The organism is Empedobacter sp. UBA5987, from assembly GCF_002429865.1.
GTDB classification, from domain to species: domain Bacteria; phylum Bacteroidota; class Bacteroidia; order Flavobacteriales; family Weeksellaceae; genus Empedobacter; species Empedobacter falsenii_B.
On sequence record NZ_DJBB01000083.1, the window covers coordinates 1 to 42,813 of the forward strand.

Genomic DNA, 42,813 nt, shown 5'->3' on the forward strand with positions numbered 1-42,813 from the left:
AGAAGCTTCTTCTTGATAAAAAGGAAGCTTCCTTTTTACAACTAACTCAGAACTTACAACTCATAACTCGAAAACAGCCCTATAATCTCCTCAAGGGGATAGTTTAACTTCTATTCCTATTCCTTTAAGTCTTATGTCTTATAACTTATCACTCAAAACTCAGAACTTATAACCCGCGTTAGGGATAGTAGTAAAAATCCTTTTGTAGGAATTGGAACTTTCTTACTTGAAATTGAATCTTCTTCTACAAAAGATTGGAACGGATAGTCCGACCGAAGGGAACGCCCAAATTAATTTTTGTTAGGCACTATAAATTATTTGAAATTTATTAATTTATATAGATCATTTATTTTTTTAATAGAATCATTATCTAAATAATATAGGAAAAATAGGTTCTTGTCTATCTCAACAAAACCAGTAATCATATAAGATTTTTCGTTTTTTGATTCAATTAATAAATCAGGTTTATAATCATTGTTAATATCTAGCTCAACCATACCTTTTAAAGCATAAAGCTTTATTCTATCATTTATAATTGAATCGATGGGATTTCCTTTTATATTATAATTTACAATGGGTTTATGTATAAAGAAATCATCTGGAAAGTACATTTCTTCATATTTAGTATTTTCAAAATTATATACATCAGGACTCCGAAAAAATGATATTTTTTTCATCATTCTTTTATTAATTTCGATAATTTCTCCTAAGTTATATATCCTTATGATTGATTTTATTTTATCATCAATTGTTTCAGGATTGTATGTGTAATTTAAATTTACTTGCCTTACTTTATTTGATTTGGAATCGAAATTTACTGTAATATTCTTTAAGTTTTTATCGTCAACAATTGAAAACAAGTGAGAATTAAAAGATTTTAACGATTTAAATTGTGCATTATTTACAGGTGGAACTTTATAATAAAGTTCATTATAAGATTCAAATTGATAATTATTAAAAGTCTTACGAACTAAATATAAAGTATAAGTTGCAGAAAGTACCAATAATATAAAGAATAGAAATATAAATATCTTTTTCATAATTAATTATTATCGAAATATCAATTGTAGTAGCTTTCATAGATGCTTTTACAAGTGTTATCCATTCATATTCATTATCCATAAATATATGAATAAAAAAGAATTACACATACAAAAAAAAGCCCAACCAAAGTTGAGCTTGTATTTATCCAAAATAAAATGAATCGCGATCATTTAGAAAATTGAAATGCTTTCGAGTTTTATCTTGTTCTTCTTTATCAATTTCGAACTGTAAAATTTCGGGATGATTGTTTATTGTTTCCAAATCTTGTCCCAATGTATCAAATAAATGCGAATCGCCCTGATAATCGAGATTATAGCCATCTACGCCAATTCTATTTACACCAGCAACAAAAGCCATATTTTCGATTGCTCGAGCTTTTAGAAGTGAAATCCAAGCTTCACGACGCGCTTTTGGCCAACTAGCGTTGCAAAGTATCAAATCGTACGGATCTTCTTCTGTATTGCGAATCCAAACAGGAAATCGTAGATCGTAGCAAACAATAGGGCGAATTTGCCATCCTTTATAATCTATCGTTACAATTTTATCTCCTGCCGAATATACGCCAGCTTCTTTTCCGTAACTGAACAAATGTTTCTTATCGTAAATGTAAATAGAGCCGCTTGGGCAGATGAAATAAAATCGGTTATAGTATTTATCGTTTTCATGCGTAGAAATGCTTCCAGCAATCGCAGAATTCAATTCTTTGGCTTTGTGTTGCATCCATTCGAAGGTTTCTCCAAAAGGCTTTTGACCAATTTTTTCTACATTCATAGAAAATCCCGAAGCAAACATTTCTGGTAACAATATAATATCAGTTTGATGATTGGCTAATAATTCATCTAAATAAGCGTGATTAGCTTTTGCATCTTCCCAGATTACATCGTATTGTATTAATGATATTTTAAGTTTATTTTGAATTTCCATTGTTAATAAATTTTTGATCTAATTTTGGATTATTGGATTGGTTGATGATGTAATACATAAAGATAAATATAAAAAAACCAATAAACGAACCACCAACTGTATCAATCGCAAAATGGCGTGACAAGTAGATTCTACTAATTGCGATACTCGGAAAATGGAGAGCAAAAAATAATTGCAACCATCTGTTTTTGGTTAATAAACATAAAGTCATCGAAATTATTGCGGCTGTTAATGAATGTCCCGAAGGAAAAGTTGAAGCCATTTGTATCGCATAATCTTTGACTAATACAATGTCGATTTTTTTCTGTGTAAAATAATATCCAGGACGTAAAACTTGTTCGAAATAGACATTCTTAAAAAAGACACTAATTGTTGTTGCAACTGCTCCTGAAGCTAATAAATAATAAAAATATCTTCGAGTTGTTTTCCAAAATAGATAACCAAGAAGTATAAAAAATAAATAATAGGTTCCGAAATCGGTATAAAAAACAAAGAATTTATCAAAAAAATGATCGTGGTATTGATTGAAATGTAGATGTAATTCATCGCGACCATAATATTGCGTCATAGCAATTGCAGCAAAATTGTAGATAAAAAAAACGACAAAAAATGGCCAAATTCTTAGAAATAAATCTTTTTGTTGATTCATTTGAGTTGGGTTTTTAAATAACATTTATGATGAAATTCCAAATAAAGTCTAGAATGACATTCATTCAAATTTAAGCAAAAAAAAAAACTTGACTAAATAGCCAAGTTTTAAAACGTTTTAATATTGTTTAAAAAAATTATTTTACTTTTTCTACGATTGCTTTGAAAGCTTCTGGATTGTTCATCGCTAAGTCAGCTAAAACTTTACGATTTAATTCAATTCCAGCTTTGTGGATAGCTCCCATAAATTTAGAGTAAGACAATCCGTGTAATCTTGCTCCAGCGTTAATTCTTTGAATCCATAACGCACGGAAATTTCTTTTCTTTTGACGTCTATCGCGGTAAGCATATACTAAACCTTTTTCTACTGCATTTTTAGCAACAGTCCAAACGTTTTTTCTTCTTCCGTAATATCCTTTTGCAAGTTTTAAAACTCTTTTTCTTCTAGCTCTTGACGCAACTGCGTTTACTGATCTTGGCATAATTTTTAATTTTTTTGTAGTGGGCGAGATTGCTCTGCTTTAAGGCCCATCGACAGGGTTAATAATGAATTAATAAACCAAATAAGAACACGTTCTTATTTTAATCTTAATTGTTGTTTTACTGAATGAACATCAGCTTGATCAACTAAACCAGTTTGAGTTAAATTTCTCTTTTGTTTAGTCTCTTTTTTTGTTAGGATGTGGCTTTTAAAAGCGTGTTTTCTTTTAATTTTACCTGTTCCTGTTAATTTGAAACGTTTTTTCGCTCCAGATTTTGTTTTTAATTTTGGCATGATTACAAATATTTAAAATTAAAACGTTTTTTATTTTTTGTAAGATGATAAGAACCTAATTATTTCTTAGGTCCCATCATCATAATCATTCTTTTACCTTCAAGTTTTGGCATTTGTTCTACTTTTCCAACATCTTCCAATTCTTGAGCTAAACGTAACAATAAGATTTCTCCTTGATCTTTAAAGATAATAGAACGTCCTTTGAAGAAAACATACGCTTTCAATTTAGAACCTTCTTCTAAGAAAGATCTTGCGTGACGTCTTTTGAATTCGTAATCATGATCATCTGTTTGAGGACCGAAACGAATTTCTTTCACGACAACTTTCTGCTGTTTAGCTTTAAGTTCTTTTTCTTTTTTCTTTTGTTCGTATAAGAATTTTTTGTACTCTACGACACGACAAACAGGTGGAATGGCTTTTTCACTGATCATTACCAAATCTAAACCTTGTTCTTCTGCAAGTTCTAAAGCTTTAGCTATTGGATATACACCAGGTTCTATACCTTCTCCAACAACGCGTACTTCTTTCGCGTCAATCTTATCATTGATCTTGTGTTGATCTTCCTTAATTACTCTGGCTGGACCTCTGCCGCCTTTTCTTCTAATTGCGATAGTTATTCTGTTTTAAATTATTTTAATTTGATTTGTTCTTTCATGAAGTCGATAAACGCTTGAATCGTCATCTCTCCTAAATCACCTTCTCCGTGTCTTCTTACAGAAACTGTACCGTTTTCTGCTTCTTTTTCACCGATGATTAACATGAAAGGAATTTTACCGATTTCGGCATCACGGATTTTTTTACCAGTTTTCTCGTTTCTACTGTCAATCAGTCCGTTAATTTCTTCTTCGGCCAGCAAATTTAATACTTTTTCTCCATATTCCACATATTTTTCGCTAATTGGTAAAATTGTGAATAAATCTGGTGTTAACCAAAGTGGTAAATTCCCTGCTGTATTTTCTAACAAAATGGCAATGAAACGTTCCATAGAGCCGAATGGCGCACGGTGAATCATTACTGGTCTGTGTTTTTCGTTGTCTGCTCCAGTGTAAGTTAAATCAAAACGATCTGGTAAATTATAATCCACTTGGATTGTTCCTAATTGCCATTGACGTCCTAATGCATCTTTCACCATAAAGTCTAACTTAGGTCCATAGAATGCAGCTTCGCCATATTCTAAAACTGTTGGTAAACCTTTTTCTGCTGATGCTGTGATAATTGCTTGTTCAGCTTTTTCCCAGTTTTCGTCAGATCCGATGTATTTTTCTTTATTCTCTGGATCTCTTAATGAGATTTGAGCCGAATAATTATCAAATCCAAGATTTGTAAATACATATAATACTAAATCAATTACTTTTTTGAATTCTTCTAATAATTGATCTGGTGTACAGAATAAGTGAGCATCATCTTGAGTAAATCCACGAACACGCGTTAAACCGTGTAATTCTCCTGATTGTTCGTAACGATAAACTGTACCAAACTCTGCATAACGTTTTGGTAAATCGCGGTACGACCATTGAGATGTTTTGTAAATCTCACAGTGATGTGGACAGTTCATTGGTTTTAACAAGAATTCTTCTCCTTCGTTTGGCGTTTTAATTGGCTGAAAACTATCTGCACCATATTTTGCATAGTGACCAGAAGTTACATACAATTCTTTTTGACCAATGTGTGGAGAAATTACCATTTCGTAACCCATTTTTTGTTGCTCTTTCAATAAGAAGTTTTCTAATTTTCTTCTCAAAGCAGCTCCTTTTGGTAACCAAAGAGGTAAACCTGCACCAACTTTTTCAGAGAAAGCAAATAAACCTAATTCTTTCCCTAATTTACGGTGATCACGTTTTTTTGCTTCTTCTAATAACTCAAGATATTCTGTTAAATCTTTTTGTTTTGTGAATGTAATACCATAAACACGAGTCAACATCTTGTTTTTCTCATCTCCACGCCAATAAGCTCCCGCAACATTCAAGATTTTTGCAGCTTTCACAATTCCAGTGTTTGGAATGTGTCCACCACGACATAAATCTGTAAAATTATCGTGTGTACAGAATGTAATATCTCCATCTTGTAGATTAGAGATTAATTCTGTTTTGTATTCATTGTCTTTGTATGTCTCTAATGCTTCTGCTTTTGAAACTGAATATAATTTGAATTCAGCTTTTTTCTTTGCATTCTCTAACATTGCTTTTTCTACTTTCGCAAAATCAGCTTCTGTAAATTTATCCTCACCAAAATCAACATCGTAATAGAAACCTTTGTCAATCGCAGGTCCAATAGTTAATTTAGCATTTGGATAAAACTCTAAAATAGCTTGCGCTAATAAGTGAGCAGATGAATGCCAAAAAGCTTTTTTACCCATTTCATCATTCCAGGTTAACAATTTGATCGTTGCATCTGTGGTGATTGGGGTTGTTGTTTCAACTTGTTGATCGTTTACTATAGCCGAAATTACATTACGTGCTAAACCTTCACTAATGCTTAGCGCCACGTCCATAGGAGTTACGCCACTCTCATACTGTTTTACACTTCCATCTGGAAGAGAAATGTTTATCATCTTACTTTTAGAATTTGTACTAAGATGCAAAATTACGAATTTTCTGCAAGTTGACGAAATTTTTAAAGAGTTGATTTTAGCTAAAATATTAAGTAAATAGTTGAGCTATTGTTTTGAATGAAATTATCTTGTTTTCGATAAAACTTATATTGAATTATTTTTTTATAAACTTTAAAATTTCGTTCGATTCTTTTGTTTTTATATAATAAATTCCAGAAGCTAAGCTTTGACAATCAATCGTTATATTTGATTGATTATTAATACGAACCGATTGTACACTTTGTCCAACTGAATTGTAAATGAAAAGTATATTATTTTGAGTATTTAATTGTGTTTTATCAATACCAATTATAATTTTATCATTCGTAATATTTGCTGATTTTAACCAGATAAAAGGTTTTGATTCAATTGATTTTGTACTTAAACTCTCATGAATTTTAAATTGCATCACAACAGGTAAATGATCGCTCATATTGTACAAATTAGTTCGTAGAGTTTGAGAGTAAATGCCTGTACAATCAGGATCTTTAACATCTTTATTCAAACAATCTCCATTATTTCCATACGCTTTATAACTATCGTTTATAAAAGAAAAACGTGAGCTGTTTTTGAAATTTTCACTCATCATAATAAAATCAAAACGATCATCTAAACCGCCACTTGCCCCTGCATTAGTTCCGCTTCCAAAACCTATGTTAGAAACGCGTGTACTTTGTGTATGTAAATAACTAAAAGCTGGATTGTCTTGCCAATTTCCAAGTGCATTTAATGGATCAATCATCAAAATAGCATTTGCCGGATTGATAATTTCTTGATAAGCTGGTTCTGATGAATTATAAAAATTAAAATCTCCAGCAAAAAGAACATATGTATTAGGTTGCGTTAATTTTTTCAAGGATTTTGTGACTTCTTGCACCATTTCCAAACGCATTTGACGATTTGCAGGTCCTGTACTCGATTTTAGATGCGCAACAAAAACTTCTAAATGAATAGGATCGTTTGAAGTAATATTTAATTGAAAAGAATATTGATTGATGTCGCGATAAACTGTGGGAATTTTTTGTTGATTAACTAACGTCAATTTGCGTGTGTTATAAAAAACCATTGTTTGTAACGGATCATCTGGTTTCGTTGTGTCAGCTACAAAAAGTGCGCGAGCAAATTTATCAGGTTGATTTTGCAAAGATGTATTTAAGATTAAATCACCGCCATTTTCTGTTACTAATTCACAAATCATAAATAAATCTGGTTTGTATTCGTCTAAAATATCTCTTAAGATCAATTGACGATTTTGAGGAAGTGAATTCGGAAATTTGAACACATTATAAAACATTGTATTTAATGTTTCTTGCGAAAAAATAGAAACCGAAAGTATCAAAAATAAAAGGAGTAAATTTTTTTTCATATCAATTGATTTTAGTTTTACACTTGAACTTTTTTGAAATCTAAAAAATTAATTTAGAATATCTTAAAGTTATTAATTATCAATTGAATAAAAAAAAATATTTCTTGAAATTGATTAATTTAAAAGAATTATTTTAGTAAAATCATGGTGAGTTTTTAGATGGATTTAATAAATTATTTACTTGTATCGTTGATATAAAAAATCCAGTTCCGAAAAGAACTGGATTTTTGAAATATTTTATGAACGAGCTCGTCTGAAATATAAAAACAAAGTTAGTAATCCGAAGACGATGTTTGGTATCCATGAGGCGACAAGTGGCGAAACATATCCTTTTTCGGAAAACGTAGACGTTGTTTGCGAGAAGAAAATGTAGACAAACGCTAACGAAATACCAACTGCAAGATTGATTCCGATTCCTCCACGACGTTTTTTAGATGAAAGCGATAGAGCCAAAAGTGTCAGAATAATAGTTGAAAATGGACCGCTTAAACGGTTATTTAATTCATTTTCGTATGTATTTACATTGGCAGAACCTTTTGCTTTTTGTTTTTGAATAAATTCATTCAATTCGAAGGTATTCATTGTTTCAGCAACATATTCTTCTGGTAAAATTTCGTCTGGAGAAGCTGGTAACTTCAAATTTGTATTGGCTTCGTAATTTAACTTTTCCGTTTTATCTTTGTTAATATCGCGCGTGTAAACACTCATTAATGCATAAGTAGAATCTTTATCATTCCAATTAAAACTTGAAGCGATGATTTGTTTTTTCAACTCAGTCGAATCAAATTTTTGATACATAAAAGAACTTCCTAATTTTTCTGTTCTGTCATAACTATCCACAAAAACAAATTCGTCAGGAGAAATTTGCGAACCGATACGTTGTCGTTTATAATATTCTTCCTTGTCGTTATTACTCAATAAATGGGTGTATTGGTATTTATTTTTTTTGATATTTGCCCAAGGTAAAACCACATTTCCTACTACCAAAGCAGAAATAGCTAAAAATGTAGCAACCCAAATATATGGAAGTGTAAATCGATAAAAACTAATACCACCCGAAAGTACACCTACAATTTCGGTTTGCATCGTCAGTCGTGATGTAAAATAGATCACAGTGATAAAAACGGCAATTGGTAAAAAGGTGTTAATAATCCAAATAGACCAATAAGGGTAAAATTGGGTTAAAGCCGAAAAAGCTGTAGAACCACTATCATTAATACGTCCTAACTTTTGACTAAGATCGACAATAACAGCGATAGTAGACAAAATTAAAACCATGAAGATAAAGGTTCCGATAAAGTTTCGGATGATGTATTTATCAATTATTTTCAAACTACAGACGTTGTTTTAATTGTGGAACAATTTGTTCTTTCCATTGAGCGAAATCTCCTGCTAAGATATGTTCTCTTGCCACTCTTACCAAATCTAAATAAAAGGCAAGGTTATGAACTGATGCAATTTGTTTTCCTAAAGCTTCGTTAGCATTAAATAAATGGCGAACATAGGCTTTTGTGTAATAAATATCCACATAGCTTGTTCCGTTTTCGTCTAATGGTTCGAAACAATCTTTCCATTTTGCATTTTTCATGTTCATTACACCATTCCATGTAAATAACATGGCATTACGCGCATTACGCGTTGGCATTACACAATCGAACATGTCAACTCCAAGTGCAATACATTCGATGATATTCCAAGGTGTTCCAACTCCCATTAAATAACGGGGTTTATCTTGAGGAAGAATTTCTGTTACGATATCTGTCATTTCGTACATCACAGGTTCAGGTTCTCCAACAGATAATCCACCAATTGCATTTCCTTCTGCACCGAAATCCGCAATATATTTTGCTGATTCTTGACGTAAATCTTTGAAATCATTTCCTTGTACAATTGGGAAAAGCGTTTGTTTGTGATCGTAATATTCAGGATTATTGTTTAACCAAGTTCTACAACGTTCCAACCAACGATGTGTAACATGCATCGCACGTTTTGCATCGTGATATTTTGCTGGAATTCCTGTTAATTCATCAAAAGCCATAAAAATATCAGCTCCGATATAACGCTGAATCTCCATTGATTTTTCTGGCGTAAACATGTGGTAAGAACCATCGATATGCGATTTGAAACGCACACCTTCTTCAGATTTTTTACGACTTGTTGCCAAAGAATACACTTGGAATCCCCCAGAATCTGTAAGAATTGGTTTTTGCCAATTCATAAATTTATGTAATCCACCCGCTCTGTGCAAAATATCAGTTCCTGGACGCAAATACAAATGATAAGTATTTCCAAGAATGATTTGGGCTTTAATATCTTCTTCTAATTCACGTTGGTGAACAGATTTTACTGTACCAACCGTACCAACTGGCATAAAAATAGGTGTTTCGATTTTACCATGATCGGTTTCTACAACACCGGCTCTTGCCTTAGAAAATTCGTCTTTTTTATCGATTGAAAATTTCATAGTGTGCAAAGATATTAATTGTTTAGCTTGTTGCGAGTTGGTTTCGAAAAAAATAACAAAAAAATAAGGATAAAATTGCTTTTACCCTTATTTGTAAATTTTATGAAATGACTATTTTGTAAAACGTAATGACATTTTGCGATCAGAAGCTCTTTCTGCGTCAGAAGCTGTTTCAGCTACTTTTGCAAATTCTTCTCCGTAACCTTCGGCAGCAATAATTTGCGCACCAACACCACGTTTTGTTAATTCAGCTTTTAAGTAATCTGCTCTTTTTTGAGAGATTTCTTTGTTTTTCTCATCATCACCAACTTTATCTGTGTACGCTCCAAGCTTAATTTTTGCAGTTGGATATTTTTTCAAAATTGCAGCAACATTGTCTAATTGAATTTCAGAACCTGGTTCTAATTGATCAGTTTTACCAAAAACGAAATTTACATTATCAAAGTTGAACCATTTTTCTTTTAATTGATCTTCTGACATTGTTGCAAAATCTGGAGCTTTGATAAATTTGATAATTTGATCTTCTAATCCATTTGCGTATCCTTTCAAAGCAACACCATCTAAATCGATATCAGATAATTCTTTTGGCGCAGTGTTTAGAGAATCCTCATTCAATGAATCAACCACAATTTCAGTTTCTTCTGTAACAACTGTTTTTTCTTCATTCTTATTGCATTTTTTTAATAAGAAAAAGGCTGCTAAAGCAACTAAAATTAATGGAATTAACCATTTCCAAAAATCTCCACCGCCATTGTTTTTATTATGGGTTTCTGCGTAAGCATCAACTGGTGCTACATAAGGTTTTTCTTCTGGTTCTACATCAACTACTTTTCTTGTTTCTGTAATAGTTTCAGTGACATGATCTTTTGCAACATCTTTTGTTTCAGTGATTTTAGGCGCATCATTAAACATTGTTCCTAAACCTAAAGCTCCAAGACCTAAACCAGTTGGAATTAATCCTAAAATTTTATCTTTAATTCCACCTAAAGATGAAAAGAAATCAGATTCTGTAACATTGTTATATTCTGCTTCTTTTCCAATAGAGCCAAAAGTTGTTAAAGCTGTTAAGTCTAATAATTTTGAAGATGAACCTGTCGAAATTTCAGCATATTCAGCAATTTTAGAAACGATTGGTTGCGCATTCGAACCAAAAATAACATTGATTAATTCTTTAATCGTGTCTGGTGTTTCTTGTTCTGTCGAAATATTTGCTAATCCACGAGAAGCACCAAAAGATTTGATGGTATGAAATAAGCCTGTAGTAGAATTCTTTTTTTCTAAAACACCTCCTAAAAGAATAGGAATAAATGCATTGATTGCTTTAGAAATTCCCGATTCATTTTCACCTAATTCTGATGAAGTTTTCGAGATCAAATCTGGGGTAATATACCCTTTTACTAATTCAATAATGTTCATAGATTTTAATTTTTAATTATAGCCTTTTTTAAGTTGTAATTTGTTCTTAACGAATATTGTACCAATATTCATATTTATTAAAATTAGTTAAAAAAAATGATAATTTTTCTATTTTTTTGAAAAGATGTTAGATTGGAACTAATTTTATCAACTGAATTACTAATAAAAAAGAATAATTATGCAAGAGCAAGACAAGGTAGATAGTTTGCAAGATGTAATAACAACACCATTTAAGGATTTAGAAAACTTTACACAATGGTTATTAACGAAAGGCTCTGAAGTTGGATGGAGCTTAGTTTCTGCTTTATTAACCTTAATAATTGGTTTTTGGGTAACAGGTAAACTTGTCAAGTTAATCGAAAAAAGAATGGTTGCACGAAATGTCGATTTATCAATTCGTACGTTTTTAATTCCAATTCTTAATATATTATTCAAAGCTATTGTATTAACTTTTGTTGTAGGTCGATTAGGTTTTAATGCTTCTGGTTTTGTTGCAGCTTTAGGAGGTGTTGGTTTAGCAGTTGGTTTAGCTTTACAAGGATCTTTGTCAAATTTTGCAGCAGGAATTTTAATTATTCTTTTCAAACCTTTCAAAGTTGGGGATTATATCGTATCGCAAGGAAATGAAGGAAGTGTAGAGTCGATAAATTTACTAAATACAGTAATTGCAACTGCAAAAGGACAGATCATAACTTTGCCAAACGGGAATTTATTTAACAATCCAATTACCAATTATTCTGTAAAAGAATATCGTCGATTAGATGTAAATGTTGGTATTTCTTATGATGATGATTTTGACAAAGCGCGCGAAGTTTTGTTGAATGTTTTAGAGAAAAATGAATTGGTTGATGATACACAATCTAAAACGGTTGAGATTCTAGAATTTGCTGCAAGTTCTGTGAATTTGGCTGTGCGTTGTTATGTGAAAAATAGCGATTATTGGACAGCTTATTGGCAATTGTATCGCGCGGTGAAATATGCGTTGGACGACAATAATATTTCGATGCCTTATCCACATACAGAAATGATTATTAAAAACGAATCGAATTCGTCAACAATTCCTTTCGAGAACAAAGATTAATGAAGTATTTACTTACCATATTATCAATTTTTTCGTCTGTGCATCTTTTTGCGCAAACCGAATTAATTGAGAAACATCTCAATTCTGATTTCTATTCTACTCAATTCACGGGATTTTATTTATATGATCCAATCACGAAAGAAGAAATTTATAATTATAACGGGAACAAATTTTTTATTCCAGCATCTAACACCAAAATTTTTACGTTGTATACAGCGATGAAAATGTTGAATGATTCGATTCCTGCATTCAAATATCAGTTGATTGGTGACGAATTGCATATCGAAGGAACTGGAGATCCAACTTTTTTGCATCCAAAATATAAAAATACACGAGCGTTAGATTTCCTGAAAAATAATGGTTCTAAAATTGTTTTTCATTGGAATAATTTCGACGAAGAATCTTTTTTACCAGGTTGGACTTGGGACGATTTTAGAAAAGATTATGCACCAGAAAGAAGTCAGTTTCCGATTCATGAAAATTTAGTTTCAATTTCGAAAAATGGAAGTTCAATCAAAACATTTCCAACATATTTTGAAGAATTAACAGAAATTAGAGAAATGCCAGAGCCGAGGAATTTCTATGACAATAAATTTTATATCAGCAATAAAAAACGAACAGAAAAAGTTCCTTTCATTGTGAATGAAACGGTGATAGAAAAATCGTTGTCGCAAATTTTGGGGAAACCTGTTGATATGGTCAAAACGCCAATGGTCAATAATCCGAAAGTGTTTTATAGTCAGAAATCAGATGATGTTTACCGCGAAATGATGGAAAATAGCGATAATTTTTTGGCGGAACATTTATTGATTTTAGCTTCGAGTGCTTTACCAGGAAAATTGAGCGCTTCTGAAACGATTACCTTTTCGAAAAGATATTTATTGAATGATTTGAAACAGCAACCAGAATGGTTTGACGGTTCGGGATTATCGCGTTATAATTTGTTTACACCTCAAAGTTTTGCGCAAGTTTTAGGGAAAATGTACAACGAATTTCCTGAGCAACGTTTGTTTTCTATTTTCCCAATCGGCGGTAAAACGGGAACAATCAAAAATAGATACAAAGATTCGGCGCAACCGTATATTTATGCCAAAACAGGAACGTTGAACAATAATGTAACGTTGAGTGGTTATTTGAAAACGAAATCTGGAAGAACGTTAATTTTTAGTTTGATGAATAATAATTCGATCAAAGATTTGTCTTGGATTCGAAATGAGAACGAAAAGTTATTACGAATTATTAGAGATAATTATTAAGCATATTTGAAATAAAAAAGCCTTCCGATTTCGGAAGGCTTTTGCTTTATTAGAAAGACATCTTTACGGTGTCGTTATTTCCTGTTAATACTTTTGTGTCTTTTTTATTTTTGACATCAAAAGTTACAATGTTTTGCTGATCATTAAAAATATCTGTCAACAAAGCTACTTTTAGTTCTATCGAGCTGATATCAGAAATTTTATCAAACTTAAAGAAAACTCGTGTCGATTTATCATTTACCTGATAACCATAATACGAAGTTCCCAAAGCTTTACCATTTACTTTGACATCAACTTTACTATTTACATACGCTTTCAACTTGTTCTCAAAATTAGATTTGTTCGAAACATCTGCACCAACTGCTTTTTCCAACTGATTGGTAAATGTACGCGCGGTTATGTTTAAAGTTCCGGTTTCTTGTTCGTAATCAACCTTGATATTTGCTGTATGGAAATCTTGGGCACTTAGGTTAAAAGTTACTAAAACCAAAAGCAAAGAGAATAGATATTTTATATATTTCATTTTATTTCTTAGTTTGTACAAGTCTATTTCAAATCGAGTGCCAAAGATTCTTAAAATTTAAAAGAAAGCTTTAGCGACTTGTTAATAACGAAATTAGAATAAAAAAATTATAAATCACATAAAAATATAAAAAGAGTATTAATAACTTAATACTCTTTTCTATGAATTTATTCTAAATTTTTAAGCAAACCAAACATGGTAAGGAATTCTACTTAAAATACAAACTAAACCAATAATTGCAAAGACTGCAACGCTCATTGGTACAGTTGTAGATCGTTTCAATTTTGCATTAGCAATTGTCATAAAAACAACACCTGCAATCATCATCATAGGGTGTTCAACAAAAGTTAATCTTAAGCCAGAATCTTTCATTATTCCTGATGGTTCTAAAGCAGAAAACATCATTATATAATAGACTAATCCAAGTAATAATTGAACGTGAAAAGTAATGGTTGTAAATAACCCGATTTTTTTAATTGTTGCGTTTGTATCTTTTTTAGAAATCGCATAAATTAATGTTGAAATCATAAAGATAACGCCCATCAAAATCACAAGATAAGCCCAGCCACTATGAAATTGTTTGATAAAATCCATTTTTCTAATTTTAGTTTTTCAATACAAAAATAATAAACCTTTTTACATAAATACTATTTGATGATATTTATGTGTTTTCAGAACAGTTTTTTAGATTAATCAAAATCTCGTAATTTCGCGCAAAATATATCCGAAATGGGAAAAGATAAAATCAGAAGATTTAACGAAAATAAAACTTTTCAGAATGTTGTTCAACCAACACGAGAAGAGGCGATTAATGAGTTTGCATTAAAAGGAAATTGGAACAAAGAATTTTTCAAGAACGATAATCCAATTGTGTTAGAACTTGGATGCGGAAAAGGAGAATATACAGTTGCAATGGCGCGTCGTGACAAGGATCGTAATTTTATCGGAGTAGATATTAAAGGATCAAGATTTTGGCGTGGTGCTAAGACTTGTTTGGATGAAGGAATAGAAAATGCTGGATTTCTTCGAACTCAAATCGAAATTATCGATCATCTTTTTGCAGAAAATGAGGTGAGCGAAATTTGGATTACTTTCCCAGATCCACAAATCAAATACAGAAGAACAAAACATCGTTTGACAGATCCTGAATTTTTGAGACGTTACAATACAATCTTGAAACCAGAAGGAACAGTAAACTTAAAAACGGACTCTGAATTTTTACACGGGTATACACATGGTGTTATTCACATTGAAGGTCACGAAGTGATTCGTTCTACACACGATGTTTATCACCCAGATCATTCGGATATTCCTGCAATTGTAACGGAAGTACAAACATATTACGAATCGAAGTTTTTGGAAGAAGGTAAAAAGATTACTTATATAAAGTTTCAATTAAAATATTAATAAAAAAATCCATCGAAAGATGGATTTTTTTATTTCAAATAAATCTGATAAAATATTATTAATCATATATTTGTTTTAACACTAATATGATTTTATGAGAAATAAATTTTTATTCCTTACGCCTTTTTTATTCCATGCTATTTTTTCTTTTGGGCAATCCAAAGAAAACTTCATTTTTGCGACAATGGAGAAAGAGAATGCAATTTTTTTACAAAAAAATCATGCAGATTCAATTGATCTAATATCTTCGAAAGATAATTTATCTGCAATTTATTTTCATCCAGAAATTGCTGAAAGTTTGCACGGAAAATTTGCACATGGACATGGTTATGTTTTTAGAAACTCGAAAGAAAATGCACTTCAATCACTTCAAGAAAAGCCATCTCAGAAAAAAGCATCTTTCAATTATACAATATCAGAACAAGCTTTTATAACTACGGCTTTGAATGATGTTGATGTTAAAGAAATTGAGAAAACAATTTTGATGTTAGAAGGTTTCAAAACGCGTTATCATACACGACAAGAAGCAAATAATGCGGTTCTTAAATTGAAAGAAGTTTGGGAGAAAATGATTGCTGATGCAGGACGAACTGACGTATTTGTAAGAATCGTTGATCATGTGAATACGCCAATGAAGTCGTTGATTTTGACTTTTAATGGAATTGAAAAGAAAGATGAATTTGTGATTATTGGAGGTCACGCCGATTCGACTGTTGGTTGGAATGCAAATCAAACTTTTGCACCAGGAGCAGATGATAATGCATCGGGAATTGCAACAATTACCGAAGTTTTACGTGTTTTGTTGAAAAATAATTTCAAACCGCAACGAACTACCGAAATTATGGCTTATGCAGCAGAAGAAATAGGTTTGGTAGGATCGAAAGAAATTGCGCAGAAATACGCTTCGGAGAATAAGAATGTGATTGGTTATGTACAATTTGATATGACGAATTACAAAGGTTCTACGAAAGATGTTATTTTGATGACGGATACTTATTGTGATGCAAATCTCAATTCGTTTTTGATGAAATTGATGGACGAATACAACAAAACGGGTTTACATCAATTCACGTATGATACTTCAAAATGTGGTTATGGATGCTCAGATCATGCGAGTTGGTCGGAAAATGGTTATCCGGCGACTTTACCTTTCGAGTCTAAAATAGGAGAAGATAATCCTAATATACACACAACCGGAGATACTTATGCGTTTATGGGAAGTACGTCTACGCATGCGGCGAAGTTTACAAAATTAGGAATAGAATATGTAGTTGAAGCGGCTAAAACCTCGACTTTAGGTACAAATGATATTGATAAAAATTCGTCTAGAATTTTTGTTTCAAATAAAATATTGAGTTATCAACTCAATTTTAAATCTCCAATTTCGATTAATATTATTGATGCAATAGGACGAATGATTAAAATTATGAATAGTGAAAACGCTAATGGAAGTGTAAATCTTTCTAATTTATCTGCAGGGTTTTATATAGCTACAATTAATGACAATCAAGGAAATTCTATTTCTCATAAATTTGTATTGAAGTAAAATTCAAACGAAATAAAAAACAAAAAGCAAGCTTAATTTAGCTTGCTTTATATTTTTAAAATTTATCTAAATCTTAGTTATTCAAACTTTGTAAGTAAGAAACCCAACCTAAAGTTTGGTATTCTTTAGCTGCAGTTTTCACATCAGCAGCTTTGTAAATTCCACGACCAACAATCATAAAGTCTGTGTGGTAATTTTTGAAAACCAATTCTGGCGTATTGTACTGTTGTCCTTTGCTATCTCCAGTCGAAGAAATATTAACTCCAGGTGTAAACAATAACAAGTTATCAGGAATTTGACGTTGTGCAACAGCTCCTAAAACATTTCCAGATTGTTCCGAAACATTAATCGCTTTTGTAAAGTAATAATCATCAGTTAATGTTCCTTTCGAAGACATTTCAACAATTGTGATAACACCTGTGTTTTCGAAAACTTTCAACGATTCTAAACCTCCAATTGGATGAACAGTTACTAAATCTGCCCAATCAGAAATTTTGTAAATCGATTTCTTAAATTGTAATTCTTGCGTATTTCCAATATCACCAAATTTGCGATCTTCGAATAATAAGAATTCTTTTTCACGTGCGATTTTTTTCAATTCAACAATTAAGTTATCCGAAAAATCTTGAATAATATCTGAATGTAATTTTAATGCAACAATATGATCACCAACTTTTTTAGCGAAATCTATAATTTCTTCAGAAGTAATTAAATCTGCAGAAGCAATTAAGTTAGATTGTTTTTTCAATGCTAATTCAACCAAACGTTTTCCAACTGGATGTACAATTTTTTTGTCTTCCAATGCAATACGTTGTTTTGCAGGAACCGCTTCTGGAGGTAAAGCTAAAAAGTCTTTAATTTTTTTCGCTTCATCATCACTTAAACGGTGATATTTATGTAAAATATCGATTACTTCGTGAATTGTAAATAACGTTTTCACATTGTAACCTTGCTCTTTTAATTTTTCAGAACCACCTTGCGCACGATCCAAAACAACAACCAAATCTTTTACACGTAAACCTTCGCGCTCAACTTGATCAATTGTTTCTAACAAAGATTGTCCAGAAGTAATCACATCTTCTACCAAAAGACAAGATTGTCCTTCCGCAAAGACACCTTCTACCATACGTTTAGTTCCGTAACCTTTATTTTCTTTACGTTTGATAATCAAAGGAATGTTCGATGTTAAACTCATTGTAGTTGCCATTGGCAAAGCTGCATAAGGCACACCACAAATCAAGTCGTATTCTACATCTTCAACTAAATCTAATAAGTTATTTGCTAAAGTTTTTAGTAATTGTGGACTCGAAGCTAAAGGTCTTAAATCGACATAGAAAGGAGATTCTATACCACTCTTTAAAGTAAAATTTCCAAATTTTATAATTCCCAGCTCGTAAGCTTTCAATAAAAAATCTTCTCTTGGTTGCATCTGTGTAATGTTTGAGCAAAGTTAATAGGTTTTTGAGTCATTTATGTCATTTTCACGAAAATTAATTTTAAGATGAATAAAAATTGAATATTTATACTGATTTGATTTATAATTTGTTCGAAAAGTGAAATATTATAAATTCTGAAATAATTTTTCTAATTAAGAAACATTCAATTTGGAGCCGTTTTAGATGAAAACTTCATAAAATAACTTTACTTTTGAAATCTATACAAACACAAATGAAAAAATATATATTCGCTAGCATCGCTTTTGTAAGTATGTTGGTTTCGGCACAAGAAACGCCTTTCAAATTCAAAGAATTAGTTAATAATTCTGCACTTCCTATTATTTCGCAAGGAAAAACGGGAACTTGTTGGTCATTTTCGACAACTTCTTTTTTAGAATCGGAAGTGAAGCGTTTGACAGGAAAAGATGTCGATTTGTCGGAAATGTACAATGTACGATATACTTATCCAGAAAAAGCATACAATTATGTTTACCGTCAAGGAAAAGCACAGTTTAGTCAAGGAGGTTTGTCGCATGATGTTTTAAATTCGGTTCGTAAAAATGGATTAGTTCCAAACGAAGTTTATGCAGGTTTTGCGAATGGAACAGATGTGAAGCATAACCACGAAATATTGGTAAAAGATTTGAAAGTTGGATTAGATTCGATTGTAAAAAATCCTAAAAAATATTTAACAGCAGATTGGAAATCAAAATTTGATCAAAAATTGAATGATAAATTAGGTGTTCCTCCAACAAAATTCAAGTTCGAAGGAAAAGAATATACACCACAAGAATTTGCAAAAGCCTTGAAAATAAATCCTGATGATTATGTAACCTTGACATCTTTTCAGCAAGCGCCTTATTATTCACAATTTATTTTGCAAGTGCCAGATAATTTTTCAAATGGTTCATATTATAATTTACCATTAGATGAATACATGAAAGTCTTGGACGAAGCGTTATATAAAGGATATACAGCGGCTTTTGATACAGATGTTTCTGAAAAAACATTTTCTAAAAAGTATGGAATGGCAATTTGGCCTTCAGAAGGTTTAGAATCAGATTATTTTGTTCAGATTTTACCTGAAAAATGGGTTTCTGCTGATGAGCGTCAAGCTGCTTTTGAAGATTATTCGACAGAAGATGACCATTTAATGCATATTACAGGAATTTTGAAAGATCAATTGGGAAATCAATATTATGATGTAAAAAATTCTTGGGGAACAACAGATTTAGGAAATAATGGACACATTTATATGTCGAAACCATTTTTCAGAATGAAATCAATTGCTTTTACAGTGCACAAAGATGCGTTGTCAAAAGAAGTGAAAAAGCAATTAGGTATAAAATAAAATCACTCACAAATGAATACATTAGAACAAGCGATAGAAAAGTTAGATTATAAAGGTTATTTGGATGTTGAAATTCCAAAAGGAACTGATTTAATTGCGGAAATCAATAAATTACGCAAAGAGAAAAATGCAATGATTTTGGCGCATTATTATCAGTCAGGAGAAATTCAGGATTTAGCAGATTATTTAGGTGATTCGTTACAATTGGCGCGTGCTGCTGCAAAAACTGAAGCTGATATGATTGTTTTTTGTGGTGTTCATTTTATGGCAGAAGCTGCAAAGATTTTGAACCCTTCTAAAAAAGTTGTTTTACCCGATACAAAAGCGGGTTGTTCTTTAGCAGATTCTTGTTCGGCAGAAGGTTTACGTGGTTTGCGTGAGCAACATCCAAATGCGATTGTCGTGAGTTATATCAATTGTGATGCGGGTGTTAAAGCGGAATCAGATATTATTGTTACTTCTTCTAATGCGGAAGCGATTATTAATTCGTTGCCAGAAGATCAAGAAATTATTTTTGCGCCAGATCGTAATTTAGGTCGATACTTAAATCAAGTTTGTAATCGCAAAATGATTTTGTGGGACGGCGCTTGTATCGTACACGAAGCGTTTTCATTGGAAAGAATAGCGCAGCAAATGGCTGATCATCCAAATGCAAAATTAATTGCGCATCCAGAAGCGCAAGAAGATCTATTGAAGTTTGCACATTTTATTGGTTCTACTTCTCGTTTGTTAGATTATGTGGTAGAAAATGATGCGCAAGAATTTATTGTTGCAACGGAAGAAGGAATTTTACACGAAATGCAAAAACTTGCTCCGAATAAAACATTAATTCCAGCTTTGGTTCAAGATGAATCATGTAATTGTTCTGAATGTTTTTACATGAAATTATCCACATTAGAAAAATTATATCTGTGCATGAAATATGAATTGCCAGAAATACAAATCGAAGAAGAATTGCGAGTGAAAGCATTAGCTGCAATTAATAGAATGTTAGATTTATCAGAAAAAATAAAATAATGGCTATTCAAGATGTTTTAGTCATTGGTTCTGGAATTGCCGGACTTTCTTATGCGCTGAAAATTGCGATTCGTTATCCCGATGCAAAAATTACAATTGTAACAAAAGCAAACGAAGACGAAACAAATACAAAATATGCACAAGGTGGAGTTGCTGTGGTAAGTGATTTCGAAAAGGATAGTTTTGAAAAACATATCGAAGATACACTTCGTGCAGGAGATGGTTTGTGTAAGTTAGAAGCGGTTGAGGTTGTCGTAAAAGAAGCGCCAGAACGCATCAATGAAATTATTGATTGGGGTGTTCGTTTCGATAAAAATCATGAGGGGATTTATGATTTAGGTCGAGAAGGAGGTCATACCGAAAACCGAATCGTTCATCACAAAGATATTACGGGTTGGGAAATTGAACGTGCAATGCTCGAAGCAATAAAATCTTACCCAAATATCAAAATGCTAACACATCATTTCGTAGTTGATTTAATTACAGAACATCATCTTCGTCAAGATAATACAGATAAAATAACATGTTTTGGTGCATATATTTTAGATTTGAATACCGATAAAGTTGAGCAACATTTAGCCAAAGTAACTTTGTTAGCAACAGGCGGAGTTGGTCATGTTTATAAAAATACGACGAATCCAATCATTGCAACTGGCGATGGAATAGGGTTGGCTCGACGTGCGAAAGCAACCGTTTCGGGAATGCAATTTATTCAGTTTCATCCAACAGCTTTTTATAGCGAATTTGATGGACAGTTATTTCTGATTTCGGAAGCAGTTCGTGGTTTTGGTGCGAAGTTGCGTACGAAAGATGGCGAATTGTTTATGCACAAATATGATGAACGTGAAGAATTGGCTTCTCGTGATATTGTGGCGCGTGCGATTGACAACGAAATGAAATTGCGCGGAGATGATTATGTTTATATTGATTGTCGACATTTAGAGAAAGAAAAATTCTTGGAACATTTCCCTAATATTTACGAAAAATGTAAATCCGAAGGCTACGATATGTTTACCGAATTGGTTCCGGTTGTTCCTGCTTCGCATTATTTGTGCGGTGGAATTGATGTAGATTTAGAAGGAAAAACATCTATCGAGAATTTGTTTGCGGTTGGCGAATGTTCTAATACAGGTTTACATGGTGCAAATCGTTTAGCTTCGAATTCGTTGTTGGAAGCGATGGTTTTTGGTCATCGTGCAGCGTTGAAAACGGTCGACTTATTAAATGATAATCAATTTTCGATTTATAATTTTGAGTTTCCAGAATGGAACGAAGAAGGAATGAAAGTGCAAGAAGAATTAGTATTGATTTCTTATTTACGCAAACAATTACAAGCGATGATGAGCGAATTGGTTGGAATTGTACGAAGTGATAATCGTTTGCAAATTGCACAAAATCGTATCAATGAAATCGAGAAAATGGTCAAAGAAATTTATTATTTTACGATTGTTTCGCCTAAAATTTTAGAACTTCGAAATTTGGTTGATGTCGCACATTTAATCATTGAGCAAAGTATCAATCAAAAAGAAAATCGAGGAACTTTTTATAACAAAGATTTTAATTAATGAAGAAATTATTTCTGTTCGTTGCATGTTTTGCAATAAGTTTTTCTTTTGCTCAAAATTCGAAAGAAAAACAAAACGTAAGTTTGACTTTTGGTAAAGAAGCTAAGAAAGCTGTTGTTTATTTTGGTTGCGAAAATCTCAAAGAGAATAGCGAACTACAGGCTTGTATGAACAAAAATTTGAATCAAGATATTCAAACTCAAATTTCATTCTTTTCTAATATTGCTGATTATCTTCATATCGAAACTGCTCAATCTAAATTAGGTTTTAAAATCAATGAAGATGGTATTTTTGATGATGTCTCGACTGATGGTTCAAATCCAATTTTTAATAGTGTAGCATTGTCGAGTTTAGTTTTGTTGAACAATAAAATGGAACGAGCTAATCTGAAAATAACGCCTGCAAAAGGAGTTGATGGAAAAGCGGTTGCGATGAAATATACAATGCCTTTACGTTACGAATCGGCAGAAAAAAATAATGATTTTGAAACTTTCCCTTCAGAAAATCGTGTATTGTTTACTTTAAAAACTGATGAAGAAACGATTGAAGTAAGAATTGACAAAGAATTTAATTTAACAACTTTTGGTAATAATGGAAGTCGAGAATATTATTTAGGAAAGTTTTCTAATCTTTTCGAAATGGCTTCTATTGATCCTTATGCAACTGCTTTTGATTCGGCGTTCAAATCTGGAGCAATTGATATTACAAAAGGAAAAATTGATGACAAAGAATATAAACTTCAAATCAAAAATTTCTTCGAAAATGATCCTTCAGTACAAGTGTTGATTACAGTTGTGCGTGAAGAAAACGGTACTTGGGCTGAATATTATGAATACAAAACCAAGAAAGAATTTAATCAATCAAAATTTGCATCCTTAACATATAGATAATGAATTTTCCTCCATATATCACACAAGAAAAATTACAACTTTTTATTCGTCAAGCTTTTTTAGAAGACGTTGGCGATGGCGATCATTCAACTTTAGCGTCGGTTCCGTATGATGCAATTCAAGAAGCAGAACTGAAAGTAAAAGATAACGGAATAATTGCTGGAATTGAATTAGCAAAAATTATTTTCGATACGTTTGATCCATCTTTAAAAATAGAACAATATATAAATGATGGCGATAAAGTTCAATTTGGTGATATAGCTTTCAAAGTAAAAGGGGCTTCACAATCAATTTTAACTTGCGAGCGATTAGCGTTGAATTGTATGCAACGAATGTCTGGTATTGCGACTTATGCACACCAAATGATGGAATTGGTAAGCGGAACAAATGCCAAAATTTTGGATACACGCAAAACAACACCTAATTTTCGTATGTTAGAAAAATGGGCTGTTAAAATTGGGGGCGCAGAAAATCATCGTTTTGGATTATACGATATGGTGATGTTAAAAGATAATCATGTCGATTTCTGTGGAAATATTACTAAAGCAGTTGCGCAAACCAAAGATTATTTGGGAAAACATCATTTACATCTTAAAATTGAAGTGGAAACGCGTAATATGGATGAGGTAAAAGAAGCTTTGGAGGCAAATGTTGATTTTATTATGTTGGATAATTTTGAGCTTGAAACGATGAAAGAAGCTGTTCAATATATAAATGGGCGAGTAAAAACAGAAGCTTCGGGAGGAATTACAAAAGAATCTGTTCGCGCAATTGCCGAAACTGGTGTTGATTTTATTTCTTCTGGTGCGATTATTCATTCTGCTCCCAACTTTGATTTAAGTTTGAAAGCTGTTAAGGCTTGATTTCTTTAACATTTCAATTCTTTTTTATGATTAAGAATACAATACAACAAGTTTTAACGTTAGTTGTATTGTATTTAAATAATTTGTTTTGAAAATTTATTAGTATTAGCTTATAAATAAAAAAGTTATTGAATTTAATTTTATTAATACTGATTCTAAATAATTAATTTTTTCTTGAGTTTTTATCTTTTTTCTGAAAAAAATCAGCGAATGCTGATAATTAATGTTAAAAATTAACATTTTCGTTATGTTAATTTTTGATAAAATGTTAAATAATCTTTAAAACTTTATACGAATACAAGAGCTAATTTACAATATTGATAATATATTGATTATTTTGAATAAAATATAATAATTAATATTTAAGATGTTAATTGATTTTATAAAATTTTACCATTATTTAACAATAATCTCATTTAAAGTATAGAAATTTGCGGAAGTAAACTTTTAAACTATTTCATAAGATGAGGTTAAACTCAACTAAGCTTTTACTTGTAGGAGCTTTTGCCTTAATGGCATCATTATCTTTCGCCCAAGTTGTTGAACCAACAGATTCTACAAAGGTTGAACAGGACGAAAACGTATCTTTAGGAGAAACATTAATCATTGGTAAAGGAGTTATCGATATCGTAGAGGATCGTAAAACGCCAGTTGCTGTATCTACAATTACAAAAGCTACAATTGAAGATAAAGCTGTTGGAAACGTAGACTTTCCTGAGATTTTTACAACTACACCTTCTGTTTATGTTTCTGGACAAGCGGGAGGTTTTGGAGATTCTCAAATGTTTTTACGTGGGTTTAGTAGCCAAAACACAGCTTACTTATTGAATGGGCAGCCAATCAATGGTATGGAAGATGGTAACTTGTATTGGTCTAATTGGTCTGCAATGACTGAAGTTGCAAATCAAGTTCAAATTCAACGTGGTCTAGGATCTTCTAAACTGGCTATTTCTTCTGTAGGAGGTACTGTAAACATGGTAACTAAGGCTACAGATAAAAGACAAGGAGGTTTTGTAAGATTCAACACAGGTAACGATAGTTACATGAGTGCTACAGTTTCATATAACACAGGAATGAAAGGTAAATGGGGAGCATCTTTCTTATTTAACCAAACTACTATGCACAGATCATGGGCTCAAGGGACAGATGCAAATTCACAAGCATACTTTGTTTCTGTTGGATATAAACCAAACGATCGTCATAACATTAACTTTATGATTTTTGGAGCGCCACAAGAACATGGTCAAAACTATTCTACTAAAAGTGTTAAGCAATGGGAAACTGCAGAAAAGTTTGGATATGGAAACAAGTATAATACAACTTACGGGTACTTCAATGGTAAGGGGGAAAATTTAAGAACTAACTTTTACCACAAGCCAGTAGCTAACTTAAACTGGGATTGGAATATTAATGAGAATATGAATTTATCAACAGTTCTTTATGCTTCTACAGGTACAGGAGGAGGTACTTCTGGAGTTGGAGTAGCTACAAGTTCTGCTAATACAAAAGAGGGATTAGTTGATTTTGATAAATTCGAATCTATTAATGCTTCTGTAAATGGAGCTGGAGGTTTTTTTAATACACCAACAGCGGCTAATCCTAACAGAACTACTGGTAGGGGAGCTGCAATAAGAACATCGGTTAATAATCACTTTTGGTATGGAGGTGTAACAAACTTAAACTATGATACAAAAACAGGATGGAACTTTAATTTAGGAGCTGATATTCGTTTTTATCATGGAAACCATTTCCAACAAATGAACAAAATGTTCGGGTTGAAATCTTGGCAAGATTATACTAAAGTTGATGGAACTGCAAAATTAGGTCAAGTTGTAACTGTTACAGATGCTGATACATTTAGCACAAATCCATGGTCTGCTTTATTCAAGTCAGCTAAGAAAGGACAAAGAGTAGGTAGAGATTATTCTGAAGATATTAATTATCAAGGAGGATTTGGACAAGTAGAATATTCTAATGATATTTTTACAGTTTTTGTGCAAGGTGCCGTATCTAATCAATTCTATCAAAAATTTGATTCTTGGAATTATAATGGAGTTGAAACAGCTTCTGAAAAAGTGAATAAACTTGGATGGAATGTTAAAGGAGGTTTATCTGTTAATATTAACGAGGAGAATACCGTTTTTGCTAACGCAGGTCGTTATTCACGTCAACCATTTTTAGATAATATTTTTGATTACAATACTGTTAATTTACGTGATCCAAAAGTAGAGAACGAAGAAATTACAGGTTTGGAAGTTGGTTACAAATATCAAACAAAAAGTTTAAGAGTTAACATTAATGCATATCATACTAAATGGGCAAATCGTTTCTTATCTACTACAAGTAGTGCAACTGTTGCAGGTTTAGAAAGACCAATTTTTACATCTTATAGTGATGTAACACAAATACATAAAGGTGTTGAAATTGATTTTGATGCGAAAGTATCTCAGGTATTCGGTTTATATGGATTCGCTTCTTATGGTGATTGGAAATATGACGGATCAACACCATATCAAAAAATGTATTCTGATACAGACGAGATTATTGAAACTAAAAATGTTGATTTAACAGGAGTACACGTAGGTGAAGCTGCTCAATTAACTTTTGGTATGGGAACTAAAGTAAACTTTACAAGAAATTTATATTGGGATGTAGATTTTATGTACAACGCACGTGTATATGCGCAAGTAGATCCAAGTGTTATTAATGCTGCTAAAGGTAACTATCAAGAACAAAAGGTAGCTCCTTTTGCTCGTGTTAATACAGGTCTAGCATATGAATTTAAGTTTGGTAAACAATCTATTAAATTTAGAGGAAACGTTCGTAACTTATTCAACGATCAATATATGAGTAGAATTGATAGAAATGGATACGGATATGCAGTAGGTAGAACTTGGAATGCAGGTGTTACTTATAACTTCTAATAAGAATTAAATTTCTTAACATATTCAAGTGGACTTAGTAATAAGTCCACTTTTTTTATGAAGTATTGTGACTTATTTATTTAGATTTAATTAATAAAATCTTAAAATTTTATTTATATTAAATCTAAATAAATTCATTTTAAGAATATATATTCAGTTATTAATGAATTATTATACATATTATGTTTTTTAAGTGTTATTGTTTGTTTAGTCTGTCTTTGATAAATAATTAAAATGTTTATTTTTTAGTAATTTCATTTTAATTAGATTTTCATATTAATAAAATATTAAGAAAAATATTGTAATAATTTAAAATTATTTTTTTAGTAATAAATATTCTTAATTTACATAACATTTGTAGTTATTTTAACAAATATACACCTCACCTTTGCAGCGGTAAACATTTAAACTATTTCAAAAGATGAGGTTAAACTCAACTAAGCTTTTACTTGTAGGAGCTTTTGCCTTAATGGCATCATTATCTTTCGCCCAAGTTGTTGAACCAACAGATTCTACAAAGGTTGAACAAGACGAAAATGTATCTTTAAGTGAAACATTAATCATTGGTAAAGGTGTAATCGACGTTACAGAAAATCGTAAAACACCAGTTGCTTCTACAGTTATTACAAGGGAGCAAATTTTGGATAAAGGTGTAGGAAATGTTGAATTTCCAGAATTATTAAAAAATTCGCCATCTATTTATATTGCAGACCAAGCTTCAGGTTTTGGAGATGCAAAAATGTATATGCGTGGTTTTGATCAATCAAATACTGCTTTCTTATTGAATGGTCAACCAATGAACGGAATGGATAACGGAAGTGTATATTGGTCTAACTGGCAATCAGTTTCTGATATTGCAACTGTAATTGATGCACAAAGAGGTTTAGGATCATCTAAGTTAGCAATTTCTTCTATTGGAGGAACTGTAAATATAGTAACAAAAGCAACAGATAAAAAAGAAGGAGGATTTGTACGTTATTTCGCAGGAAATGATTCTTACCAAAAACAAACTGTAGGATATAATACAGGTATGAAAGGCAAATGGGGAGCTTCTTTTGTTTTTGATAATTGGTCAGCTCACAGAAGTTTTGCTCGTGGTACAGAAGGTAAAGGACAATCTTACTTTGTTTCTGTTGGATTTAAACCAAATGATCGTCATACATTCAACTTAATGATTTTTGGTGCACCACAACAACACGATCAGAATTACTCTAAACCAATGGTGTCTGAACGTGATAAAAATGGTGTTGTAACAAAACCAGGTTATGATATTACTGGAAGAAAAGGTAATTCTAATTATGGTTTTTACAATGGAGAGGCAATGTCTGCACGTACAAATTATTATCATAAACCAGTTGCTAATTTAAACTGGGATTTTACGATTAATGAAAACTTATCGTTATCTACAGTAGTTTACGCTTCAACAGGTACTGGTGGAAGTGTAGGTAATGCTGGTAACGGAATTGGTTATACTCCAGGAGGTGGTTACACAAATAATGGAGAGAATAATTGGGGAAATATTTATGCAAATAACGCAACGTTAAAAAATGGTATTTCTGATGGGTATAGAAATGGTACAGTATTAGCTTCTTCAGTTAATAATCATTTCTGGTATGGAGCGGTATCTAATCTTACGTTTGATACAAAGAAAGGTTTAACGTTTAATGTAGGTACAGATATTCGTTTTTATACAGGAGAGCATTATCAACAATTAAATAATTTATTAGGCGCTAGAGCTCGTACTGATGTAAGAAATGTTAATGTTAGTAGACCAGCAGGATACGAAGTTACAAAAACATTCAGTGCAAGTCCTTGGAATGCATTGTTTAATAAAGCTAAACATTCAGAAAGAATAGGTTTTGATAATTCAGAGCGTATTAATTATCAAGGATTTTTTGGACAAGCTGAATATTCTAACGAAAGATTTTCTGCTTTCTTCCAAGGAGCATTATCTTGGCAAGAGTATGAGAAATATGATAACTGGAACTATACTGCAGAAACAGCAGCTGCACAAGGAATCAAATTTAAAAATGGTAAAGCTTACTCAGGGGAGCGTACTAAAATTGGATATAACTTAAAAGCTGGAGCTTCTTTCAATATAGATAGTGAAAATAGTATTTTTGCTAATGTTGGGAAATATTCTCGTCAACCATATTTAAATAATATTTTTGTTCGTAATACTGTAAATTATGTAGAAGACTTACCAGTTAACAACGAAATTTTACAAAGTATTGAAGCTGGTTACCGTTATAAATCTCGTACATTAAGAGTAAATCTTAATGCTTATTATACAGAATGGGATAATAGATCGATGACTTATTCTGGTCAAGATTTTGTCGATGCTAATGGAGATAACCATGCTAACGTTCGTTTCATTGCAACAAACTTATCTGAAGTTCACAAAGGTTTAGAGGCAGATTTTGAAGCAAAAATATCTCATGCTTGGACTGTAACAGGTTATACATCTTATGGTGACTGGAAATACACTGGAGCTTATAATTTCCAAGTTCAAGATACAGATACACAAGCATTAGTTCCTGGTTATGAAAACAGAAAAGAATCATTAGATGCTTATGTTGGTAATGCAGCACAATTTACGTTTGGTATGGGAACTAGAGTAAATATTACTCGTGCTTGGTCTTTTGATACAAACTTTAACTATTTTGCTCGTGTTTTTGAAAATGTTGATTTAATTGATGCTGCTAAAGCTTCAATTGCTGGAAAAACTTATGTTAATGTTCCTATCGATCCATACGCAACGGTAGATTTAGGAATGTCTTATAAATTTAAAATTACAAACAGTCAATCACTTAAATTTAGAGGAAATATCAACAATTTATTCAATGATCAATACATTTCTCGTAAAGACAACTACGGTTACTTCTGGGGGAATGGAAGAACTTGGAATGCAAGTGTAACTTATAATTTCTAAGATAAATTTTATAAATAATAAATAGGCGAACTTTTATAGTTCGTCTTTTTTTTTGTGTTTACCTTTGATGAAAATTTGTAAAATGATTCAGCCTGATTTTTTAAAAGAAGGGGATAAAATAGCAATAGTAGCTCCTGCAAAGCGAATGCTCAAAGGAGAATTAGAAGAAACAATTGAGCTCATAAAATCTTGGAAATTAGTTCCAATTTTAGGGAAAAATATTTATGCCGAATATGATTTTGGTTATCGATATGCAGGCACAGATGAAATGAGAACAGAAGATTTTCAGTGGGCGTTGGATGATTTTGAAATTAAAGCGATTTGGTGTGCTAGAGGAGGTTATGGTTCTGTGAAAATTATTGATGAATTAGATTTAACAAATTTCAAAAAATCACCAAAATGGATAATTGGTTATTCTGATATCACTGTTTTTCACAATCATTTTAATCGATTAGGTTTTCAAACAATACACGGTGTTACAGCAAAGAAATTAGCAAATACCGAATATCATCCAACATCTTATCAAAGTGTTTATGAAGCATTGTTTGGACATGAAATTAATTACGAAATTCAATCACATACTTATAATAATTTAGGCGAAGCAAAAGGAGAATTAATTGGCGGAAATCTTTCGATTGTGTATTCACTTTTGGGGAGCGAATCTGCGATTACAAATCCTTCGGATAAGATTTTATTTTTAGAAGATTGGTTCGAGAATTGGTATGCTGTTGATCGAATGTTGATGAATCTTAAACGCAACGGAATTCTTATTCATGTAAAAGGAATTATTTTAGGAAACTTTACGCACATGGATACGGAAGAAGAAAATGCTGATAACTACAATCATCCATTCGATCCAAAAACGTATGAAGTCATTCATAGTTTTACAAAAAAAATAAATATTCCAGTAGCTTTCGGATTTCCTGCAGGGCATACAGGTCACAATGTTGCGCTAAAAATGGGTGCAAAAGTTCAGCTAAATGTTACTTCAAATAATGTAACTTTGCATCATTATACAAACATATATGAAACAAGATAATTTAACAGTCATTTCTCACCCGTTGGTAAAAGCAAAAATTACGCAAATGCGTGATAAAAACACAACAACGAAAGAATTTGGTGAATTAGTAGACGAAATTTCAGGTTTGATGTGTTACGAAATTACACGTAACATCGAGCTTGAAGAAGTAGAAGTTGAAACGCCAATTACCAAAACAATCGGTTACAAATTAAAAGGAAATGATATGACTATCGTTCCAATTTTACGTGCAGGATTGGGAATGGTAAAAGGAATTCATCAATTAATTCCTACCGCTAAAGTTGGTCATATTGGGCTTTACCGCGATCATGATACATTACAACCAGTTGAATATTTGTGTAAACTCCCAACTGATTTAGATTCTCGGGATGTAATTTTGGTTGATCCAATGTTAGCAACAGGAGGTTCTGCAATCAAAGCAATTGAAATTCTAAAAGAAAAAGGAGCGAAATCTGTTCGTTTGGCTTGTTTAGTAGGTTGTCCAGAAGGAGTGGAAGCGGTACAAAATGTTTATCCAGAAGTTCCAATTTTCTTGGCTGCTTTGGATGAAAAATTGAATGAAAATGGATACATCGTTCCAGGTTTAGGTGATGCTGGAGATCGTTTGTACGGAACAAAATAATTTTTTTTGAATGAGTATTAGTTACGATTTCGGAAAAGAAGCAGAAGATTTTGCTGTTAATTATTTAATCCAAAATGGATACAAAATATTGGCTCGAAATTATTTTTTCAGAAAAGCCGAAATCGATATTATTGCTCAATTTGAAAATGAGATTGTTATTATAGAGGTTAAGAGTCGTACTTCAAATTATGTTGCCGAGCCAGAAAGTTCTGTTAACACAAAGAAGAAGAAATTGTTAATTCTTGCCGCAGATGATTTTATTCAGAAAAATAATTTTATTTCTGAGGTAAGATTTGATATTTTAGCACTTTTAAAAAAACAACAATCTTGGAGCGTAAATCATATCAAAAATGCATTTAATGCTTCGGAAATTTAATCAACTTTTATGGAAGTATTTATGAGTCTTTTTGACTTTATTATGCATATCGACCAGCATTTAGCAGAGTTTGCAAATGAGTATGGTTTGTGGCTTTATGCAATTTTATTTTTAATCATTTTCGTGGAAACAGGTGTGGTTGTGATGCCATTTTTACCTGGAGATTCACTGTTGTTTGCAGCAGGTATGTTGGCTGCGCAAGAAACAAATGATATGAATGTGTGGATTATGATTGCAATTCTTTTAGTGGCCGCCATTCTCGGTGATACGTTGAATTATACCATCGGGAAAAAAGTTGGTTATAAAGCAACTAAGGTTAAGATTTTTGGTAAAAATTTCATCCAAGAAGAACATATCAATAAAACGCACGAATTCTACGAAAAATACGGTTCAAAAACCATTGTAATTGCTCGTTTTGTACCAATTGTAAGAACTTTAGCGCCTTTTGTTGCAGGAATCGGACGAATGGGATATTCTATTTTCATTACATATAACGTAATTGGAGCCGTGTTATGGGTTGTTGGTTTAACACTTATTGGATACTTTTTAGGAAATATAGAATGGGTTCAAAATAATTTTTCTAAAGTAATTTTAGGAATAACAATCGCTTCTGTACTTCCAATTTTAGTGGAAATTATCAAAGAAAAGTTCGGCAAAAAAAAGGTAGCTGAACAAGAATAACTATAAAAACTTAACTCGACTTCGGTCGAGTTTTTTATACCTTTAAATCATGGAAATTTTAGATTATATTCTACATATCGATAAATATTTAGAAACCATTTTAAATGATTATCAACATTGGTTTTACTTGATTTTATTTCTCTTAATCTTTATCGAAACAGGTTTGGTTGTCATGCCTTTTTTACCTGGCGATTCGCTTTTATTTGCAGCAGGGATGTTAGCTGCGGCTTTTCCAGCTCAACTCAATATTTATATCGTATTAGGTTTACTTTGGATCGCGGCAATTGCAGGCGACACAGTCAATTATACGATTGGGAAAACCTTAGGAACGAAATTAGTCACAGCTAAAATTTTCGGTAAACGAATTATTAAAGATTCTGCGATACTAAAGACCGAAGATTTCTTTACAAAATATGGTTCAAAAACCATTGTAATTGCACGTTTTGTTCCGATTGTAAGAACGCTTGCACCTTTCGTTGCAGGGATTTCTAAAATGCATTATGGCACATTTATCAAATATAATTTTATCGGAGGAACAATTTGGGTTTTCGGGATTACATTGGCTGGCTATTTCCTTGGAACAATTCCATTTATCAAAAACAATTTCGAAATTGTCGTAATGGCAATTATTGTGTTTTCTTTGGTTCCAATTATTGTAGAATTCGTCAAAGAGAAAATAAAAAAATAAAAAATGAGTACAGAAAATTCGATTTTCATCATCTTACTTTTGTTGATAATCTTTTTACCAATTATTTTATTTATCATTGAGTCTCAAAAAGAATATAAACACGAAAATGATGAAGTTATTCGCGTCAAAATTGGTTTTTTAAGCTATATTTCAGTTTTTAATATGATTCTTTTTGCAATTCTTTGTCTTACTTTTTTATTTATAGCTTATCAATTATTGTTTGTGACAGATTTCATTTTAACTAACATAATTATTGGAATGATTTTTTTGATACTATTCTTTGTTTTTACCATTCCAGTTGCCAATACTTACAATCATCTCTTACATGAATCTAAGCGAGAAATTTATTTTTTCAGGAATAAAAAGGTTTTGTTCGTTGTAGAAAAAGAATCAGAAATTACTATTGATTTAGAAGATGAAATGATTGAAATCAATCACGAAGTTTCTAATAAAAGTTCTAAATATCAAACTGGTCATGGTAAATATAATTTTATTCAGAATGATGAAATTATTCCAATTTCAGATTTAATCAAATTTCCGCAAGATTTTCTTGATCAAAATAATATTGAACAAGTAAAAGTTTCGAAACTTTTTATTTGGATTTAGATAATCATTCAAATAATTCCTATCTTCTATTTTTAAAAATATCAATCAATGAAAAACCTATTAATTATTTGTTCTATCCTTTTTTCTTTTGTTGTAAATGCACAACAAGGTTATCCTGTTCCTCCAAAATCAGAAAATAGATTATTTTACATTCAACACAACGACAATAAAAATACGTTTGTTTACGATGCTATTTTTTCGAGCAAAGGAATTTTAGATGATGATAATCCAGTTGATATTTATCGTATTCTTTATGCCGAAGATGGTTCAAAAAAGCCCTTGACTTCTATACAAAAGAAATTGGCATATGGTTTAGATATTAAGAAAATTGAAAAGAATGTTTTTCAGTTGACATTGGTTTCTTATCCAACTCAAAAATTAACGCTTAAGCTTGATTCTCAAAAAAATCCAATTGTTCAAACAACTGTTAATAACAAGTTGATAACACTGAATCGTGTTTTCTTAAAACAGAAGAAAGGAACGGCTGGAATCTCCGTAAAGCTTGATTATATTTTATTTTACGGAAAAGATAAAAACGGAAAATCTGTAGAAGAGAAAATTGTTCTCTAAAAAAATCTCCCTAAATTAGAATCTGTAAGACGCAATTTAATAGCATATGATCGAAGTAAGAGAGGTGAATACGCCAAGTGAAATGAAGAAATTTGTCGATTTACCTTTTGAAGTGTATAAAGATAATCCGTATTGGGTGCCTTCTTTAAAGAAAGATGAACTCGCAAGTTTTGATAAAAATAATGCAATTTTTGAGACGGTTGAAGCTAACTATTTTTTAGCTTACAAAGGAAAAGAAGTAGTTGGACGAATTGTTTCGATTATTAATTGGACCGAAGTAAAAGAACTTGGAAAGACTAAAATTCGGTTTGGTTGGTTAGTTTTTAAAGATGATATTAACATTCTGAAAGCTTTATTAACAACTGTTGAAAACATTGCTAAAAATAATAAACTGAGTTATATAGAAGGTCCGATGGGATTTTCGAATATGGATAAAGCTGGATTATTAACAGAAGGATTTGATAAAGTTGCCACTTTGATCGGTTTATATAATTACGAATATTATCCAATATATTTGCAAGAATTAGGTTATCAACCAAAAGCCGAGTGGTTAGAATATTCTATTGATATTGCCAATTTGGGCAAGGTAAAGCAAATGGATAAATTGTGTGAAATGCTCAAAAAACGTTACGAAATAGATACGTATAAATTTGATACAATTGACGAAATGTTACCTTACGTAGATGAGATGTTCGATTTGTTGAATGTGACGTATGCAGAATTGCAAAGTTTTGTTCCGATAGAAAAATTTCAGGTTGAACATTACAAAAAGAAATATCTAAAATTTATTCATCCTGATTTTATTTCGTGTGTAAAAGATAAAAACAACAAAATGATTGCTTTTGCGATTACAATGCCTTCATTTTCGAAAGCATTTCAGAAAACGAAAGGAAAATTGTTTCCATTTGGTTGGTGGCATTTGATGCAAGCGCAAAAAAAGAACGATCATGTCGAATTTTATTTGATAGGAATTGATCCTCATTATCAAAATAAAGGTGTAAATGCCTTGATTTTTAAAGAACTTTATGATCGATTTATAGCAAGAGGGATTAAAACTTTAGAAACGAACCCTTTGCTTGAGGAAAATACAAAAGTGCAACAATTATGGAAAAACTTTGATCCTGTTGTTCACAAGCGACGAAAAACATTTTATAAAAATATAGAAGCATAAAAAAAGGTTAGGATTTTGTCCTAACCTTTTTAATTGAAATAATAATTAATCTTGATTGTCTTCTTTCCAATCTTTGATTGTACTTTCAATTTCTTCTCTAGATTTTCCTGTTTTTTCCTGAATTTTACCTACAACTTCATCGTATTTTCCTTCAGCATAAACTTTGTCATCATCAAACCAATCACCATATTTTTGTTTTACAGCACCTTTGATTCGATTCCATTTTCCTTCTAATTCTAATTTGTCCATAATTTTTTGTTTTATAAGTTGTTAATAGATTTGTTATCTATAAAGAACAAATATTAAACCATAGATAATGGAATAATTATAAATTAATGTTAAAAAAAATGAAGAATAATTTCCTCAGAAAACTGCGAAGTAAATCAAAATAATGATGATAATTACAACCACTATAAATTCAAAAATGGGGATAGTTCTCCCTCCAGATTTCAAATTTCTTTTTCTTTTCGAATACATACCAAACAACTTGTAACCAAATAATTATCTAAATTTATAAAAAATATTATAAATCGTTAGAAAACAATAAATCATAAAAAAAGACTTTGAAAAATATTTTCAAAGTCTTTTTTGTTGTACGGGCGGGGAGACTCGAACTCCCACACCTTGCGGCACTAGATCCTAAGTCTAGCGTGTCTACCAATTCCACCACGCCCGCTAAAATCTCACCGATTTGGATTGCAAATATACACAAGTTTTCTTTCTAACAAAATTTCGAAATAAAATTTTTTTAATCTTTTTTTACATTCTAAATTTGTACAAAGCTTTTACAAAAATGGAAATTACAGGAAGAATTAAGAAAGTATTTGAAACTCAAAATATTACTGCAAGTTTCAAGAAAAGAGAATTTGTTGTTACAACGCAAGAACAATATCCACAAGATATTTTAATTGAGCTTACACAAGATAAGACTGATGTGTTGAATGCTTACAAACCTGGTGATGAAGTGAAAGTTTCTATCAATATTCGTGGTCGTGAGTGGATTAATCCAGAAGGAGTAGCAAGATATTTTAATACAATCCAAGCGTGGAGAATTGAGAATATGGCGAATGCAGCTGCACAAGCACCTCAAGGTTACGATAATTTTGCACCAGCGCCTCCAGTTGATACTTTTTCTAATGGAGATGATGATGATTTACCATTCTAAGTAAAAAAACATCAATTAATACTAAACGTGTTCTTTATTGGACACGTTTTTTTAATTTTATATAAATTATACACAAAACGATATGTATTGGTTAAGTTCTGATTTAATCTTTCCTGATTACGATGAAGTGAATAGCGAGGGAATTATAGCTGTTGGAGGAGATCTTTCGCCAGAACGCCTAATTTTGGCTTATCAGAAAGGAATTTTTCCTTGGTTTAATGAAGAAGATCCAATTATTTGGTGGTTTCCACAAGATCGATTTGTTTTATTTCCAGAAAATTTACATGTTTCGAAATCGATGAAGAAAGTTTTTCGAGATCAAATATTTACGTATTCAGAAAATAAAGCGTTTCGAGAAGTGATTACAAATTGTTCGCAAGCGTATAGAAAAGATCAGGACGGAACGTGGATTACAAATGATATGATCGAAGCATATTGTACGTTACATGAAATGGGAATCGCTAAAAGTATTGAAGTTTGGCAAAACGACGAATTGGTTGGTGGTTTTTATGGAATTGATATGGGCGATGTTTTTTGTGGAGAAAGTATGTTTGCGAAAGTGAGCAATGCTTCCAAAGCTGGTTTTATACAATTTGTTGCAAAATACCACAAGAAATATAAATTGATCGATTGTCAAGTTTATACCGAACATTTAGCGAGTTTGGGTGCAATGGAAATTCCGAGTGATGTTTTTTTGGAATATTTGGAGAAATAAAATTTTACTAATTGTCAAGTAAATCGATTCCATTACTCCAAATAATTTTATGCTTGCTTTTATCTTTAATATTTAAGTCATAATCAAACATTTTTAGTTTTGGATTATAAATATCATCGATAATAATTAAACCTATTTTTGTAAGTTTTACTTCATTGTCAAAATTATCATCACCATATTGAAACTTTAAATCTTTTCGTAAAGTTCCTTTTAATGTAATTTTTGAATTAGGTGCAATCTTGAAAAGTTGAGGCGAATTTTTATCACATCCTTGATTATAAAATTGAATATAATTATTATTGATTTCGAAATTTTGATCCCAAGAACAATTCATCATCCATAGATATATCTCTTTTTTTTCGGTATTTTGGATATCTATTTTCACTTCATAATCATTTACAATGACAGAATCTGATGAAATAATTAAGTCATCATCTTTTATCTGATCTAATATCCAACCATAAGAATGCTTATTCAATTTTGTTGAAGATTTTTTTTCAAGTTGAAGATTTATTGTAATTGGAGATTTTTCAGTTTTGAAAATTTTTAAAGCTCCAATCGTAATGAATGCTATGACTAAAAGAATTAATACATTCTTCATGCTAATGATCAAGAATATTACTTCGTAAAAGTAATAGGATATTTTAAATTGCTATACTCGTTAAGATCTGCATTTAACGATCCAACTAATAAACCAGCTTTTATTTTTAATGGAACTAAGTTATCATCGTCAGAAATCCACATCGTAACCGATTCTGATTCTTTGAAAACACGACCAGATTGTACGTATGGACGAATTTTGATTGCCGCAATTTTTCCGAATTTTGTTTTTAAGGTTTCACGTCCCAAAACTTTCAATCGAAATTTTAGCGTTTCGTCACCAAGAAAAATATTTTCGTTCAAATAATCTCCTGTTTTAAGAGTGGCATGATTGGTATTACGTAAACTGTAAAAAGCAGAAAGTAAATCTTGCGCATCGTACGGAATTGTTTCTGTCGTTACTTTTCCATCTCGTTTATTTTCAACTTTTGCTTTTCTATTGGCATGATCAAAATAATAGATTTGATGACGTTTGTAACTTCCTTCTACAATATTTCGAACAAATTTTGTTGGTTTCAAATCTGTTTTATCAATATACGATTCGTAATTATCATCTACCTTAAAAAAAGCACGCACAGCACCAGTAGAAGTTCCTTTTCCTACGATATGAAAATGACTTTTTCCGTTCAAAGTAGCTTCTTTTACATCAATTGATGCATATCCTGCATTCAATCCAGAATAATGAACTCTAAATTTTAGATTTTCGCCAACTTTGTAGTTGTTTTGAGCATTTAAAGGCAATGCAAATGAAAGGACAATAAAAGTAAAAAATAAAATATATTTTTTCATTTTGAATTTTTGGTTTTGAGGTTAAGATTCAAATTGTTTGCCAAAAATAATAAAACGCCTTTATAAATTGATATAAAGGCGTTTTAATTTATGAGAATCTAATGATATTCTAATTTTCTTCTTTTAGTGAAGATATTTGATCTGCTTCAGTTGAAGTTTCAAAATCTGAAACATTGATAACCGAAACGATTTCTGGAACATATTTTTTGATGGTCATTTCAACACCTGACTTTAAGGTCATTTGGTTGACAGAACATGCTATACATGCACCTGTAAGGCGAACTTTTACAATATTATCTTCTACAGATACTAATTCGATATCGCCTCCATCTGAATTTAAGAATGGTCTAATTTCAGTTAAGGCCTTTTCAACTTCTGAATATTTTTCTTCTGGAGTCATGATCTTTTACTTTTTTAATTTTTTGCCGAACAACCTGCCATCGTTGTAATACGAACAGCTTCTGTTGGAGGCAAAGTATTGTTACGTTCTACTAAACTTTGTACTGCGTTACGTGCAATTTCTTTGTAAACATTAGCCACAACAGTATCTTCTTGCATTGCAGCTGGACGACCAACGTCAGCAGCTTCGCGAATAGATTGTACAATTGGAATTTCGCCTAAGAAAGGAACACCAATTTGTTCTGCTAAGTTCTTTGCACCATTTTGTCCAAAGATATAATATTTATTGTTAGGTAATTCTTCTGGTGTAAAATACGCCATATTTTCTACAATTCCTAAAACTGGAACATTAATCGCTTCCATTTGGAACATTCCAACTCCTTTTTTAGCATCTGCTAATGCAATATTTTGAGGCGTAGAAACCACAACTGCTCCTGTAATTGGAACTTGTTGTACGATAGATAAATGAATGTCACCTGTTCCTGGAGGTAAATCGATTAATAAGAAATCTAATTCTCCCCAATGTGCATCACGAATCATTTGATTCAATGCTTTTGCAGCCATCGGTCCTCTCCAAACAATTGCTTGATCTGTATCAGCAAAAAATCCAATTGATAATAACTTGATTCCGTAAGCTTCTACTGGTTTTATTTTCGTTTTTCCATTAACTTCTACAGAATATGGACGAGCATCTTGACAATCGAACATAATTGGCATAGAAGGTCCGTAGATATCAGCATCTAATAAACCAACTTTGAATCCCATGTTTGCTAAACTAATTGCTAAGTTTGATGAAACAGTAGATTTACCAACACCACCTTTTCCTGATGCTACAGCGATAATATTTTTAACACCTGGTAATTCTGAACCTTTGATTTCGTTCGGATTTTTTTCTTCAACTTCAACAGAAATGTTAAGTTTAAGATTTGACTCAGGTAAATTTTCTTTAAATGCATTTTTCAACGCAATTTCCAAACGCTTGCGTTCGTGCATTGCAGGCGAAGGAGAAACAATATCCAAAATAATATCATTTCCCATCACTTGAGCGTTACGCATCCAATTGCGAATACCCAATTCTTCTAATACTTGATATATTTGATCTCTTGTGTAAGCCATCTTTTAAATTTAATGCGACAAAATTACGAAGAATCAAAGACTTTAAATAATCTAAAAACGTGATTTTAATTGTTTTGCTTTATAATTTGATAAATAGACTTAATTTGATGTATATTTAAACTTTAAATCTGACTATGGAAGAGCATATTATTTATCTGACGAATATAAGAAAACAGATTATTGATGAGCTTGAACAACACTCTCTGAAACAACTACTTTATATACCTGTTGGCTATAAAAACAATTTGTTTTGGAATGCGGCTCATGTTTTGGCAACACAACAATTGATCCATTATTATTTAACCGATAATAGGATGTTGGTCGATATTCAGTTTATTCAGAAGTATAAAAAAGGAACAATCGGAAATACGGAAGTAACGGAAGAAGATGTGACAGAATTGAAGGAAATGTTGGAAAGTACACCAATGCAGATGTTCAAGGATTATCGTTCAGAAAAACTATCGTATTATCGATCATATAAAACAAGTTTCGGCATGACGTTAGAATCGATTGAAGATGCAATATTGTACAATAACATTCACGAAGCAATGCATTTGGGTTATATGATGGCGATGAAAAAGAATATTCCTTTTTAAAATTGAGAATAAAATTTAAAAATTTAGATGTTAACATACAGAGATGCTAAACGAAGCGATTTAGAAAAAATAACAGAAATTTATAATTCGACAATAGCTTCGCGATTAGTAACTGCCGATACAGAACCAGTTTCGGTCGAAAGTAAAGTAAAATGGTTCGAAGAACATTCATCCGAAAAAAGACCACTTTGGGTTGTAGAAAACGAAGCAAAAGAAATTGTAGGATGGGTAAGTTTTCAATCTTTTTATGGAAGACCAGCTTATGATGCAACTGTGGAAATCAGCATTTATTTAGATGCAGCGCAACGTGGAAAAGGTTTAGGAAAACAAGTGTTGGAATATAGCATTACGAAAGCACCAGAATTTGGAATCAAAACGATTTTAGGTTTTATTTTTTCGCATAATGAACCGAGCTTGAAATTATTCAAGCATTTTGGTTTCGAAGATTGGGGAAATTATCCCAATATTGCAATTTTAGACGGAATAGAAAGAAGTTTAACTATTTTAGGAAAACGAATCGCATAAAAAACCCTCACTTCATTTGAAGTGAGGGTTTTTTATTTATCAGATAAATTTTATTTACCAATACTCCAAATCAATGCTTTTTCTTTAGTTGCTCTGTAAATTGTAGCATGTTCTTCTTTAGGTTCTGGAGAATAATTCCATTGTAGATTTGGAAGTTTTTCTTGCGTCAAAATATTCTTCAAATCATCTGTATAAGGTAAAATATCACTTGCTCCAGATCCTGCAAACCATAACTTTTTTGGAGTTGAAGGAAATTTAGCTAAATCATTTTTTGAATTCAATAACATTTTTTGATCGTTCCACCAAAGTGAAGGATCAATTGCAATATAATAATCAAACATTTCGGGTTGTTTCAGAAAAGTTTCCATGATAAATAATCCAGCCAACGATTCGCCAATAATCCCTTTTTGGGATTGAGTGCGATACTTTTTCGTGATTTCAGGAAATAATTCATCCTTGATAAAACTTCTAAATTCATTCGAACCTCCCACAAAATTGGCTATTTTTTTGTCTTCTTCATTTTCGGTTGGGGGACTCAAATCTTTGCGACGTTGTATATTTTCTATACCAACTAAAATAACTGGTTTAATTTTTTTCGAAATAATCAAACTGTCCAATGTGTTTGCAATATGTGGAAAATCTTCTTTTGTTCCGCCATCTGGCATATACAAAACGTATAATGAATCTTGAGAAGTCGAATATTCTTTTGGAACCCAAACATTAATAACTCGTTTTTCATTTAGAATTTTAGAATCAATTGTAAATGTTTCGTGTTTCGGAATAGGATCGTCATAAACAACGGGATTAGAGTTTTTGCAGGATGTCAAAAAACTAATAGAGATTACAACTAATAAGTAGTTAAAAATCGATTTCATATATTTCATATTAAAGTGTTTTATCAAATATACAAAAATCATGAAGAGTTGATTTTCTATTTAATAAAAAAGACCACTAAAAAATTAGTAGTCTTTCTTAAATTAACCCGTAGTGCATTTAGGTAATATTAATTTTTAAGTTGTTAATATTTCTATTTTGGTTTCTGTTTATTGATTGAATAATAGGAAGGGTTAGTGTTTTTGCTAGTATCCTTGTTTTAAACCCTAAAAAGCTTTTAACATAATTACCTGTAATCATTAA

43 protein-coding genes, 1 tRNA gene and 1 pseudogene are annotated in these 42,813 nt (G+C 31.5%); 23 read left to right on the forward strand and 22 right to left on the reverse strand.

Features of this window, described 5'->3' with window-relative positions; translation table 11 throughout:
- Positions 1-314 precede the first annotated feature (314 nt).
- From B3J26_RS14485 to B3J26_RS14535, 11 genes are all read right to left on the reverse strand, one after another.
- On the reverse strand, positions 315-1,040 hold the full coding sequence (locus B3J26_RS14485) for a hypothetical protein (RefSeq protein WP_286496430.1): 726 nt from the start codon (positions 1,038-1,040) through the stop codon (positions 315-317).
- Between the two features lie 145 nt (positions 1,041-1,185).
- Positions 1,186-1,968, reverse strand: a complete 783-nt coding sequence (locus B3J26_RS14490; protein WP_291074937.1) for a nitrilase-related carbon-nitrogen hydrolase — start codon at positions 1,966-1,968, stop codon at positions 1,186-1,188.
- Entirely contained in the window at positions 1,952-2,617 is a 666-nt protein-coding gene (locus B3J26_RS14495; protein WP_291074939.1) for a phosphatase PAP2 family protein, read from the reverse strand. The genes B3J26_RS14490 and B3J26_RS14495 overlap by 17 nt, the downstream gene beginning before the upstream one ends.
- A 136-nt stretch (positions 2,618-2,753) precedes the next feature.
- Entirely contained in the window at positions 2,754-3,098 is a 345-nt protein-coding gene (gene rplT, locus B3J26_RS14500; RefSeq protein WP_038337134.1) for a 50S ribosomal protein L20, read from the reverse strand.
- A 95-nt stretch (positions 3,099-3,193) separates the two neighbouring features.
- Complete coding sequence (gene rpmI / locus B3J26_RS14505; RefSeq protein WP_038337133.1) at positions 3,194-3,391, reverse strand: 50S ribosomal protein L35; 198 nt, start codon at positions 3,389-3,391, stop codon at positions 3,194-3,196.
- Between the two features lie 59 nt (positions 3,392-3,450).
- Positions 3,451-3,960: a translation initiation factor IF-3 gene (gene infC / locus B3J26_RS14510; protein ID WP_236688239.1), complete on the reverse strand. Its 510-nt coding sequence runs from the start codon at positions 3,958-3,960 to the stop codon at positions 3,451-3,453.
- A 59-nt stretch (positions 3,961-4,019) separates the two neighbouring features.
- Positions 4,020-5,942 carry a threonine--tRNA ligase gene (gene thrS / locus B3J26_RS14515; RefSeq protein ID WP_291074940.1) on the reverse strand — a complete coding sequence of 641 codons (1,923 nt, stop codon included), beginning with the start codon at positions 5,940-5,942 and terminating at the stop codon, positions 4,020-4,022.
- 154 nt (positions 5,943-6,096) lie between these two features.
- Positions 6,097-7,347, reverse strand: coding sequence for a hypothetical protein (locus B3J26_RS14520; RefSeq protein ID WP_291074942.1), 1,251 nt, complete (start codon positions 7,345-7,347; stop codon positions 6,097-6,099).
- A 237-nt stretch (positions 7,348-7,584) separates the two neighbouring features.
- Complete coding sequence (locus B3J26_RS14525; RefSeq protein WP_291074944.1) at positions 7,585-8,679, reverse strand: LptF/LptG family permease; 1,095 nt, start codon at positions 8,677-8,679, stop codon at positions 7,585-7,587.
- A gap of 1 nt (position 8,680) precedes the next feature.
- Positions 8,681-9,811 (reverse strand): tRNA guanosine(34) transglycosylase Tgt, encoded by a 1,131-nt coding sequence (gene tgt, locus B3J26_RS14530; RefSeq protein ID WP_291074946.1) that lies wholly within the window; start codon positions 9,809-9,811, stop codon positions 8,681-8,683.
- 111 nt (positions 9,812-9,922) lie between these two features.
- Positions 9,923-11,227 (reverse strand): OmpA family protein, encoded by a 1,305-nt coding sequence (locus B3J26_RS14535; protein WP_291074948.1) that lies wholly within the window; start codon positions 11,225-11,227, stop codon positions 9,923-9,925.
- A 178-nt stretch (positions 11,228-11,405) separates the two neighbouring features.
- On the opposite strand from B3J26_RS14535, the gene B3J26_RS14540 reads away from it, so the two are divergent.
- Both B3J26_RS14540 and B3J26_RS14545 read left to right on the forward strand, forming a co-directional pair.
- The gene (locus tag B3J26_RS14540) at positions 11,406-12,308 is read left to right on the forward strand and encodes a mechanosensitive ion channel family protein (RefSeq protein WP_180905406.1); all 903 of its coding nucleotides are present in this window, start codon (positions 11,406-11,408) and stop codon (positions 12,306-12,308) included.
- Positions 12,308-13,564, forward strand: a complete 1,257-nt coding sequence (locus B3J26_RS14545) for a D-alanyl-D-alanine carboxypeptidase/D-alanyl-D-alanine-endopeptidase (RefSeq protein WP_291074950.1) — start codon at positions 12,308-12,310, stop codon at positions 13,562-13,564. Before B3J26_RS14540 ends, B3J26_RS14545 begins: the two co-directional genes overlap by 1 nt.
- 49 nt (positions 13,565-13,613) lie before the next feature.
- Here B3J26_RS14545 and B3J26_RS14550 read toward each other — a convergent pair whose 3' ends face one another.
- On the reverse strand, positions 13,614-14,087 hold the full coding sequence (locus tag B3J26_RS14550) for a DUF6702 family protein (RefSeq protein WP_038337123.1): 474 nt from the start codon (positions 14,085-14,087) through the stop codon (positions 13,614-13,616).
- A 180-nt stretch (positions 14,088-14,267) separates the two neighbouring features.
- Positions 14,268-14,681, reverse strand: a complete 414-nt coding sequence (locus B3J26_RS14555) for a hypothetical protein (RefSeq protein WP_038337122.1) — start codon at positions 14,679-14,681, stop codon at positions 14,268-14,270.
- A 135-nt stretch (positions 14,682-14,816) separates the two neighbouring features.
- Here B3J26_RS14555 and trmB point away from each other — a divergent pair, with 135 nt between their 5' ends.
- Positions 14,817-15,494 carry a tRNA (guanosine(46)-N7)-methyltransferase TrmB gene (trmB, locus tag B3J26_RS14560; protein ID WP_038337121.1) on the forward strand — a complete coding sequence of 226 codons (678 nt, stop codon included), beginning with the start codon at positions 14,817-14,819 and terminating at the stop codon, positions 15,492-15,494.
- Positions 15,495-15,588: 94 nt separating this feature from the next.
- Positions 15,589-17,040 (forward strand): M20/M25/M40 family metallo-hydrolase, encoded by a 1,452-nt coding sequence (locus B3J26_RS14565; RefSeq protein ID WP_291074953.1) that lies wholly within the window; start codon positions 15,589-15,591, stop codon positions 17,038-17,040.
- Positions 17,041-17,113: 73 nt separating this feature from the next.
- Here the strand turns inward: B3J26_RS14565 and B3J26_RS14570 are convergent, their stop codons facing one another.
- The gene (locus tag B3J26_RS14570) at positions 17,114-18,469 is read right to left on the reverse strand and encodes an orotate phosphoribosyltransferase (protein WP_291074955.1); all 1,356 of its coding nucleotides are present in this window, start codon (positions 18,467-18,469) and stop codon (positions 17,114-17,116) included.
- Positions 18,470-18,708: 239 nt separating this feature from the next.
- On the opposite strand from B3J26_RS14570, the gene B3J26_RS14575 reads away from it, so the two are divergent.
- The 15 genes from B3J26_RS14575 (at position 18,709) to B3J26_RS14645 (ending at position 35,771) form a co-directional block, all read left to right on the forward strand.
- Positions 18,709-19,827 (forward strand): C1 family peptidase, encoded by a 1,119-nt coding sequence (locus B3J26_RS14575; protein WP_291074957.1) that lies wholly within the window; start codon positions 18,709-18,711, stop codon positions 19,825-19,827.
- Positions 19,828-19,839: 12 nt separating this feature from the next.
- Positions 19,840-20,844 carry a quinolinate synthase NadA gene (gene nadA / locus B3J26_RS14580; protein WP_291047825.1) on the forward strand — a complete coding sequence of 335 codons (1,005 nt, stop codon included), beginning with the start codon at positions 19,840-19,842 and terminating at the stop codon, positions 20,842-20,844.
- Positions 20,844-22,409: an L-aspartate oxidase gene (gene nadB, locus B3J26_RS14585; protein ID WP_280037874.1), complete on the forward strand. Its 1,566-nt coding sequence runs from the start codon at positions 20,844-20,846 to the stop codon at positions 22,407-22,409. Before nadA ends, nadB begins: the two co-directional genes overlap by 1 nt.
- A complete protein-coding gene (locus tag B3J26_RS14590; RefSeq protein ID WP_291074959.1) occupies positions 22,409-23,299 on the forward strand; it encodes a hypothetical protein in 891 nt (296 codons plus the stop codon). The genes nadB and B3J26_RS14590 overlap by 1 nt, the downstream gene beginning before the upstream one ends.
- Positions 23,299-24,162 carry a carboxylating nicotinate-nucleotide diphosphorylase gene (gene nadC, locus B3J26_RS14595; protein ID WP_286501097.1) on the forward strand — a complete coding sequence of 288 codons (864 nt, stop codon included), beginning with the start codon at positions 23,299-23,301 and terminating at the stop codon, positions 24,160-24,162. Before B3J26_RS14590 ends, nadC begins: the two co-directional genes overlap by 1 nt.
- A 464-nt stretch (positions 24,163-24,626) precedes the next feature.
- A complete protein-coding gene (locus B3J26_RS14600; protein WP_291074961.1) occupies positions 24,627-27,086 on the forward strand; it encodes a TonB-dependent receptor in 2,460 nt (819 codons plus the stop codon).
- A gap of 421 nt (positions 27,087-27,507) precedes the next feature.
- Positions 27,508-30,018 (forward strand): TonB-dependent receptor, encoded by a 2,511-nt coding sequence (locus B3J26_RS14605; RefSeq protein ID WP_291074962.1) that lies wholly within the window; start codon positions 27,508-27,510, stop codon positions 30,016-30,018.
- Between the two features lie 82 nt (positions 30,019-30,100).
- The gene (locus B3J26_RS14610) at positions 30,101-31,057 is read left to right on the forward strand and encodes a S66 peptidase family protein (protein WP_291067016.1); all 957 of its coding nucleotides are present in this window, start codon (positions 30,101-30,103) and stop codon (positions 31,055-31,057) included.
- Positions 31,044-31,679 carry a uracil phosphoribosyltransferase gene (gene upp / locus B3J26_RS14615; protein ID WP_291063567.1) on the forward strand — a complete coding sequence of 212 codons (636 nt, stop codon included), beginning with the start codon at positions 31,044-31,046 and terminating at the stop codon, positions 31,677-31,679. Before B3J26_RS14610 ends, upp begins: the two co-directional genes overlap by 14 nt.
- A 10-nt stretch (positions 31,680-31,689) precedes the next feature.
- On the forward strand, positions 31,690-32,055 hold the full coding sequence (locus tag B3J26_RS14620) for a YraN family protein (protein WP_125349580.1): 366 nt from the start codon (positions 31,690-31,692) through the stop codon (positions 32,053-32,055).
- Between the two features lie 9 nt (positions 32,056-32,064).
- Positions 32,065-32,736 (forward strand): DedA family protein, encoded by a 672-nt coding sequence (locus B3J26_RS14625; RefSeq protein WP_180905395.1) that lies wholly within the window; start codon positions 32,065-32,067, stop codon positions 32,734-32,736.
- 49 nt (positions 32,737-32,785) lie between these two features.
- Positions 32,786-33,424: a VTT domain-containing protein gene (locus B3J26_RS14630; RefSeq protein ID WP_125349579.1), complete on the forward strand. Its 639-nt coding sequence runs from the start codon at positions 32,786-32,788 to the stop codon at positions 33,422-33,424.
- A 3-nt stretch (positions 33,425-33,427) separates the two neighbouring features.
- Entirely contained in the window at positions 33,428-34,030 is a 603-nt protein-coding gene (locus tag B3J26_RS14635) for a hypothetical protein (protein ID WP_114998695.1), read from the forward strand.
- 48 nt (positions 34,031-34,078) lie between these two features.
- Positions 34,079-34,600 (forward strand): DUF4833 domain-containing protein, encoded by a 522-nt coding sequence (locus tag B3J26_RS14640; RefSeq protein WP_291074965.1) that lies wholly within the window; start codon positions 34,079-34,081, stop codon positions 34,598-34,600.
- A 46-nt stretch (positions 34,601-34,646) separates the two neighbouring features.
- The gene (locus tag B3J26_RS14645; protein ID WP_280035407.1) at positions 34,647-35,771 is read left to right on the forward strand and encodes a GNAT family N-acetyltransferase; all 1,125 of its coding nucleotides are present in this window, start codon (positions 34,647-34,649) and stop codon (positions 35,769-35,771) included.
- 45 nt (positions 35,772-35,816) lie between these two features.
- Here the strand turns inward: B3J26_RS14645 and B3J26_RS14650 are convergent, their stop codons facing one another.
- Together B3J26_RS14650 and B3J26_RS14655 are read right to left on the reverse strand one after the other, a co-directional pair.
- The gene (locus B3J26_RS14650; RefSeq protein WP_038336421.1) at positions 35,817-36,020 is read right to left on the reverse strand and encodes a CsbD family protein; all 204 of its coding nucleotides are present in this window, start codon (positions 36,018-36,020) and stop codon (positions 35,817-35,819) included.
- Positions 36,021-36,365: 345 nt separating this feature from the next.
- A tRNA-Leu gene (locus tag B3J26_RS14655) sits at positions 36,366-36,447 on the reverse strand.
- Positions 36,448-36,564: 117 nt separating this feature from the next.
- Between B3J26_RS14655 and B3J26_RS14660 the strand changes: the two genes are divergently transcribed.
- Together B3J26_RS14660 and aat are read left to right on the forward strand one after the other, a co-directional pair.
- Positions 36,565-36,936, forward strand: a complete 372-nt coding sequence (locus B3J26_RS14660; RefSeq protein ID WP_019976879.1) for a DUF3127 domain-containing protein — start codon at positions 36,565-36,567, stop codon at positions 36,934-36,936.
- A gap of 82 nt (positions 36,937-37,018) precedes the next feature.
- A complete protein-coding gene (gene aat, locus B3J26_RS14665) occupies positions 37,019-37,651 on the forward strand; it encodes a leucyl/phenylalanyl-tRNA--protein transferase (protein ID WP_114998700.1) in 633 nt (210 codons plus the stop codon).
- A 7-nt stretch (positions 37,652-37,658) separates the two neighbouring features.
- On the opposite strand, the gene B3J26_RS14670 is transcribed toward aat, so the two are convergent.
- The 4 genes from B3J26_RS14670 to B3J26_RS14685 form a co-directional block, all read right to left on the reverse strand.
- Positions 37,659-38,252: a hypothetical protein gene (locus B3J26_RS14670; RefSeq protein ID WP_280050732.1), complete on the reverse strand. Its 594-nt coding sequence runs from the start codon at positions 38,250-38,252 to the stop codon at positions 37,659-37,661.
- A 17-nt stretch (positions 38,253-38,269) separates the two neighbouring features.
- On the reverse strand, positions 38,270-39,040 hold the full coding sequence (locus B3J26_RS14675) for a DUF3108 domain-containing protein (RefSeq protein WP_291074968.1): 771 nt from the start codon (positions 39,038-39,040) through the stop codon (positions 38,270-38,272).
- Between the two features lie 109 nt (positions 39,041-39,149).
- Positions 39,150-39,440 (reverse strand): NifU family protein, encoded by a 291-nt coding sequence (locus B3J26_RS14680; protein ID WP_114998704.1) that lies wholly within the window; start codon positions 39,438-39,440, stop codon positions 39,150-39,152.
- Between the two features lie 14 nt (positions 39,441-39,454).
- Positions 39,455-40,555, reverse strand: a complete 1,101-nt coding sequence (locus tag B3J26_RS14685; RefSeq protein WP_114998705.1) for an Mrp/NBP35 family ATP-binding protein — start codon at positions 40,553-40,555, stop codon at positions 39,455-39,457.
- A gap of 134 nt (positions 40,556-40,689) precedes the next feature.
- Between B3J26_RS14685 and B3J26_RS14690 the strand changes: the two genes are divergently transcribed.
- Positions 40,690-41,151 (forward strand): DinB family protein, encoded by a 462-nt coding sequence (locus B3J26_RS14690; protein ID WP_038336414.1) that lies wholly within the window; start codon positions 40,690-40,692, stop codon positions 41,149-41,151.
- Positions 41,152-41,178: 27 nt separating this feature from the next.
- Positions 41,179-41,676: a GNAT family N-acetyltransferase gene (locus B3J26_RS14695; RefSeq protein ID WP_291074970.1), complete on the forward strand. Its 498-nt coding sequence runs from the start codon at positions 41,179-41,181 to the stop codon at positions 41,674-41,676.
- A 50-nt stretch (positions 41,677-41,726) separates the two neighbouring features.
- Here the strand turns inward: B3J26_RS14695 and B3J26_RS14700 are convergent, their stop codons facing one another.
- Positions 41,727-42,560: an alpha/beta hydrolase gene (locus B3J26_RS14700; RefSeq protein ID WP_291074972.1), complete on the reverse strand. Its 834-nt coding sequence runs from the start codon at positions 42,558-42,560 to the stop codon at positions 41,727-41,729.
- A 109-nt stretch (positions 42,561-42,669) separates the two neighbouring features.
- Positions 42,670-42,813 (reverse strand): annotated as a pseudogene (locus tag B3J26_RS14960) (IS982 family transposase); the annotation flags it as partial.

Excerpts from the sequence above, each read along its gene's own strand:
- nadB (WP_280037874.1), top strand. The coding sequence starts at position 20,844 with ATGGCTATTCAAGATGTTTTAGTCATTGGTTCTGGAATTGCCGGACTT.
- B3J26_RS14575 (WP_291074957.1), top strand. The coding sequence starts at position 18,709 with ATGAAAAAATATATATTCGCTAGCATCGCTTTTGTAAGTATGTTGGTT.
- B3J26_RS14660 (WP_019976879.1), top strand. The coding sequence starts at position 36,565 with ATGGAAATTACAGGAAGAATTAAGAAAGTATTTGAAACTCAAAATATT.
- B3J26_RS14675 (WP_291074968.1), bottom strand. The coding sequence starts at position 39,040 with ATGAAAAAATATATTTTATTTTTTACTTTTATTGTCCTTTCATTTGCA.
- B3J26_RS14605 (WP_291074962.1), top strand. The coding sequence starts at position 27,508 with ATGAGGTTAAACTCAACTAAGCTTTTACTTGTAGGAGCTTTTGCCTTA.
- B3J26_RS14590 (WP_291074959.1), top strand. The coding sequence starts at position 22,409 with ATGAAGAAATTATTTCTGTTCGTTGCATGTTTTGCAATAAGTTTTTCT.
- nadC (WP_286501097.1), top strand. The coding sequence starts at position 23,299 with ATGAATTTTCCTCCATATATCACACAAGAAAAATTACAACTTTTTATT.
- B3J26_RS14555 (WP_038337122.1), bottom strand. The coding sequence starts at position 14,681 with ATGGATTTTATCAAACAATTTCATAGTGGCTGGGCTTATCTTGTGATT.
- B3J26_RS14610 (WP_291067016.1), top strand. The coding sequence starts at position 30,101 with ATGATTCAGCCTGATTTTTTAAAAGAAGGGGATAAAATAGCAATAGTA.
- B3J26_RS14485 (WP_286496430.1), bottom strand. The coding sequence starts at position 1,040 with ATGAAAAAGATATTTATATTTCTATTCTTTATATTATTGGTACTTTCT.
- B3J26_RS14650 (WP_038336421.1), bottom strand. The coding sequence starts at position 36,020 with ATGGACAAATTAGAATTAGAAGGAAAATGGAATCGAATCAAAGGTGCT.
- B3J26_RS14535 (WP_291074948.1), bottom strand. The coding sequence starts at position 11,227 with ATGAACATTATTGAATTAGTAAAAGGGTATATTACCCCAGATTTGATC.
- rplT (WP_038337134.1), bottom strand. The coding sequence starts at position 3,098 with ATGCCAAGATCAGTAAACGCAGTTGCGTCAAGAGCTAGAAGAAAAAGA.
- trmB (WP_038337121.1), top strand. The coding sequence starts at position 14,817 with ATGGGAAAAGATAAAATCAGAAGATTTAACGAAAATAAAACTTTTCAG.
- B3J26_RS14685 (WP_114998705.1), bottom strand. The coding sequence starts at position 40,555 with ATGGCTTACACAAGAGATCAAATATATCAAGTATTAGAAGAATTGGGT.
- nadA (WP_291047825.1), top strand. The coding sequence starts at position 19,840 with ATGAATACATTAGAACAAGCGATAGAAAAGTTAGATTATAAAGGTTAT.
- aat (WP_114998700.1), top strand. The coding sequence starts at position 37,019 with ATGTATTGGTTAAGTTCTGATTTAATCTTTCCTGATTACGATGAAGTG.
- B3J26_RS14680 (WP_114998704.1), bottom strand. The coding sequence starts at position 39,440 with ATGACTCCAGAAGAAAAATATTCAGAAGTTGAAAAGGCCTTAACTGAA.
- B3J26_RS14565 (WP_291074953.1), top strand. The coding sequence starts at position 15,589 with ATGAGAAATAAATTTTTATTCCTTACGCCTTTTTTATTCCATGCTATT.
- B3J26_RS14600 (WP_291074961.1), top strand. The coding sequence starts at position 24,627 with ATGAGGTTAAACTCAACTAAGCTTTTACTTGTAGGAGCTTTTGCCTTA.
- B3J26_RS14640 (WP_291074965.1), top strand. The coding sequence starts at position 34,079 with ATGAAAAACCTATTAATTATTTGTTCTATCCTTTTTTCTTTTGTTGTA.
- B3J26_RS14570 (WP_291074955.1), bottom strand. The coding sequence starts at position 18,469 with ATGCAACCAAGAGAAGATTTTTTATTGAAAGCTTACGAGCTGGGAATT.
- B3J26_RS14620 (WP_125349580.1), top strand. The coding sequence starts at position 31,690 with ATGAGTATTAGTTACGATTTCGGAAAAGAAGCAGAAGATTTTGCTGTT.
- B3J26_RS14545 (WP_291074950.1), top strand. The coding sequence starts at position 12,308 with ATGAAGTATTTACTTACCATATTATCAATTTTTTCGTCTGTGCATCTT.
- B3J26_RS14630 (WP_125349579.1), top strand. The coding sequence starts at position 32,786 with ATGGAAATTTTAGATTATATTCTACATATCGATAAATATTTAGAAACC.
- B3J26_RS14520 (WP_291074942.1), bottom strand. The coding sequence starts at position 7,347 with ATGAAAAAAAATTTACTCCTTTTATTTTTGATACTTTCGGTTTCTATT.
- thrS (WP_291074940.1), bottom strand. The coding sequence starts at position 5,942 with ATGATAAACATTTCTCTTCCAGATGGAAGTGTAAAACAGTATGAGAGT.
- B3J26_RS14490 (WP_291074937.1), bottom strand. The coding sequence starts at position 1,968 with ATGGAAATTCAAAATAAACTTAAAATATCATTAATACAATACGATGTA.
- tgt (WP_291074946.1), bottom strand. The coding sequence starts at position 9,811 with ATGAAATTTTCAATCGATAAAAAAGACGAATTTTCTAAGGCAAGAGCC.
- B3J26_RS14495 (WP_291074939.1), bottom strand. The coding sequence starts at position 2,617 with ATGAATCAACAAAAAGATTTATTTCTAAGAATTTGGCCATTTTTTGTC.
- upp (WP_291063567.1), top strand. The coding sequence starts at position 31,044 with ATGAAACAAGATAATTTAACAGTCATTTCTCACCCGTTGGTAAAAGCA.
- rpmI (WP_038337133.1), bottom strand. The coding sequence starts at position 3,391 with ATGCCAAAATTAAAAACAAAATCTGGAGCGAAAAAACGTTTCAAATTA.
- B3J26_RS14625 (WP_180905395.1), top strand. The coding sequence starts at position 32,065 with ATGGAAGTATTTATGAGTCTTTTTGACTTTATTATGCATATCGACCAG.
- B3J26_RS14635 (WP_114998695.1), top strand. The coding sequence starts at position 33,428 with ATGAGTACAGAAAATTCGATTTTCATCATCTTACTTTTGTTGATAATC.
- B3J26_RS14700 (WP_291074972.1), bottom strand. The coding sequence starts at position 42,560 with ATGAAATATATGAAATCGATTTTTAACTACTTATTAGTTGTAATCTCT.
- B3J26_RS14645 (WP_280035407.1), top strand. The coding sequence starts at position 34,647 with ATGATCGAAGTAAGAGAGGTGAATACGCCAAGTGAAATGAAGAAATTT.
- B3J26_RS14690 (WP_038336414.1), top strand. The coding sequence starts at position 40,690 with ATGGAAGAGCATATTATTTATCTGACGAATATAAGAAAACAGATTATT.
- B3J26_RS14550 (WP_038337123.1), bottom strand. The coding sequence starts at position 14,087 with ATGAAATATATAAAATATCTATTCTCTTTGCTTTTGGTTTTAGTAACT.
- B3J26_RS14695 (WP_291074970.1), top strand. The coding sequence starts at position 41,179 with ATGTTAACATACAGAGATGCTAAACGAAGCGATTTAGAAAAAATAACA.
- B3J26_RS14540 (WP_180905406.1), top strand. The coding sequence starts at position 11,406 with ATGCAAGAGCAAGACAAGGTAGATAGTTTGCAAGATGTAATAACAACA.
- B3J26_RS14670 (WP_280050732.1), bottom strand. The coding sequence starts at position 38,252 with ATGAAGAATGTATTAATTCTTTTAGTCATAGCATTCATTACGATTGGA.